The sequence below is a fragment of the Streptomyces sp. NPDC055815 genome (assembly GCF_053616475.1).
This window is the reverse complement of record NZ_JBSHDU010000017.1, coordinates 24451-80986: the sequence shown is the minus strand read 5'-3', so window position 1 is coordinate 80986 and position 56536 is coordinate 24451. Positions and strand designations below refer to the sequence as shown.

The following is a 56536-nucleotide window of genomic DNA, read 5'->3' as shown; positions in this document are numbered from 1 at the left end:
TCCCCCTCGACCTCGCGAGCTGGAAGCTGGCCCCCGCCCTGGCCGCGGGCAACAGCGTCGTACTGAAGCCGGCCGAGCAGTCCCCGCTCTCCGCCCTGCTCCTCGCGGAGCTCGCCGCGGAGGCCGGCCTGCCCGACGGCGTCCTGAACGTCGTCCCCGGCCCGGGGGAGACGACCGGGCGGGCGCTCGGCCTCCACCCGGACGTCGACACCCTCGTCTTCACCGGCTCCACCGCCGTGGCCAAGCGCTTCCTCGCCTACTCCGCCGAGTCCAACATGAAGCAGGTCTGGCCCGAGGCCGGCGGCAAGAGCCCCAACGTGGTCTTCGCCGACGCCGACCTCGACGCGGCGGCCGAGCGCGCGGCCTGGGGCTTCGTCCACAACGCCGGGCAGGTGTGCTCCGCGAACACCCGCCTCCTCGTCGAGGCCTCCGTCGCCGAGGAGTTCACCGCCCGCGTCGCCGAGCACGCTCGCGGTTGGCTGCCCGGCGACCCCCTCGACCCCGCGACCCGGCTCGGACCGCTCGTCGACGAGGCCCAGGCCGCACGCGTCCTCGACGCCGTGCGCTCATCGGGCGGCACCGTCGTCTGCGGCGGCACACGGCCCGACCGGGACGGCGCCTACCTCGACCCCACCGTCGTCACCGGCCTCGGCCCCGACGCCCCGCTCGTCCGCGAGGAGCTCTTCGGACCCGTCCTCACGGTGCTCCCCTTCCGGGACGAGGCCGAGGCGGTCCACCTCGCCAACGACTCGGCCTACGGCCTCGCCGCCTCCCTGTGGACCCGGGACCTCGGCCGCGCCCACCGCGTGGCCGACGCCCTGCGCGCCGGGACCGTGTCCGTCAACACGGTCGACGCGCTCAGCCCGTACACCCCCTTCGGCGGGTTCAAGCAGTCCGGCCACGGCCGTGACCTCTCCCTGCACTCCTTCGACAAGTACACCGGCCTGAAGACCACCTGGATCGCGTACGGCTGACCCGCCGGCGACCGGAAGGACGCCGGCGCGGCACCCGACCCGACACCCTCACCCCAGCAAAGGGACCCACCACCATGACCAGCTCGCACACCGCAGACCTGATCGGCCTCGACCGGGCGCACATCATCCACCCCTACCTGCCGGGCACCGCCACCGAGCGCGTGATCATGACCTCCGGTGCCGGCTGCCGGCTCACCGACACCGAGGGCCGCGACTACCTCGACGCCACCGGCGGCCTCTGGCTCGCGCAGATCGGCCACGGCCGCGAGGAGGTGGCCGACATCGCCCACGAGCAGATGAAGAAGCTGGAGTACTTCACCAGCTTCTGGGAGTTCTCCAACGAGCCGGCCATCAAGCTCGCCGCCCGCCTGGCCGAGATCGCCCCCGAACCGCTCAACCACGTCTACTTCACCTCCGGCGGCTCCGAGGGCAACGAGGCCGCCATCAAGATGGCCCGCTACTACCACCACCGGCGCGGCGAGGGCAGCAGGACCTGGATCCTCGCGCGCAGCAAGGCGTACCACGGCATCGGCTACGGCGGCGGCTCGGCCACCGGCTTCCCCGTCTACCACGAGGGCTTCGCCCCGATGATGCCGCATGTCTCCCACCTCACGCCCCCGTGGCCGTACCGCAGCGAGCTGTACGGCGACGAGCCGCTCGCCCCCGAGCAGGTCACCGACTTCCTCGTCCGCGAACTCGAGGAGCGCATCGCCGAGATCGGCCCGAACAACATCGCCGCGATGATCGGCGAGCCCATCATGGGCGTCGGCGGCATGCTCGTCCCGCCGGCCGACTACTGGCCGCGGGTGCGCGAGGTCCTCGACCGGCACGGCATCCTCCTCATCTTCGACGAGGTCGTCACCGCCTACGGACGGGTCGGGGAGTGGTTCGCCGCCCAGTACTTCGACGTCACCCCCGACATCATCGTCACCGCCAAGGGCATCACCTCCGGCTACGTCCCGCTCGGCGCGCTCCTGGTGAGCGACCGGCTCGCCGAGGTGCTCCTGCGCGACCACGGCTTCCCCATGGGCTACACCTACAACGGCCACCCCGTCGCCACCGCCGTCGCCCTCGCCAACCTCGACATCATCGAGCGGGAAGGACTGCTCGCCCGCGCCACGAGCCTCGGCTCCTTCCTCCACGACGAACTCAAGGCGCAGCTGGGCGATCTGCCGATCGTCGGCGAGATCCGCTCCGTCGGCATGATGCTGGCCGTCGAACTGGTCCAGGACCGTGCCACCCGCGCCCCCCTGCCCCTCGACCCGGCCCGGATGCCCCACGACGTCATCCGCCGTGAGGCCGGCGTGATCGTCCGCGACTCCGCCCACAGCCTGGTCCTCTCCCCGCCGCTCGTCATGACGGAGACCGAGGCCAAGGAAGTGGCCACCGCGCTGCGCGGTGTCCTGGAGCGCACCGGTCCCACCGGCGAGATCCGCCCCGCCTGACCCCGCACGGGAGGCCCGGTTCCCCCGCCGGGCCTCCCCGACACGGACGCCACTCCGTCACCGCGCTCGCGCGCGCCTGCTCGCAGTACCCCTCTCCCCGCTAGGAACTGCCCGTGTCCTCCCCTCTCTCCGCCACCGACTCGCGCACTCCCCACACCACCTCCGGGCTGCGGCGCAGCCTGAAGCGCCTCGACATCACCGCCCTGGGCATCGCCGCCGTCATCTCCTTCGACACCGTCGGGCAGATCGCCACCGGCGGCGGCGAGGCCGCCACCTGGACAGCGGCCCTCGCCCTCTTCTTCCTCGTCCCCTACGCCCTGCTGTTCGCCGAGACCGGCGCCGCGTTCCCGCAGGAGGGCGGCCCGTACGTCTGGGTCAAGCTCACCCTCGGCCGTTCCGCGGCCGCGCTCACCACCCTGCTGTACTGGGTGACCAACCCGATCTGGCTGGGCGGCTCCCTGGTCTTCCTCGCCGCCGAGACCTGGGACGGCTTCGTCTTCCACCTGGGCTCGGGCACCTTCGCCGACTACACGTTCAAGCTGCTGTTCGTGTGGACCGCGATCCTCACCGCCGTCGTGTCCCTGCGCCGCGGCAAATGGATCACCACCCTCGGCGCCGCGGTGAAGGTCCTCACCCTCGCGGGGTTCACCCTGACCGCGCTGCTGTACGGGCTCGAACACGGCTTCCACGGGCTCACCGACGCCCACTTCACCCCGACCACGGCCGGATTCCTCGCCCTCGTACCGATCCTGCTCTTCGCGTATGTCGGCTTCGAGGCCCCCAACGCGGCCGGCGAGGAGATGCACGACCCGCAGCGCGACGTGCCCGCCGCCCTCGGACGTTCCGCGTCCGTCGCCGCCTGCTGCTACCTGCTGCCGGTCCTCGCGCTCCTCGCGGTCGTCCCCGCCCAGCAGGTGACCGGCATCGGCGGGTTCATGGAGGGCGCACGTCTCGTGTTCGGCATCTACGGCGGCGCGGGCGGCCCGCTCCTGACGCTCACCGCCGTCATGTTCGTCTTCGCCCTCCTCACCCAGGGCAGCGCGTGGATGATCGTCAGCGACCGCATGCAGGCGATGGCCGCCGCCGACGGCGGCTCCTTCACCCGCAAGCTGGGCGCCTTCCACCCCCGGCTCGGCACGCCCGTCCGCACCAACCTGCTCTCCGGAGCGGTGGCCACCGTCTTCATGATCGTGGCCATGCGGGTCGCGGAGGGTGACGCGGGCGCCGTGTTCGCCGTGGTCCTCACCGTGGCGGTCACCACCCTGCTCCTCTCGTACCTCGTCATCGTGCCCGCGCTCGTCCTGCTCCGGCTGCGCCGGCCCGAGGTCGTACGGCCCTACCAAGTCCCCTTCGGGCAGCGCGGGTTCATGATCTGCGCGGCCCTCGTCTACGCCTGGATCCTGGTCGGCTCCTGGTGCGCGCTCTTCCCCGGAACCCTGGAGGCGCTCTTCGGCGTCGAGTACGCCTTCGACGAGATCTGGGGCATGTCCCGGGCGGCGTTCGAGACGTTCACCCTCGGCACGGTGGCCGTGCTGCTCCTGGTCGGGGCCGCCGGTCTGGCGATCGCCCGCCGGGAGAGCCCGGACGCGTAGATCCATTGCAACGTTGCGTTGCATTAAGACACAGTGTCATTGCATCAATTTCGCAGTTGCAACCTGGGGTTATGTATTTTCGATCATTGACGGAACCCTGAACGCAACGTAGCTTTCGGGGTGCGTCAACCACCCGCTGCCGCGAGATCGAGGAATGACCATGACCGAGTCCGTCCACACCGTCAGCACCCTGCCGACCGAGCGCCCGTCCGGATGCCCCTTCGACCCGCCGGCCGAGCTGATCGACGCCCGCAAGCACGGCCAGATCAGCCGCTACACCCACCCCGGCGGGAAGCCCGGCTGGATCGTCACCGGACACGAGCTGGTCAAGTCGGTCCTGGCCGACCCGCGGTTCAGCTCGCGCAAGGACCTGATGAACGTGGTCGACTTCGAACTGCCGCCGGCGCCGCCCGGTGAGTTCCTGCTCATGGACGAACCGCAGCACGGGCGGTACCGGAAGCCGCTCGTGGGCAAGTTCACCGCGCGACGGATGCGCCTGCTCGCCGAGCGCGTCGAGCAGATCACCGCCGACTGTCTGGACGCCATGGAGGCGGCCGGACCGTCGGCGGACCTGGTGACCGCGTTCGCCAAGCCCATCCCCACCATCATCATCTGCGAGATCCTCGGCGTGCCGTACGAGGACCGGGACTCCTTCCAGGAGCAGATCGACAAGTTCATGAACGGAGAGACGAGCGACGAGGAACTGATCGCGGCCTACACCGCCACGCAGGACTACCTCGCCCGGCTGGTGGCCGCCAAGCGCGCGAACCCCACCGACGACATCCTCAGCGAACTCACCGACAGCGACCTCACCGACGAGGAGCTCAAGGGGATCAGCCTGATCCTCCTCGCGGCCGGCTTCGACACCACCGCGAACATGCTGTCCCTCGGCGCCTTCGCCTTCCTGCAGAACCCGGACCAACTGGACGCGCTGCGCGCCGATCCCGCGCTCGTGGACGGGGCCGTCGAGGAACTCCTGCGGTACCTGACCGTCGCCAAGTCCTTCATGCGGACGGCCCTCGAGGACGTCGAGGTCGGCGGGCAGACCATCGAGGCCGGCACGACCGTCGTCCTCTCCTACAACACCGCCAACCGCGACCCCGAGCGCTACGACAACCCGCACGAGCTCGACATCCGGCGGGACGCCGGCGGGCACGTGGCCTTCGGCCACGGCATCCACCTGTGCCTGGGGGCCCAGCTCGCCCGCGTCGAGATGCGGGTCGCGTTCGCCGCGCTGTTCCAGCGCTTCCCGACGCTGCGCCTGGCCGTCCCGGCCGAGGAGGTCGCGCTGCGCCCGGAGACCGCGGACATCTACGGCGTGAAGAGCCTCCCGGTCACCTGGGACGCGTGACGCACACGGGCCCGGGCACGGGCTCGGGCCCGTGCCCGGGCTCTCGGGCGCCGCAAGGTGCCCGTGCCCGGGCCCTGTTCATGCCGCCCGTCAGAAGATCCTGTGCTCCGTCCAGAACGGCCCGAGGTCCCTCGGCGTCGCCGCCTGTGCCGCGCGCTTGAAGTCCGCCGTGGTGGCGACCCCCAGCCAGTGGTCCCGCACGTAGCCGCGCAGCATGCCCGCCATCGCCGGGCCGCCCAGGACCCGCTCCAGATCGTGCAGGGCGCAGGCGCCGCGCAGGTAGACGACCCGGACGTACTCGGAGCGGTGGCCGTCCGCGTAGTAGCCCATGGGCCGCGTGAGGGCGGCCGTGTCGCTGGGCCACGCGCCCTGGTCCTCCCAGCAGACGGTGGAGTCCTCCCCGTAGTAGGACTGGTTCGCGTACTGGGCGAAGGACTCGTCCAGCCAGGGCGAGGAGAACTGGTCGTTGCCGACGATGCCGTAGAACCACTGGTGGGCGATCTCGTGCACGACGGCCGACCCCTCCGGTTCGGTCCACAGCAGGACGAGGCCCGGGAACTCCATGCTGCCGAAGTCGTCGAGGTTGTCGCTCATGACCAGGTCGAGTTCGCCGTACGGATAGCGCCCGAACCGTTCCCCGAACGCGTCGACCGATCCGACGGCGGCCCCGAGGTCGACGGCGACGCCCTCGGCGGACGTGGTGGCGGTCCAGTACGCGTGGAGGCGCACGCCGCCGGGCGTGGTCACCGTCCTCGTACGGAACGGGCCCGCCGCCCACGCGAAGTCCCGCACCCCGTGCGCGACGCTGGTGCTGACCGTGCGGCCGGGCGCGCCCGCGCGCCGGGTGGTGGTGCCCGTCGCAGGGACGAGCAGCGCGTCCGGGTGGTCGAGCACGACCCGGAAGTCACCGGCCAGGGTGTAGAAGCTCTCGCCGAAACCGACGTCCGGGTCGAGGTGCCGGCCCTGCTCGTCCCGTACGGACAGCAGGGGCAGCGCGTTGCCGAGGTAGCGGTGCGCGCCGTCGCGGCCGAAGCGGTGCACACGGTCCGGGACGGTGATCGCGAGGCCGAAGGAGACGCTCGCGCGCGCCCCGTACGGCAGCGGCGCCGGCAGATCGACCGTCAGCGCGGTGCAGTCGACGGCGAGCGGCCGCGGGCTGCCGCCGACGACCCCGCTCACCCGGACCGGGGACGGCGCGCCCGGGGTGCCGCAGCCGTCGGAGCCGTTGCCCCAGAGCCGTAGGTCGACCGAACGCAGGGGAGTACGGGAGGCGTTGCGGAAGGACACCGTCTGACGGCCGGTCCAGTGCGAGCCGTCGGCGTCGGCGCGCAGCGACACGTCGTAGGAGGGGCGGTCCGGAGTCGCCGCCCGCACGGGCGCGGCGGCCGTGGGGTCCTGCGCCGCGGCCGCCCGGGGGAGGAGCAGCAGGACGGAGGCGAGGGCGAGCGCCGTCGCCCGCCAGTACCTGAGCGAGGTCATGCCCGGCACGCTAGGGCCTGTCTGACAATTCCCGCCGGGTCCGGCCCGTCCGGCACGCACGCTCGCCGCACGGCCGAAACGCCCAAGTAGCTCCGCTACGAGGGCGCCCCGGCCGCACGCCGAGCGCACGCACCGGACGACCCGGCCTGATCCGACGCGAATTGTCAGACAGGCCCTAGAACGCCCGTACGCCCGGACGGGCGGATTCCGGGGACGTCGTCCGTTCCGCCACGCGCGGTCCGTGACCGGTTCCCGAGGCCGCGTCCTTCGCGTACCGCGCCGGATATGGGACGGTGAGGGCATGCCGGTTCCCGTGATTCTCGACTGCGATCCCGGTCACGACGACGCCTTCAACATCCTCCTGGCCGCCGCGCACCCCGCGATCGACCTGCTCGCGATCACCACCGTGGCGGGCAACCAGACGCTGGAGAAGACCACGCTCAACGCCCGCCGGGTCTGCTCGGCGGCGGGGATCAAGGACGTGCCGATCGCGGCGGGCCGCGACCGGCCGCTGCACGGGCCGCGCCGGATCGCGGAGAACATCCACGGCGACTCCGGCCTCGACGGACCCGGTTTCGCCGCGCGCGAACCGGACGTGCCGCAGGACCCTCGCGACGCGCTCACCCTCATCCGCGACACGCTCCTCGCGCACCCGGCACCGGTCACGCTCGTGCCGACCGGGCCGCTCACCAACATCGCGGTCTTCCTGCTCGCCCACCCCGAGCTCGCCGGGCGGATCGAGCGGATCGTGCTCATGGGCGGCTCGACGGGCCGCGGCAACACCACGCCCGCGGCCGAGTTCAACATCCTGTGCGATCCGGAAGCGGCGGACATCGTCTTCCGCAGCGGACTGCCGGTGACGATGTTCGGCCTCAACGCGACCCACCAGGTGCGGGCCACCCCCGAGGTCGTCGCCCGGATCGCCGCGCTCGGCACCCCGCTGAGCGCGCTCTGCGTGGACCTCCTCACCTACTTCGCCTCCACCTACCGCGAGGTGTACGGCTTCGACGCACCCCCACTGCACGATCCCCTCACCGTCGCCCACCTGATCGACCCGTCCCTCGTCACCCTGGTAAGGGCGGCGGTGACGGTCGAGCTCGACGGCACCCACACGCGGGGCGCGACCGTGGTGGACCTGCACGGGGTGACGGACCGGCCCGCCGACACCGAGGTCGGCATGAAGGTCGACACGGCCGGGTTCTGGAACCTGATCGTGGAGGCCGTGCGGGTGCTGGGCGGCTCGGGGAACCCGGGCGGCCCGTCCGACGGGTCGGGGTCGAACAGGGTCTAACGCGCGGCGAGTCGCTCCAGGAGGGCGGCGCTCCGGGCCAGCAGCGCCCGCTCCTCGTCCGTGAGTTCGGCCTCGATGGCCTGGGCGAGCCAGCCGGCCCTGCGGCCGCGCTCCGCCTCCAGCGCGGACCGGCCCGCGTCCGACAGCTCGACCAGGGACTTGCGGCCGTCGGTGGGGTGCGCGCGACGCGTGACCAGGTTCTGTTCCATGAGGAGCCCCACCGCACGGGCCATCGACTGGGGGCGTACGCGCTGATCGGCGGCGAGGTCACTGGTGGTCATGGCGCCGTTCCGGTCGAGCGCGCCGAGGACAGCGGCCTGGCCGAGCGGGATGCGGTCCTCGTCCTTGACGCGTCGGGTGAGCTTGCCCATCGCGGTGCGCAGTTCGGTGGCGATGGTGGCGGCTTCCGGCGTGGGCATACGGCACTTTACCCCGCGCGCCGGCCGCACGGTGCGGCTGTCCTGCACAGCCATGCTGTACAGCAAAACTGAACAGAAAAACTGAACAGCATTGCTGTAGAGTCTGTGCTCGTCGGGCTCAGCGCCAGCGCTGTCGCAGCCGGAGCCACGGCACACCACCACGGGGAGGAACCACCATGCCCACCGACGAAACCGGAACCGTCGACGCCGTCATCGAGACCGTCACCGCCCGCCGCATCATCGACAGCCGGGGCAACCCCACGGTCGAGGTCGACGTCGTCCTCACCGACGGCTCCCTGGGACGCGCGGCCGTCCCCTCCGGCGCCTCCACCGGCGCCCGTGAGGCCGTGGAACTGCGCGACGGAGACTCCGCGCGCTGGCACGGCAAGGGCGTCGACCGTGCGGTCGCCCACGTCAACGGGGAGATCGCGGCCGCCGTGCGCGGCCGGGACGCGGCGGACCAGGCCGCCGTCGACGCCGCGCTCGTCGCCCTCGACGGCACGGCCACGAAGTCCCGGCTCGGCGCCAACGCCGTCCTCGGCGTCTCCCTGGCCGTCGCCAAGGCGGCCGCGGCGGCCCACCGCCTGCCCCTCTACCGCTACCTGGGCGGCCCCGACGCCCACCTCCTACCGCTGCCGATGATGAACATCGTCAACGGCGGCGCCCACGCCGACAATCCCCTGGACTTCCAGGAGTTCATGATCGCCCCCGTGGGCGCGGACAGCTTCGCCGAGGCCGTCCGCATGGGCAGCGAGGTCTTCCACACCCTGCGCCGCGACCTGCTGGCCGCCGGCCACTCCACGGGCGTCGGCGACGAGGGCGGCTTCGCCCCCGCGCTGCGCACCGCCGAGGAGGCCCTCGACTTCGTGATGTCCGCCATCGAGCGCACCGGCTACCGGCCCGGCTCGGACATCGGCCTCATCATGGACCCGGCCTCGTCCGAGTTCTTCCGCGACGGCGTGTACGACTACGCGGGCGAGGGGGTGCGCCGTACCCCCTCCGAGAACGCCGACTACCTGGCCAAGCTCATCGACTCCTACCCGATCGTCTCCATCGAGGACCCGATGGCGGAGGACGACCTGGACGGCTGGCGCGAGCTGACCGCCCGCGTCGGCGACCGCTGCCAGCTCACCGGCGACGACGTGTTCTGCACCAACGAGACGCTGCTGCGCGAGGGCATCCGTACCGGCGTCGGCAACTCGGTCCTCGTCAAGGTCAACCAGATCGGGACCCTGACCGAGGCGCTCGCCACCGTGGCCACGGCCCACCGGGCCGGCTGGACGGCCGTCATGTCGCACCGCTCGGGCGAGACGGAGGACACCACCATCGCGGACCTGGCGGTGGCGACCGGCTGCGGTCAGATCAAGACCGGCTCGCTCTCCCGCTCCGACCGCACGGCGAAGTACAACCAGCTGATCCGGATCGAGGAGGAGCTGGGCGACTCGGCGCGCTTCGCGGGCCGCTCCGCACTGCGCCGGGCCTGACGCCCACGACCGTGCGGCGTCACCACCCGACGGTGGTGACGCCGCGTCAGGCGGGGTCGGTCACGTGCCGAGTCACGCGTTGTGGACGGTCACGGGGACCAGGACCGGCGTGCGCGCCGGGGTCCGCGAGGTGAGGTCCACGGGGGCCGCGAAGCGGACCGTCGACACCCGTGTTGAAGTTCTCCCGGTACGTCCTGTCGGCCTCGTAGCGCTTCGGCCGGACCATCTCGTACGCGCCCTCGAAGGCCGGGTAGCCCCACTCGTCGTTCTCGCCCAGCTGGTTGAACCGGGTGAGCCAGGTGGCGGGCCCGCGGCCACGTAAGGGGAGCGCGGTCCTCCCCTTGGCCGTGTCCGTACCCGGAGGGAACGGTTCTCCTTCCGGGTACGGCGAAGGACTCCCGGCCTCGGTTACGGCTGGCTGTCGAGCCAGCTCAATTTGTGCCCGTACAGCACCCGCTGGCAGTAGTCCGTGCCCACCGGATCGGCGGCGTCACGGTTCGCCGTGCAGTCGGCGGCCGACCCCGGGCGGTGCTCGGAGAGGGACCACAGGCGGCCCGTGCCCCGATCGATGTAGAGGTCCTCGGCGCCGCGGGCGGTCTTGACGGCCGCGCCGTTCGTGACCAGCCCGCCGTTGCTCCAGCCGTAGCGCCAGAGGTTGCCCGGCTCGTCGGTGCCCTTCGACTCGTTCACGTACAGCCTGCCGTTGTACGCCGCCGCCCCCTGCGCGCCGCCGTTCGTGAGCGGCAGGTAGTTGGCCCAGCCCTCCGCGGTGACGTCGGAGGAGCGGCCCTCCAGGTCCGCGACGGGGAAGGAGGCGATGCGGCCGGTGGACGGGTAGCCGCTCTGCGGACGGCAGTACTCACCCATGAGCAGACGGTCCGGGGTGGTGCTGCGGTCCAGGGAGATGTACGAGGCCTTCGGGGCGCCGGTGGAGACGCAGGCGTACGAACCGGCGGGGTTGCTCTGCGTCGCCTTGAACTTCCAGGCGGCGACCTGCGGCATCACATAGCGGTAGCCGAAGCTGTACCAGACGTTGTCGTGCCGGCCGACCTTCGTCTTGTCCTCGGTGTCGGCCGTGGTCTGCACACCGTCGGTGTCGCTGCCCATCGCGTCGTGCGTGGTGGGATCGCCGTCCGGGTCCAGGTCCATGATGTAACGCATGTCGAAGACGCGCAGACCGTTGCGGGTGTCGGCGACGTAGAGGTAGTTGCCGTACCAGGCGATCCCGCCGGCGTGGACACCCTTCTGGATCGGGTACTCGGAGGCGTGCAGCCCGTCGAAGGAGACGTGGTCGGCCGAGTTGATGTAGGTCCAGCCGAGCAGGACGTGCCGGTACTTGACCTCGGAGATGCCGGAGGCCGGGTTGACCCGGCTCTGTACGAAGGTGATGCGGACGCCCTTCTGGTTGCAGGCGTCGTTGGCCTCCACCTCGGCCGTGGTGCAGTCACCGGTCGCCGGGTCCGGGTCGTCCTCCCGGCCCGGGTCCCAGCCGTCGTACGAGGCGAACAGCTGGATGTTCCCGGCCGTGCCCCACAACTCGTCGTCCTGGGCGTCGGAAACGCCCGAGAAGCCCTGGGGGACCCACTCCCGCGAGGTGGAGTCGTCGCTCTGCAGGCAGTACTTGACGTCGGGATCCGCGGCGGTGCCGAACGGGTCACGGGCGCACCACGGCGTCACGGTGCGATTGGCCCCCGTCAGGAGGTTCTGCACACCCGACTTGGGGAGGACCGCGTCGAGGCGGGCGACCCGGGAGGTGGTCTCGGCGTTCAGGGCGCCGGGCGACAGGGTGAAATCACCGGGCGAGGCCGCGCCGCCGGGCGAGGTCCAGCCGGTGGCCGCGAAGGGGGAGGGCGCGGACGCGGCCGCGAGGGGCTCCTGGACCGTGGGGTCCGATGCGTCCTGCGGAACGACCTCGGCCTGGGCGGGAGCCACAAGACCGGTGAACACGAGCGAGGCCGCGGCGGCTGCGGTGAGCCAGACACGGCGTATTCGCCTTGAGGGCATGGGTGGGTGCCTCCGGTTGATGAAGCGTCAGACAGGTCGAACGGAGGCTTCCAGACCGCCCGAGCGCAGCGCAAACCTGCCGGAAGTGTCGGCAACACCCCTTTTGGTACGGGTGGTTAGTCCTATACATCCGCTTCGCACCGCTGGGGCGGACGCGGTCCCGGATGTCGGCACGGCGGAGGCCCGTCGCTGCGCCGACGGTTCGGTGCAAGACCTGCCGCCGATCCGCACACGATCCACACCGGGGGGACCCGACCGGGAGCCGAACAGCGTTGTCGGTGGCGGGCGGTAGCTTCACCGGCATGGGATTCACGAGCGCGTGGGGGATCAGCAGTCACACCGACGAGGCCGTCGCCGGCCTCTCCGCGACCCTGCTGCCGGCGATGCGGGCGGACCGTGCCCACCCGGAGGCCGAGCGGCGCTGGCGGAGGTGGCAGCGGGACCCGCTCCCCGACCACCGGACCTGGTACGCCTTCGGCAGCGGGGACGGTGACCGGCGAGCCGACCCCGCCGCCATCGAGTCGTTCCGCGAACTCACGGCACCCGGGGCACAGGTCGACGACGTCTGCGGCGGGATGGCCGATCCCTCCTTCTACGTGCTGGACGACGTGTGGGAGGGGCAGGACGAGGAGGGCGTGTTCCTCTCCGTCCACAGCAAGGAGTACGCGGTCTCGTCCCTGTTCCACGCCATCGGCCCGGCGCGGGCGGCGCTGCTGCCGGGCTGGTGCGGCACCTTCCTGCTCACGGCCGCAGAGGTGCGCGCGAGCCTGCCGCTCGTCGAGCGTGCGCTGGCCTTCACCCCGGCCGAGCGCGCGGCCGCCGAGGACCAGGACTGGTTGTTCTACGGCGAGCGGGAGGAGAGCGTGCTGGACGGGCCGCTGCGGGTCTGGCGTACCGCCGCTCGTCAGGGCTTGGGCCTGTGCGGTGTGTCCGTGCACCTCTGCTGAGGGTGCGTCGGCCGTGCGGCGGGCGGGGCGGTCGCGTGGGGCGATCCGGATTCAATACTGGAGGAAGTTATTTAACTGCTCTATGTTACTCGCGTGTTAAGACATCGCTCGCGGCCTCTGGTCACCGCGCCCGCCGAGACCGCGGTCCTCGCCCTGCTCCTCGCGGAAGGTCCCCTCAGCAGAGTGGAGCTGGCCCGGCGGACCGGTCTCTCCTCGACCGCGGTGACCAAGGCGGCCAGGCCGCTGATCGACGACGGCTATCTGTACGAACTCCCGCCGGAGCGCACCGCGCCCGGCGCCGGCCGGCCGGTCAACCCCCTCGCCGTCGCCGCCGACCGCGAGTACTTCATCGGCCTGAAGATCAGCTCCGACCAGGTCTTCGGCGCCGTCTGCGATCTGCGGGCCGGGATCCGGGCCACGGCCGCCCGCCCGCTCGACGACCGCACCCCCGAGGCCGCCGCCGCCCTCACGGCCGAGCTCGTCGACGAACTCCTCGACGCCGAACCCGAGTTCCGGGCCCGCACCCGCCACCTGGGCGTGGCGATGAACGGGGACGTGGACCGGGACGGCGGCCGGCTCCGGCACTCCGGCCTCCTCGGCTGGCGCGACGTCCCGCTCGCCGAACTCCTCACCGCCGCCACCGGCCTGACCGTCACCGTCGAGAACGACGTCAGGGCCCTGACCGTCGCCGAGCACTGGTTCGGCGAAGGCATCGGTACGGAGTACTTCGCCCTCGTCACCATCGGCGCGGGCATCGGCTCCGCCCTCGTCGTCGACGGACAACTGATCCGGGGCGCCTACGGTGTCGCGGGCGAGGTCGGACACCTCTGCGTCGACCCGACCGGCCCGCGCTGCCGCTGCGGCGCGGACGGCTGCGTCGAGGCGATCGCCTCGACCGAGGCGATTCTCACGGCCGTCCGCGACGCCACCACGAACCCGCGCCTCACGTTCGCCGAGGTCGCGCACCTGGCCCGGGAGGGCCATCCCGCCGCCCGCGAGGCCTTCGCCCGGGCCGGACACGCCATCGGGCTCGGCATCGCCGCGCTCGTCAACCTCGTCGGCCCCGAGCGTGTCGTCATCAGCGGCGAAGGCGTCGACGCCTACGACCTGCTCGGCCGCCCCATCCAGGACGCGTACGCCGCACACGCCCTGGGCGCCGCCTCCCGCTGCCCGCTGTCGCTGCGCCCGCTCCCCTGGCAGGAATGGGCCAGGGGCGGTGCCGCCGTGGCCATTCAGGCCCTCTTCCCGCAGTACGCGGCCACCACCACGACCGGCGCCGCGTGACCGAGCCGCAGCCGTCACGTACGAAGCCCCACAGGTCCGACCCGCACACCGCACCCTCCCGCACCACGTACAAGGCAGGCACATCCCCTCATCCGTAAGGAGCTCTCGTGACACCCCGCTTCACCCTGCTCCGACGCGCCACCGCAGTCCTCGCCACGACGTCCGCACTCCTCCTCGCCACCCTCACCCCGCACGCCGCCGTGGCGGACACGGGGACGGCGCCGCCCGCCGTCCTCACCGGCGCACAGCTCGCCGCCTCCTGGACCGCGCCGCTGTCGACCCGTGACCGGTACGTCGTCGACGCCGAGGGCGACCGGTTCAAGCTCAAGTCCGGCAACTGGGCGGGCGCGCAAGGCACGTGGCAGGGCAGCGGCGTCGTCGGCGACGTCGCCAACCACCAGGCCCGGCAGATGTCGCACAACATCCCGCTCGGCCTCGACCGCAAGCCGATCGCCGACATCCTGGCCGACTTCCACACCCTCGGCCTCAACAGCATCCGGCTGCCCTTCGCGAACGCGCTGATCCACGACACGAGCGTCGTCCCGGACACGGCCGTCGCCGCCAACCCGCAGCTCAAGGGCAAGACCCCGCTCCAGGTGCTCGACGCCGTCGTCGCGGCCCTGACCGCGGACGGCTTCGCCGTCATCCTCAACAACCACACCACCAGCTACCGCTTCTGCTGCGGCCTGGACGGCAACGAGCGCTGGAACAGCGGCCAGTCGACGCAGCAGTGGATCGACGACTGGGTCTTCCTCGCCAAGCGCTACCAGGCCGACAAGCGGGTCGTCGGAGCCGACCTCCGCAACGAGGTCCGCCGCGACACCTGGGACGACCCCAACTGGGGCTGGGGCGACGAGCACGACCTCAACAAGGCCATGGAAGAGGCCGGCAACAAGATCCTCCAGGCCAATCCGGACATGCTCGTCGTCATGGAGGGCATCAACTGGCAGGGCATACCCACCGACCTGACCCCGCACGGCCGCCCGATGCTCACCCCGGTCGCCACCCTCTCCAACACCCTGATCCGCTCCGGCAAGCTCGTCTACGCGGCCCACTTCTACGGCTACACCGGCCCGAACCACACCGGCGCCACCGGCACCGGCGAGACCCATGACCTCCGCTACGAGGAGCTCACCCCCGCGCAGCTCGCCCAGGCCGTCGACGACGAGGCCCTGTTCGTCACCCGGTCCGGGCAGCACTTCACCGCGCCCGTGTGGATCAGCGAGTTCGGCGCCGGAGGCCGGGGCGACGCGAACGCCAGGGAACGCGCCTGGTTCACGAACTTCACCGACATCCTCGTGCGCAACGACACCGATTTCGCCATCTGGCCGCTGGTCGGCTGGACCGACGCGAACGGCACCCCGCAGGACAACTGGGCCATGGTCAACTACAGCGCGAACGGCGCTCGTCTCGGTGTCATGGACGCCGGCGACTGGCGGGCCACCGACTGGAACAAGCTCGTCGGCGCCCCCGGCAGGACCGGCCGGATCGCCGAGGTCCCGCGCTGGAACATGCTCAACCTGGACCACGCCGACTACGACGTCTCCGCCACCATGCTCGCCAAGCCGGACTGGTCACCGGGCAACCGCAAGGGCAACTGCCCGGACAGCCAGCGCGTGACCGGCCTCGCCCGGAGCAGCGGCCGCGGCCTGTGCACCGACGCCGGGCAGCCGGCCAGGGCGAGCGGCCCCTGGACCGTCGTGACCGACGAGCGGTACGTGACCGGGGGTGACTGGGCGAGCGGCTACAACAAGCTCCAGTGCCCCGACCGCACCTTCGCCGTCGGCTACAGCGTGAACGGCAGGTCCATGGCCGCGCTCCTGTGCGCCCCCGCGGCCACCGCGCTGCCCACGACCGGCCGGGTCCTCTGGTTCGACCGCGGCGACAACCGGCCCGCGACCGGCGGTTCGACCGCGAGCGACTGGGCGCCGGGCTACTACAAGGGCCAGTGCCGCGACGACGAGTACCTCGCGGGCGTCGCCTACACCTGGAAGTGGACGCACGGCGGCGTCCCCGACGCCCTGCTCTGCCGCCCGCTCGCCTGATCCCCGCCTTCGCCCCACTCCGGCCCGCCGAGACGTCTCGGCGGGCCGGATTCGTATCCGTACGGCTCCACAGCGCTCCTAGGCGGAAGGCTCGGCCGTCGTGGCGAGGGCCGCCGGCAGCTCGGCGGCGACGGCGTGGAGCCGGCGTACGAGGTCCTCGGGCGTGTGCCCGGTCGGCTGTGCCACCCAGGCGTCCAGGGCGCGGTGGAACAGGACGACGAGTACGTCGAGCGCCAGACGCGCGTGCAGCGGCCCGCCGGGCCCGGGAAGGGCGAAGCGCCGCTCGACCACGGCGAGTGCGGAACGCGTCGTGCGGTCGCAGAACGCGTGACAGTGCGCGTCCGTCGAGGGTGTCCGGGCGGCGAGGTGACGGCTGGTCAGGAGCCGCCCGGCCCACCCGTCGGCCGGCATCCGGCCGACGGCCTCGGCGAGGGCGTCCTCGAACACCGCGAGGAGGTGCCGCCCGTCGGCCGGGCAGTTCTCCAGGACGTCGAGGAAGGCCACCCACACGTCCTGTGCGGGAGCCATGGCGACGTCCTCCTTGCTGTCGAAGTAGCGGAAGAAGGTCCGCTTCGACACCTCGGCCGCGTCGCACAGCGCGTCCAGTGTCACCCCGTCGAAGCCGTGGGTGCCGAACAGGTCGAGCGCGGTGTCGATCAGCGTCTGCCGGGTGCGCAGCTTCTTGCGCTCGCGCAGCGGGAGCGAGGGGGAGTTTTCGGCCGTCATCAGCACCACTGTATCGAAGCGGCGAACGCTACCTATAGGCTTATGCCACTCAGTGGCAGATTCTTGGAGGTCCTGAAATGCGCGCGCTTCTCGTCGACCCCTCCGCCCCCGGCGGTCTCCGGCTCGGCACCGCCCCCGAACCCGAGCCCGCACCCCACCAGGCCCTGGTCCGGGTGACCGCGACCTCGCTCAACCACGGTGAGATCACCTTCGGACTCGGCGCCGCCCCGGCCGGCTCGGTCCTCGGCTGGGACGCCGCCGGAATCGTCGAACGCGCCGCGGCGGACGGCTCCGGCCCCGCCGTCGGCACCCCGGTGGTGACCCTGATGCCCGACGGCGCCTGGGCCGAACTCCGCGCCGTCGACACGGCTTTGATCGGCACCGCACCCGCCGGAGCCGACCCCGCCGCCCTCGCGACCGTCCCCGTCGCCGGCGCGAGCGCCCTGCGCGCCCTGCACCGCCTCGGCCCGCTCCTCGGGCGCGACGTCCTGATCACGGGGGCAACCGGCGGCGTCGGGCGCTACGCCGTCCAGCTCGCCCGCGCCGGGGGCGCCCGGGTCGTGGCGTCCACGAGCTCCCCCGACGCCCACGGCGAACTCCTGCGCGGACTCGGGGCGCACGAGGTGGTCGGAGCACCGAAGGAGGCCTCCCGGCCGGTGGACGGGGTGATCGACCTGATCGGCGGCCCGCTGCTCGTGGAGGCGTACGACATGCTCGGCGAAGGCGGCACGCTGGTCGCCCTCGGCCACTCCGCCGGCACGGGCGAGGAGTTCCCGTTCGGTGCGCTCTTCGGCGACCAGGGGCGACACGACCGCTCGGTCGTGACCTTCTTCCTGCCCCACTGCCCCGGCCTCGACCGCGACCTGAGCTGGCTCGCCCACCGCGTCGCCGACGGAACGCTCGACCCGGGCATCACCTGGCGGGGCGGCTGGGACGACGCCGCGGACGCGGTCGCCGCCCTGCGGGCGGGCGGCCTGCGCGGAAAGGCGGTCCTGACCTTCGAACCGCTCGGCTGATATGGGGCGTCCACCCCTCCGGCCGGGTGTTGAATCGCTCCATGCGCATCGTGATCATCACCGCCGGTTCCCGCGGAGACGTCGCGCCCTTCACCGGCCTGGGACGGCGCCTGCTCGATGCCGGCCACCAGGTCGCCGTGGCCGCCCACCCGTCCTTCGCCGCACTCGTCGGGGGATGCGGGCTCGAGCACCGGCCCATGCCGGGGGACCCGGAGGCACTCCTCCGGGGCTGGTCACGGGCGGCCTCGCGGCAGGAGGCGCAGGCCTTGACCAGGGCGTACGCGGACGGGCTCGCCGACGGGGTGGCGGAGGCCGTGGAAGGCGGAGCCGACCTGCTGCTCACGGCCCACGGCCCGGCCCCGCTGAGCCGGACGGCCGGCGAGGCGTTCGGGATCCCCGTCATCGGCACCTACCTCGTGCCGTCCTTCGCCACCCGGGAGTTCCCGCTGCCGAACGCGCGGGGCGGCGAAGACCCGGGCCCGGAGGGCAACCTCGCCTCGGGCCGGGACGTACTGAGGCGCGCCGAGGGGGTTTTCGCCGGTGCCGTGACCCGGCTGCGCGACCGCTTCGGACTGCCCGCCGACACGCCCTCGGCGGCGGCCGGCATCCGCCCGGCGTTCCACGGCTACAGCCCGCTGGTGCTGCCGCGCCCCGACGACTGGCCCTCCGGGGTCGACGTCACGGGTTACTGGTGGCCCGCGCGGCCGGACCACTGGCAGCCCCCGGCCGAGCTCGTCGACTTCCTCCAGGCCGGTCCGCCCCCGGTCTTCCTCGGCTTCGGCAGCATGGCGCCGGGGGAGGGCGAACGGCTCGGCGCACTGGTGGCCGCGGCCGTGAAGCGGGCGGGCGTACGCGCGGTGGTGCAGGCGGGATGGGCCGAACTGAGCAGCGACGGCTCCGACGTCCTTGCCGTCGGGGACATCCCGCACGACTGGCTGTTCCCGCGCACCGCCGCCGTCGTCCACCACGCCGGGGCGGGCACCACAGGGGCCGCACTGCGGGCCGGCGTCCCCGCCGTGCCCGTCCCCGTCATGTACGACCAGCCGTTCTGGTCGGCCCGGCTGCACGCGCTGGGCGTCGCCCCGCGGCCCGTGCCCTTCCAGGGCCTCACCGCCGAAGCCCTCGGCGACGCCATCACGGCCTGCCTGTCCGAACCGGCCCTCCGCCGCCGCGCGGCCGAACTCGCCCGCGGGATCGCGGCGGAGGACGGCGCGGCGGCGGTGCTCGCCCACATCGACACCGTACGCACCGGGTGACTGCCGCATCGCTTCCCGGAGGGGGCGGGCCCGAGCGGCCCGCCCCGAACGTCAGGCCGTGACCAGCCCCAGATCAGCCGCCAGGCGGGCGCGGTGCCAGGACGGCGGGCCGAAGAGCTGGGCCGCGCCGTGCGCCCGCTTGAAGTAGCGGTGCGCGTCGTGCTCCCAGGTGATGCCGATGCCGCCGTGCAGCTGGATCATCTCGCCCGCCACCGCCGAGAACGCCTCCGAGCAGGCGGACTTGGCGGCGGCCGCGTGGCGGGACAGCTCCGGGTCGCCCGCGGCGGCCGCGAAGGAGGCCCCGAGCGCGGCCGAGCGCGCCGACTCCACCAGGACGTACGCGTCCGCGAGCCGGTGCTTGACCGCCTGGAAGGAGCCGATGGCCCGGCCGAACTGGACCCGCTCCTTGGCGTAGGCCAGCGTGCGTTCGAGGCAGCGCGCGGCGGCACCGACCTGTTCGGCGGCGAGCGCCGTACAGGCCAGGTCCAGGACGTGCGCGAGCACCCGCTCGCCCTCGCCCTCCGTTCCCACGAGTCGGCCCTCCGCGGCCGTGAGCACCACGCGGGCCTGCGCGCGGGTGGAGTCCATCGTCACCGCCGCCGCACGATCCACGCCCGTGCCGTCCCCGGGGACCTCGAAGAGCGAGACTCCCGCTCCCGTACGGGCCGCCACGAGCAGCGGTCCGGCCTCGGCACCGTCGAGGACGTGCTCCTTGGTCCCGGTGATCCGCCACGTCCCGCCGGGCCCGGCGGCGGCCGCGGCCCGTACGGCCGCTGGATCCCAGGAACCGCCCTCGGCCCACGCCAGGCCCCCGACCACGGCACCCGAGGCCAGGGCGGGCAGCAGCCGCGCACAGGCCTGCTCGTCGCCCGAGGCGAGCAGCGCCTGCACGGTGAGCACCGCCGAGCCGAGGTACGGGACCGGGCTCAGCTCCCGGCCCAGCTCCTCCATCACGACGTGGACCTCGCGGGCCCCGTACCCGGCACCGCCGTACTCCTCGGGCACGGCGAGACCCGCGACGCCGATCTGCTCGGTCAGCGGCCGCCAGGCCGCCTCACCCGGGTGCCGTCCGAGCACGGCCCGTACGGCGGACCGCAGTTCCTCCTGTTCCTCCGTCGGCCTCATGCCTGTGCTCCTCTCGATGTCGTACGGGTACGGGGCTGCTCGTCCGGCGTCTCCGGGTCCTCCGCGGAGAGGTCCCGGCCCCGGGTCTCGGCCGTGCGCCAGACGGCGAGCGCGGTCACGAGCCCGCAGACGACGGCGAGCACCACGAGGGGCGTGCTGCGCATGTCGTCGGAGGCGGAGAGCAGACTGCCGGCGAACATCGGGGTGAATCCGCCGCCGATGAGCGCGGCGAGCTGGTAGCCGAGCGAGGCGCCGGTGTAGCGGACCCGGGTGCCGAACATCTCCGAGAGCAGCGGGCCCAGGGGCGCGTACATCGCGGACTGCACCACCTGGCCGAGGACCATGCCGAGGATCAGCAGGGTGGTCGAACGGGCGTCGACCAGGGCGTAGACCGGGAAGGCCAGCAGCACCACACCGGCCGCACCGCCGAGTACGACGGCCCGGCGGCCGACGCGGTCGGAGAGCGCCGAGAACAGGGGGATGGACACGAGGCCCGTGACCGACGTGAAGAGCAGCCCGGTCATCACCTCGGAGGTGGCGTAGCCGATGGCCGTGGCGTACGTGAGCATGAACGTGCTGATCAGCGCCGTCAGGGCGAACGGGCCGATGCCCACGGCACAGGCGAGGACGAGGGTGCGCGGCTTGCGCAGCACCTGCGCCAGCGGGACACCGGGCGCCTCGCCGGCGTCGCCCGCCTCCGCCGCCTGCCGGAACAGCGGGCTCTCCGTGATGCTGACCCGCACGTACAGACCGATGCCGAGGAGCACGGCGCTGAACAGGAACGGGACGCGCCACCCCCAGGCCAGGAAGGCGTCGTGGGGGAGCAGCGAGGCGAGGGTGACGGCGACCGTGGAGAGCAGGAATCCGATGGGGGAGCCCATCTGCATCACCCCGCTCCACAGGCCCCGGCGCCCGGGATCGGCGTGCTCGACGACCATGAGCGTCGCCCCGGCCCACTCGCCGCCGATGGCGACGCCCTGCACGACGCGGAACAGCACCAGGAGGACGGGGGCCGCGACGCCGATCGTCTCGTACGCGGGGAGGACGCCGATGAGGAAGCTCGCCACGCCCATGAGGGCCATGGTGAGGACGAGCATGGACTTGCGGCCGAGCCGGTCGCCGAAGTGGCCGAAGACGGCGCCGCCGAGCGGGCGGGCCACATAGCCGGCGGCGAGTGTCCCGAAGGCGGCGATCGTGCCGACGGTGGGATCGGACGCGGGGAAGAACAGCTCGCCGAAGACGAGCGCGGCCATCGTGCCGTAGAGCAGGAAGTCGTAGTACTCGATGACGGTGCCGAGCAGGCTCGACAGCGCCACCTTGCGAAGGAGTGCGGGGTCCGAGGATCTCTCGGGGACGTGCGGGGACGGTGCGGGGGACACGCTGACTCCCGGGTGCGGTAGGGACGGTGGGGACGGGGGAGCGGTGGTGGGCCTGGAGGTGTGTGGGGTACGTGCCCGCTGCCCGGCTCTGGGCAGGGCGGTGGGGTACGTGCCCGCTGCCCGGCCCTCGGCAGCGGGCGTGCTTGAGGGGACCGCTCAGGGTGCGAGGACGCGGGCCCGGCAGGCCGCGGGGGTGCCCCAGGCGTCGCGCAGCGGACGGGCCTTGCGGATCCACAGGGCGAGGTCCAGCTCCTCGGTGTAGCCGACGGCCCCGTGGAGCTGGAGGGCGGTGCGGGCGGCGGCGTACGCGGCCTCGCCCGCCGTGACCTTCGCCGCGGCGACCTCGGCGGACGCGTGGTCCGCTCCGTCCGCGAGGGCCAGGGCGGCGGAGTGGAGCAGGGGCTGGGCGAACTCCAGGGCGATGAGCGTGTCGGCGAGACGGTGCTTGACCGCCTGGAAGGAGCCGATGGCGACCCCGAACTGGGTGCGCTGCTTCACGTACTCCACGGTCCGGTCGAGGAGGGCGCGGCCGAGGCCGAGGGACTGGGCGGCGGTGGCCAGGGCGGCGATCTCGCGGGCGTGCGCCGCGGCGGCGGTCACCGCCGGCCCCTGCGCCAGGACGGTTCCGCCGCGCGGGCGGGCGAGGCGGCGCGCGGGGTCGGCCGAGGCCTGGACGGGACCGGCCGTCTCCGCGAGGCGCACGGTGTCGCCCTCGACGACGAGGACGGCGTCGGCGGTGTCCGCGTCCAGGGCGTAGGGGCTCCCGGCTTCCGGCACGCAGAGGGAGACGAGCGCCTTCCCCGAGGCGATCTGCGGCAGCCAGGCGGCGGCCGCGGCATCGTCGAGCCGGTCGAGGAACGCCGCGGCGGCGACCGTCTCGACCAGCGGGCCGGGCACGGCGTGGCGGCCCAGCTCGGTGAAGGCGACGGCCAGTTCGACCGGGAGCGGACCGAGCCCGTCGTGCCGCTCCGGCACGGCGAGGGCGAAGACCCCCGCCTCCGCGAGCCGGCCCCAGAGCGCCCGGCCGGGCGTGGTGTCCCCGGCGGCCCAGGCCCGTGCGGCTCCGGGGGTGTCGGCCGCCGTGAGCATGGAGTCGAGGGAGCGGGCGAACTCCCGCTGCTCGTCGTCGAGGAGGAACCGCATCACCGGCGTCCCTTCGGCAGGCCGAGCAGCCGCTCGGCGATGATGTCGCGCTGGATCTCGTTGGTGCCGGCGTAGATCGGCCCGGCGAGGGAGAAGGTGTGGCCCTCGGCCCAGCCGCCGTGCGCGGGCGCGTCCGCGGCCCCGTCGGACAGCTCGCCGTACGGCCCGAGCAGATCGAGGGCGGTCTCGTGGAGCGCGATGTCGAGCTCGGACCAGAAGACCTTGTTGAGGCTGGACTCGGCGCCGATCGAGCCCCCGGCGGCGATCCGCGAGACGCCGCCGTACGAGAACAGCCGGTAGGCGCGCGCCCCGATCACCGCGTCGGCGACCCGGTCCCGCAGGGCGGTGTCGGAGGGGTCGGCGGTCTCCCGCCACAGCCGGGTCAGCCGCTCGGCGGCGGCGGTGAACCGGCCGGGGCTGCGCAGGGTGAGCCCCCGTTCGTTGCCCGCGGTGCTCATCGCGACCCGCCAGCCCTGCCCCGGTGCGCCGATCACGTCCTCGTCGGGCACGAACACCTCGTCGAGGAACAGCTCGGCGAAGGCGGGCTTGCCGTCGAGCCGCCCGATGGGCCGTACGGTGACCCCGTCGGCGTCCAGCGGGAACATCAGGTACGTCAGGCCCTGGTGCGGCTTCCCGGCATCGGGGTCGCTGCGGAACAGGCCGAAGGCGCGGTCGGCGAAGGCCGCCCGGGACGACCAGGTCTTCTGGCCGCGCAGCAGCCAGCCGCCCTCGGTCCGTTCGGCCGTGGACCGCAGCGAGGCGAGGTCGGAGCCGGACTCGGGCTCGGACCAGGCCTGGGCCCAGATGACCTCGCCGCTCGCCATGGACGGCAGGACGCGGGCGCGCTGCTCGTCGGTGCCGTGCTCGAAGAGGGTGGGCGCGAGGAGGTTGATGCCGTTCTGGCTGACCCGGCCGGGGGCGCCGGCCGCGAAGTACTCCTCCTCGAAGATCAGCCACTTCAGGAGGGAGGCGCCCCGGCCGCCGTACTCCTCGGGCCAGGAGACCACCGACCAGCGGTCGGCGGACAGGGTCCCCTCCCACTCCCGGTGGGCGGCGAAGCCCTCCGCCGTCTCCAGGGAGGGCAGGGGGGTGTCGGGCACGTGGGCGGTGAGCCAGGCGTGGGCCTCGGCCCGGAAGGCGTCCTCCGCCGCGGAGAAGTCGAGGTCCATCAGGCTCCCGCCTCCTTCATGGCGCGGATGTCCATGCCGCCCAGCGCGTCGGGGGCGGTCTCGGCGTTGTGCGCGTGCGCGAGGTGGTGCAGGCCGAAGACCGAGTCCATGCCGGTGTGCAGGCCCTGGAGGTCCTCGGCCTGGTTCACGGCGCGCTTGGTCAGGGCGAGCCCCATGCGGGGCATCTGGGCGATGCGGTTCGCCAACTCCATCGTCCTCTCGGTCAGTTCCCCGGTCGGGACGACCCGGTTGACCATGCCGACCTCGTAGGCGCGCCGGGCGTCCATCCGGTCGCCGGTGTAGAGGAACTCCTTGGCGATGCGCGGCGGCATCACCCACGGGTGGGCGAAGTACTCGACGCCGGGGATGCCCATCCGGACCACCGGGTCGGCGAAGAAGGCGTCCTCGGCGGCGACGATGAGGTCGCACACCCAGGCGAGCATCAGACCGCCCGCGACGCAGGCGCCCTGCACCGAGGCGATCAGGGGCTTGGGCAGTTCGCGCCAGCGGCGGCACATGCCCAGGTAGACCTCGGACTCGCGGGCGAAGCGGCTCTCCGCGCCCCGCTTGTCCGAGTGGTCCCACCAGAGCCCGGCGCGCCGGTCGAACGGCAGGTGGGCGTCCCGCTCGGGGGTGCCGATGTCGTGGCCGGCGGAGAAGTGCTTCCCCGCTCCGGCGAGCACGACGACCTTCACCTCGTCGTCGTCGGCGGCGAGGTAGAAGGCGCGGTCGAGGGCGTAGGTCATCGCGGAGTTCTGGGCGTTGCGGTAATCGGGCCGGTCCATGGTGACCACGGCCACCGGGCCGAGGCGTTCGTAGCGGACCGGGGCCGTGGATGCGGTGCGGGCAGCGGACATCCGCCCTCCTTCCCTAACAAGTGTTTGGTAGGTTAACGTACGGCCATGAGCAACGTCGAGGAGTTCCGCAGAGAGGCCCGCGGCTGGCTGCGCGCCAACCTCACGGGCGAGTTCGCCGCCCTGCGCGGGCGCGGCGGCCCCGGACGGGAACACGAAGCACACGCCGAACGCCTCGCCTGGGAACGGCACATGGCCGCGGCCGGATGGACCTGTATCGGCTGGCCCAAGGAGTACGGCGGACGGGGCGCGAGCCTCGAACAGCAGGTCGCCTTCCACGAGGAGTACGCACTCGCCGACGCCCCCGCCCGCGTCAGCCACATCGGCGAACAGCTCCTCGGACCGACCCTCATCGCCTTCGGCACCCCCGAACAGCGCGAGCGCTTCCTCCCGAAGATCGTCAGCGTCGAGGAGCTGTGGTGCCAGGGCTACTCGGAGCCGGACGCGGGCTCCGACCTGGCCAATGTGCGCACCCGCGCCGAACGCGACGGCGACGACTGGGTGGTCACCGGGCAGAAGGTGTGGACCTCACTCGCGCACGAGGCCGACTGGTGCTTCGTCGTCGCCCGCACCGAACCCGGCTCCACCCGCCACCACGGCCTGTCCTACCTGCTCGTCCCCCTGGACCGGCCCGGAGTCGAGATCAGGCCGATCGTCCAGCTCACCGGGACCTCGGAGTTCAACGAGGTCTTCTTCGACGGGGCCCGCACCCACGCCTCCCACGTCGTCGGCGCCCCCGGCGACGGCTGGCGGATCGCCATGGCCACCCTCGGCTTCGAGCGGGGCGTGTCCACCCTCGGCCAGCAGGTCGGCTTCCGCCGCGAACTGGAAGCCCTCGTCGAGCTGGCCGGGCGCAACGGCGCGGCCGCCGACCCGCTGATCCGCGACCGCATCGCCCGCGCCTGGATCGGCCTGGAGACCATCCGGTTCAACGCCCTGCGCATGCTCGACGGCGTCGCCGCCGGAGCCCCCGGGCCCGAGGCCTCCATCGGGAAGATCTTCTGGGCCACCTGGCACCGCGAGCTCGGCGAACTCGCCATGGACGTCTGCGGGGCCGCGGGGATGCTGGCCGACGGCGAGCCGTACGACCTCACCGACTGGCAGCGGCTCTACCTCTTCTCCCGCTCCGACACCCTCTACGCCGGCTCCAACGAGATCCAGCGGAACATCATCGCCGAGCGCGTCCTCGGCCTGCCCAAGGAGGTCCGCCCATGACCGGCACCCCGCCCCCCTACGTGCCGGGCCACGGCCTGCTCGCCGGCCGCGACGCCGTCGTCACCGCCGCCGCGGGCGCCGGCATCGGGGGAGCCACCGCCCGGCGGCTCCTGGAGGAAGGCGCACGGGTCGTCATCTCCGACGCCCACGCCCGCAGACTCAAGGAGTCCGAGGCCGAACTCGCCGCCGAGTTCGGCGCGGACCGCGTCGCCGCCCTGCCCTGCGACGTCACCGACGAGAACCAGGTCGCCGCCCTCTTCGACCTCGCCGTTGAGCGCCACGGACGCCTCGACATCGTCGTCAACAACGCCGGCCTCGGCGGCACCGCCGACCTCGTCGACATGACCGACGACCAGTGGGACAAGGTCCTCGACGTCACCCTCAACGGCACCTTCCGCTGCACCCGCGCCGCACTGCGCCGCATGAAGGAGGCGGGAGCCGGGGGAGTCGTCGTCAACAACGCCTCGGTGATCGGCTGGCGCGCCCAGAAGGGGCAGGCCCACTACGCCGCCGCCAAGGCCGGCGTCATGGCCCTCACCCGCTGCGCCGCCCTGGAGGCCGCCGCGTACGGGGTACGGGTCAACGCCGTCTCCCCGAGCCTCGCCATGCACCCGCACCTGGTGAAGGTCACCACCCCCGAACTCCTCGAAGAGCTGACCTCCCGCGAGGCCTTCGGCCGCTACGCCGAGCCGTGGGAGGTGGCCAACGTGATCGTCTTCCTGGCCAGCGGCTACTCCTCGTACCTGACCGGCGAAGTCCTCTCCGTCAGCAGCCAGCACCCGTGAGACCGGCGCCGGAGCGGCGCCGCGAGATCCTGGACACGGCGGCCGAGGTGTTCGCCGCCCAGGGGTACGACGCCACCACCGTCCGCCGCATCGCCGACGCCGCCGGACTGCTCGCGGGCAGCCTCTACTACCACTTCGACTCCAAGGAGTCGATGCTCGACGAGATCCTCCGCGCCTTCCTGGACGAGCTGTGGGCCCGGTACGACACCGTGCTCGCCGCCCTGCTCGGCCCCCGGGAGACCCTGGAGGCCCTCGTCACCGAATCGTTCCGGGAGATCGACCGGCACCGCGCCGCCGTCGCCATCTACCAGAAGGAGTCCAGGCACCTGCGGGAGCAGCCGCGCTTCGGCTACCTCGCCGGCTCGCAGCGCAGGTTCGAGGAGGCCTGGCTCAGGACCCTGGAGCGCGGCGTCGCCGCCGGGGTCTTCCGCACCGACCTCGACGTCCGGCTCACCTACCGCTTCGTGCGCGACACCGTCTGGGTCGCCGCGTCCTGGTACCGGCCGGGCGGACAGCACAGCCCGGAGGAGATCGCCCGCCAGTACCTGTCGATGGTGCTGGAGGGCGTCGCCCTCCGTGACGACACCGGACGTACGAACAAGGAGTGACCATGGCCGAGGCCTACATCGTCGAAGCGGTCCGCACCCCGGTCGGCCGGCGGAACGGCGGCCTGTCCGCCGTCCATCCGGCCGACCTCGGAGCACACGTCCTGAAGGCGCTCATGGAGCGCTCGGGTGCCGACCCCGCCGCCGTCGAGGACGTCGTCTTCGGCTGCCTGGACACCGTCGGCCCGCAGGCCGGCGACATAGCCCGCACCGCGTGGCTGGCCGCCGGGCTGCCCGAGGAGGTGCCCGGCACGACCGTGGACCGGCAGTGCGGCTCCTCCCAGCAGGCCCTGCACTTCGCCGCGCAGGGCGTCCTGTCCGGCACCCAGGACCTGGTGGTCGCGGGCGGCGTGCAGAACATGTCGATGATCCCCATCGCCTTCGCCAGCCGCCAGGCCGCCGACCCGCTCGGCCTCACCGACGGCCCGTACACCGGCTCCGTGGGCTGGCGCGCCCGCTACGGCGACCAGCCGGTCAACCAGTTCCACGGCGCCGAGCTCATCGCCGCCAAGTGGGACATCTCCCGCCGCGACATGGAGGAGTTCGCCCTGCGCTCGCACCAGCGGGCCGCCCGCGCCATCGACGAGGGCCGCTTCGACCGCGAGATCGTCCCGTACGGGGACGTCACCACCGACGAGGGCCCGCGCCGCGACACCACCCTGGAGAAGATGGCCGGCTTGAATCCGCTGGTCGAAGGCGGCCGGCTCACCGCTGCGGTCTCCTCGCAGGTCTCCGACGGGGCCTCGGCGATGCTGATCGCCTCGGAGCGCGCCGTACGGGAACACGGACTGACGCCGCGGGCCCGCGTCCACCACCTGTCCGTCCGGGGCGAGGACCCGATCCGCATGCTGTCCGCCCCCATCCCGGCGACGGCGTACGCGCTGAAGAAGGCCGGGATGACGCTCGACGACATCGACCTGGTGGAGATCAACGAGGCCTTCGCCTCGGTCGTCCTGGCCTGGCTGAAGGAGACCGGCGCCGACCCGGAGAAGGTCAACGTCAACGGCGGCGCCATCGCCCTCGGCCACCCGCTCGGCGCGACCGGCACCAAGCTGACCACCACCCTCCTGCACGAACTGGAGCGCACCGGCGGCCGCTACGGCCTCCAGACGATGTGCGAGGGCGGCGGCCAGGCGAACGTGACGATCATCGAGCGTCTGTGACGCTTCCCGGGTCGCCGAAGAGCTTCTGCCACACGGTGTGATCGGTGCGGGGGCCTCCCGGGGTCTCCGCTCCGTACACCTCGATCTCCGCCTCGATGTCCAGGGGGAGGGTCGGGGACGTCATCGCCGTCAGTTCCCCGGCCACCGCGTGGTCGGGGACCAGCCAGCACACCTCGAACTCGATGCCGTCCGGGTCCCGGGCGTACAGCGCCTTGGTGGAGGCGTGGTTGCTCGCCCCGGTCAGGGCCCCCGCCTCCGTCAGGCGGTCCCGCAGACGCCGCAGCTCCGTCAGGGTGTCCACCTCCCAGGCCAGGTGGTACAGGCCGACCCGACCGGTGCGCTGCCCGGAGCCCGGCTCGGGGGACTGGAACAGACCGAGGTCGTGGTCGTTGGCGGAGCCCGCCGCCTGGAGGAAGGCCGCCCCCGGGAACGCCTGCGGCAACGGCCGGAACTCGAGGACGTCGCGGTAGAAGGCGAGGCTGCGCTCCAGGTCGGAGACGAAGAGGACGGCGTGGTTCAGCCGCTGGATCGGCATGGCGGTTCCGTTCGGGTAGGTGCGGTTCGGGTGCAGAGACACAGGTCCGCCGGGGTGAAGGTACCCCGGCGGACATCGGTGTGTGAGGGGTCAGTCGGTGGTGGGCAGCGTACGGAGCGCGGCGTGGGCCTCCGCCATCAGACGGTCGACGAGCTCGGCGCAGGACGGCAGGTCCTCGATCAGGCCGGCGACCTGGCCGGAGGCCATCACGCCCGTGTCGGTCCGGCCCTCGACCATGGACGCCCTGAGCAGCATCGGGGTGTTGGCGGCCAGCAGGATCTGGCTCCACGTCAGGTCCTTGCCGTGCTTCATCGCCAGACCGTCGCGGACCATCTGCGGCCAGCTCATGCCGGACGCGCGCCGGAAGGCCGCCGCGTGCCGGACCGCCCGCAGCAGCGAGGCGGCCCGGCCCGAGCGCTCCAGCGCGTCGACCAGCTCCGTACGCAGCATCCGGTGCGGCAGTCCGTCCACCTTCGTGGTGACGGTGACGTCCGTGACCGCCGCGGCGAGGTAGCGGGCCTTCACCGCGTCGGGGACCGTGCTGTCGGAGGTGAGCAGGAAGCGCGTGCCCATGGCGATCCCGGCCGCGCCGTAGGCGAGTGCCGCGACCAGGCCGCGGCCGTCGTGGAAGCCGCCGGCCGCGACGACCGGGATGTCCACGGCGTCCACGACCTGCGGCAGCAGCACGGTGGTGGCGACGCTGCCGGTGTGGCCGCCGCCCTCCCCGCCCTGCACGATCACCGCGTCCGCGCCCCAGGCCGCGACCTTCTCGGCGTGCCGCCTGGCCCCGATGGAGGGGATCACGACGACGCCCGCGTCCTTGAGGCGCGCGATCAGCTCGCGGGAGGGCGCGAGCGCGAAGGAGGCGACCTTCACGCCCTCGTCGATGATGATCCGTACGCGCTCGGCGGCGTCCCCGGCGTCCGCGCGCAGGTTCACGCCGAAGGGCGCGTCCGTACGGGACTTCACCTCGCGCACCGCGGAGCGGAGCTGGTCGACGGTCATCGTCGCCGAGGCCAGGATGCCGAGCGCCCCCGCGTCGGCGGTGGCCGAGACCAGACGGGGACCGGCGACCCACCCCATGCCGGTCTGTACGACCGGGTGGCGCACTCCGACGAGTTCGGTGAGCCGGGTGGGGATCGTGGCGTCGCTCATGAGGGGACCTCCCGGTCGCGGAGCCCCTTCGGGTCGATCTCCTCGCGGATCAGCCGCAGTTCCTCGGCGGTGGGCTCACGCGTGTACGGCACCTCGTCGGGGACGGTCAGCGCGAAACCGGTGGCGTCCCGCACCTGCTCCACCGTGACGCCGGGGTGCAGCGACCGCAGCCGCATGGAGCGGTCCGGGGTCTCGAAGTCGAAGACGCCGAGGTCGCTGACGACGTCCGGGAGGCGGTGGTAGCGGGTCGCCGACGGCCCGGCCGCCGCCGCCCGGTCGTAGCCGACGCCGGACACCATGTCGACCCGCTCGACGAAGACCCGGGTCGAGTGCTTGGGGACCCAGTAACTGGTCGGGTTGTTGAGGGTGTTGACGGGCGCGCCGCGCACGCCGAGGAGCTGGCGCTTCGGCTGCGCCCAGTCGCCGATGCAGCTGATGTTCTGGTTGCCGTACCGGTCGATCTGGCTCGCGCCCATCATCACGTGCCGGCGTCCGGTGGTGACCAGGGCCAGGTGCTGGCGGTACGGCAGCCAGCCCTCCACCACCCGGGGCGCGGTGCCGACCGCCGGGACGTCGGCGATGAGCAGTGCCTCTCCGTCGGTGAGCAGCAGTTCGGGGGAGAAGGTGAGCTTCGCGAGACGGGCGCCGATCATCGGGACCGTACCCATCGGGCTGGCCAGGACCTCGCCCGCGTCCCGCCAGGCCTCGGCGCAGGCGACGACGCAGTACTCGGCCCGCGTGGCCGTGGTGGTGCTGTCGGTGCCGCTCACGCTTCCTCCTTCTGGAACGCCGCGACCGCGGCCTGGTAGGCGTCCTCGTCGCCGGACAGGAACCGGGCGGTGAACTTCCGCCAGGCCTCCGGGTCCTTGGCCGCCTTCACGTAGGCGCGCTGGAAGGCCTCGTCCCGGTCGTAGTCGGGGGCGCAGGAGGTGAAGTGCGCCCCGTTCGGGGTCTCCACGACACCGTCCACGAACGCCCGCTTGAGCAGCAGGGTCTGTGGTCCCGCGTCCTTGAGCAGCTCCGAGGTCTCCACGATCCGCTCGCAGGAGACGTACGCGGCGTCGGCGGCCTCGCAGAACAGGTCGTCGAAGTACGGGTCGGGGCCCAGGTACTGGCCGGTGCCGTGCGCGTCGGCACGGTTGAGGTGGACGAGGGCGGCGTCCAGACGCAGCGCGGGGACGGCCACGAGCTCCTCGCGGTCGTCGTACGGGGAGGTGACCGTCCGCAGCGAGGGGTTGACGGTCATCACGTCCGAGGCGAGCCCGGCCCGGACGGGCATGAAGGGCAGCCGGTGCACGGCGGCGGTGAGGCCCCACATGACCATCGCCTCGTCCAGCTCGACCAGTTCGACGTCACCGCGCTGCCGGGCCGCGCCGAAGTGCGGCTCCAGGGGGACGGAGTCGAGCGTGGCGAAGGCCGCGACCAGCTTGCGGATCTTCCCGGCCGCGGCGAGCAGCCCGACGTCCGGGCCGCCGTACGAGACCACGGTCAGATCGGTGACGTCCGATCGCAGCAGGGCCCGGACGAGCGCCATCGGCTTGCGCCGCGATCCCCAGCCGCCGATGCCGATCGTCATCCCGCTGCGGAGCCGGCCCACGACCTCCTCGGCGGTCATCGTCTTGTCCCTGCTCACGACTGCTCCTCCTGGTCCGTGTGGTCGGCGCCGCGCCCGCCGAAGGTGTCGCGGACCCGGTCGGCGACCCCGCTGAGGTTGGCCTCGAAGGTGAAGCCCTGCTCGAAGCGGTAGCTGCGGTGGACGTCCACCGGGTCGATGCCGTTGATCGCGGCCTTGGCGAGCCGGATCAGCTGCCCGTCCTTGGCGGCGATCTCCCGGGCGAGTTCGAGCGCCGCCTCGTGCAGCCGCTCGCGCGGGACGACCCGCCAGACCGAGCCGTGCCGGTGCAGCTCCTCGGCGGTGACCGTGCGCGAGGTGTAGTACAGGGCCCGCATCAGCTGTTGCGGGACGAGCCGGGCCAGGTGCGTGGCCGCGCCGAGCGCGCCCCGGTCGAGCTCGGGCAGGCCGAAGGTCGCGTCCTCGGAGGCGACGATCGCGTCGGCGTTGCCGACGAGGCCGATGCCGCCGCCGAGACAGAAGCCGTGCACGGCGGCGACCACCGGCACCTCGCAGTCGTAGACGGCGGCGAAGGCCTCGTAACAGCCGCGGTTGGCGCCCAGGAGGGCCTCGTGCCCGGCCGTGCGCTGGATCTCCTTGATGTCGACGCCGGCGTTGAAGCCGCGGCCCTCCGCGGTGAGGACGACGCAGCGCACCTCGGGATCGGCCCCCGCGGCGCGGACCGCGGCGGCGAGGTCGTACCAGCCCCGCACGGGGAGGGCGTTGACCGGGGGGAAGTCGACGGTGACGACGGCGATGCCCTTGTCCGGGGCGGAGGTGGAGACACCCATGAGCAGATCAGCTACCTTTCCACCAAACGTTTGTTAGGTGGAAGATAGCAGCGGTTCGCCCGCTGCGGGAGGTGTCCCTTGCCAGTCACCATCGATCTGACGGGATCCGTCGCCGTCGTCACCGGCGGCACCCGGGGCGTCGGCGCCGGGATCACCCGGGCCCTGCTCGACGCCGGGGCGGAGGTCGTCACCTGCGCCCGCCGGGCCCCCGAGAAGCCCGTCGAGGCGGGCGGACGCACCGCCCGCTTCCTCCCCGTCGACCTGCGCGACGCGGCCGCTGTCGCGGAGTTCTTCACCCGGGTCCGCGACGACCACGGCAGGCTGGACCTCCTGGTCAACAACGCGGGCGGAACCCCCTTCCGGATGCTCGGCGAGGGGAGCGCCGAGCAGCAGGCCCGCGTCCTCGAACTGAACCTCGTCGCCCCGCTGACCGCCTCCCTCGCCGCGTACGAGGTGATGCGCCATCAGCCCGGCGGCGGCTCGATCATCATGATCGGCAGCGTCAGCGGCACCCGGCCCTCACCGGGCAGCGCGGCGTACGGAGCGGCCAAGGCGGGCCTGGAGAACCTCGCCCGCTCCATGGCCGTCGAATGGGCGCCGCTGGTGCGGGTCAACACCCTCGTCCCCGGCATGGTGCGCACCGAACTCTCCCATCTGCACTACGGGGACGAGGACGGCATCGCCTCCGTCGGCCGCACCGTGCCCCTCGGTCGGCTCGCCGAGCCCTCCGACATCGGCGACGCCTGCGTCTTCCTCGCCTCCGAACGGGCCGCGTACATCAGCGGCGCCGGCCTGCTCGTGCACGGAGGCGGGGAACGCCCGGCCTTCCTGGACGCGGCCACGGTCAACCACTGAAACCCACCCACTGAAAGGCACTCACCATGACCGGAATGTGCAACGGACGCGTCGTCGTCGTCACCGGAGCCGGGCGCGGGCTCGGCCGCGCGCACGCGCTCGCCTTCGCCGCCGAGGGCGCCAAGGTCGTCGTCAACGACCTCGGCGTCGGCCTCGACGGCACCGGAGGCGGCGCGGGGCCCGCCCAGCAGGTCGTCGACGAGATCGTCACCTCGGGCGGCGAGGCGGTCGCCCACGGCGGCGACATCGCCACGACGGACGGCGCGGCCTCGCTCGTCACCACCGCCCTCGACGCCTTCGGCCGGCTCGACACCCTCGTCAACAACGCCGGCTTCCTGCGCGACCGCATGCTCGTCAACCTCGACGAGGACGACTGGGACGCCGTCATGCGCGTCCACCTCAAGGGCCACTTCCTGCCGCTCAAGCACGCGGCCGCGTACTGGCGGGCGGAGGCCAAGGCGGGGCGCGAGCCCGTCGCGCGCGTGATCAACACCAGCTCGGGCGCGGGCCTCCTCGGCAGCGTCGGCCAGGGCAACTACGCCGCGGCCAAGGCCGGGATCGTCGGCCTGACCCTCGTCGCCGCCGCCGAGATGGGCCGGTACGGGGTCCAGGTCAACGCGATCGCGCCCGCGGCCCGCACCCGGATGACGGAGCAGACGTTCGCCGAGACGATGGCGGCCCCCGAGGGCGCCGGCTTCGACGCGATGGCCCCGGAGAACGTCTCCCCCCTCGTGGTCTGGCTGGGCTCCGCCGCCTCGGCGGGCGTCACGGGGCGCGTCTTCGAGGCCGAGGCGGGTCGGATCACGGTCATGGAGGGCTGGCGCCCCGGCCCGACGGCCGACAAGGGGGCCCGCTGGACCCCGACGGAGGCGGGCGAGACAACCCTGAAGCTCCTGGCCGCCGCGGAGCCCCCACACCCGGTGTACGGCGCCCACTGACCGTTGCGGTCAGTCACTCGGCAACGAGCGGTGCCCACCGCCGTGTGGGCAATCGTCCCGCTGGGGCGGGACGGGTGGGCACACGGGACGGCGCCCTTCAGCGGCGCCTCCGCGTTCCGCGCCCTGACCCGCACCACCAGTGCGCCGTCACTCGGGGTGCGGGTTCAGGCGCGGGAGCCTCTGGCGCCGGCCGGGGCGCCGTTCCGTTGTGCCCACCCGTTCCGCCCCTTGCGGAACGCCTGCCCACAACGGGGGCGGGCATCGCCCGCCCGGCGTGGGGCCGGGGCGGCTTCGGGGTGGGCGGCCCCGTCGCCGCGGCCCCGTAGACCTTTCCCGCTCACCGGGAACTGGCGCTCCCGGCCCGCGGTGACCCCGGCCTAGCCTCCCCGCACAGCCCCAACCGCCCCGCAGGAGGGACCCGCCATGCTCACGGACCGCCAGAGAGCCGAGGCGGCCGAGCTGCTCCGCTCCGCCGAACAGCACGTCACGCCGATCGCCCCGCTGACCGAGGCGTTCCCCGGCATCGGCACCGAGGACGCGTACGAGATCCAGCTCGTCAACATCCGGCACAGGACCGCGGCCGGGGCGGAGGTCCGCGGTCACAAGGTCGGCCTGTCCTCCCCGGTCATGCAGCGGATGATGGGCGTCGACGAACCGGACTACGGCCACCTCCTCGACGACATGGAGCTCCGGCAGGAGGTCCCCGTCACCGCCGCCCGCTTCTGCGCCCCCCGCGTCGAGGTCGAGGTCGGCTTCGTCCTCGGTGACGACCTGCCGGGCGGGACCTGCACCCCGGCGGACGTCCTCGCCGCCACCGAACGCGTCGTGCCCGCCCTGGAGCTGATCGACAGCAGGATCCGCGACTGGCGGATCACGATCGCCGACACCATCGCGGACAACGCCTCCTCCGCCGGATACGTCATCGGTGAGGGGCGCGACCCCCGTGAGCTCGACCTCAAGGCGATCGACGCCGTGCTGACCAGCGGGGGCGAGCGCCTCGCCGAGGGCCGCAGCGACGCCGTGCTCGGCGACCCGGCGCTCTCCGTCGCCTGGCTCGCCCGGACCGTCGCCCGCTTCGGCGTGCCGCTGAGGAAGGGGCACGTGGTGCTGCCCGGCTCCTGCACCCGCGCCGTCGACGTGACGGCCGGGGCGACCTTCACCGCCGAGTTCAGCGGCCTTGGCTCCGTCTCCCTCTCGTTCATCTGAGGTGATCATGACCATCAAGACAAAGGCGACCGCCGCCATCGTCGGCTCCGGCAACATCGGCACCGACCTGCTGTACAAGCTCCAGCGCTCCGCGTACGTCGAACCCCGCTGGATGATCGGCGTCGACCCCGACAGCGAAGGCCTCGCCCGCGCCGCCCGGGCCGGCCTGGAGGCCAGCCACGAAGGCGTCGACTGGCTCCTCGCCCAGGACGAGAAGCCCGACATCGTCTTCGAGGCGACCAGCGCCTACGTCCACCGGGCGAACGCCCCGCGCTACGCCGAACTCGGCATCAAGGCCGTCGACCTGACACCGGCGGCCGTCGGCCCGGCCGTCGTCCCGCCCGCCAACCTCCGCGAGCACCTCGACCGCCCGAACGTCAACATGATCACCTGCGGCGGACAGGCCACCATCCCCATGGTGTACGCGGTCTCCCGCGTCGTCCCCGTCCCGTACGCGGAGATCGTCGCCTCGGTGGCCTCCGTCTCGGCCGGGCCCGGAACCCGCGCGAACATCGACGAGTTCACCCGCACCACCTCCCGCGGCATCGAGACCATCGGCGGCGCCGCGCGCGGCAAGGCCATCATCATCCTCAACCCGGCCGAGCCGCCCGTCATCATGCGCGACACCGTCTTCTGCGCCATCCCCGAGGACGCCGACCGGGCCGCCATCACCCTCTCCGTCAAGGAGATCGCCGAGCAGGTCGCCTCGTACGTCCCCGGCTACCGCCTGCGCGCCGAGCCGCAGTTCGACGACCCCAGCCCGGAGAACGGCGGCATGGCCCGCGTCGCGATCTTCCTGGAGGTGGAGGGCGCCGGCGACTACCTGCCGCCCTACGCCGGAAACCTCGACATCATGACCGCCGCCGCCACCAAGGTCGGCGAGGAGTTCGCCAAGGCGATCCTCGCCCTCGGCGCGTAAGGAGCACCCCCATGCCCTACTCGGACACCCTCGACATCCGGATCACCGACTCCTCGCTGCGCGACGGCTCGCACGCCAAGCGCCACCAGTTCACCACCGAGGACGTACGGTCGATCGTCGCCGCCCTCGACAACGCCGGCGTCCCCGTCATCGAGGTGACGCACGGCGACGGACTCGGCGGATCCTCGTTCAACTACGGCTTCTCCAAGACCCCCGAACAGGAACTCATCAAGGTCGCCGTCGACACCGCGCGGCAGGCGCGGATCGCCTTCCTGATGCTCCCCGGACTCGGCGTCAAGGACGACATCCGGGCCGCCCACGGCAACGGCGCGGGCATCTGCCGCATCGCCACCCACTGCACCGAGGCCGACATCGCCGACCAGCACTTCGGCCTGGCCCGGGAGATGGGCCTGGAGACCGTCGGCTTCCTGATGATGGCCCACTCCACCACCCCCGAGAACCTGGCCCGCCAGGGCCGCATCATGGCCGACGCCGGCTGCCAGTGCGTGTACGTCGTCGACTCCGCCGGCGCCATGGTCATGGACGACGTCACCGCCCGCGTCGAAGCCCTCGTCGCCGAGCTCGGCGGCGACGCCCAGGTCGGCTTCCACGGCCACGAGAACCTGGCCCTCGGCACCGGCAACTCCATCGCCGCCATCAAGGCCGGAGCCCTCCAGATCGACGGCTCCACCCGCCGGCTCGGCGCCGGCGCGGGCAACACCGCCGTCGAGGCCCTCGTCGCCGTCTGCGCCAAGATGGGCATCCGTACCGGCATCGACGTCCTGAAGATCATCGACGCGGCCGAGGACGTCGTCCGCCCCGTCATGGACGAGGAGTGCCGGCTCGACCGGCTCGCCCTCCTCATGGGCCACGCCGGCGTCTACTCCAGCTTCCTCAAGCACGCCTACCGGCAGGCCGGGCGCTACGGCGTCTCCGGCGCCGAGATCCTCCTGCGCGCGGGCGAACGCCGCCTGGTCGGCGGCCAGGAGGACCAGCTCATCGACATCGCCGTGGAACTCGCCGCACAGAACTGAACCGAACAGAAACCAGGAGGGACGAGATGACTGCTCTCAACGACGAGGTCAGGGTCATCGAGACGGGCAGGCCGCCGACGCGCTTCGCCCGGGGCTGGCACTGCCTCGGCCTCGCCGAGACCTTCAAGGACGGAAAGCCGCACGAGATCGAGGCCTTCGGCACCAAGCTGGTGGTCTTCCAGGGAGAGGACGACGGGCAGCTGCACGTCCTGAACGCCTACTGTCCGCACATGGGCGGCAACCTCGCCCAGGGCACCGTCAAGGGCGACGCCGTCGCCTGCCCCTTCCACGACTGGCGCTGGTCGGGCAACGGCCGGTGCGCCGGCATCCCGTACGCCCGCCGCGTCCCGCCGCGCGCCAGGACCCGCGCCTGGATCTCCCTGGAGCGCAACAAGCAGCTCTTCGTCTGGAACGACCCCGAGGGCAACCCGCCGCCCCCCGAGGTGACCGTCCCCGAGATCGCGGGCATCCACGGCCCGGACGCCGACCAGTGGAGCGACTGGACCTGGAAGACCCTCCGGGTCGAGGGCGCCAACTGCCGCGAGATCGTCGACAACGTCGTGGACATGGCGCACTTCTACTACGTCCACTACGCGTTCCCCGAGTACTTCAAGAACGTCTTCGACGGCCACGTCGCCACCCAGTACATGGAGAGCAGCCCCCGCGGGGACATGGAACTGGGCACCCTCAGCTCCGGCCGCCTGCGCTCCGACGCCTCCTACTTCGGCCCCTCCTACATGATCGACCAGCTCTACAGCGACGTCGGCGGCGGCGCGGAGATGGAGATCGTCCTGATCAACTGCCACTACCCGATCGACGCGAACAGCTTCCTGCTCCAGTACGGGGCGATCGTGAAGCGACTCCCCGGGATGACCGACGAACAGGCCGCCGAGGCCGCACGGCTCACCGCCGAGGGAGCCACCGTCGGCTTCGAGCAGGACGTGGAGATCTGGCAGAACAAGACCCGGATCGACAACCCCCTGCTCACCGAGGAGGACGGCCCCGTCTACCAGCTCCGGCGCTGGTACGAGCAGTTCTACGTGGACGTCGCCGACGTCAAGGACGAGATGACCCGCCGCTTCGAGTTCGAGATCGACACCCAGCGCGCCAACGCGGCATGGCGCGCCGAGGTCGAGGAGAACCTGGCGCGCCGCGCGGCGGAGACCGGAACCGGAGCCTGACATGCGAGCGGTGGAGTGCGCGGCCTGCGGCAACCAGGTCCTGTGCGAGAAGTTCAGCGTCGCCCACACCTCCGTGCAGTGGACGGCCGACGCGGCCGTCGCCTGCGCGGAGTTCCGGGACCGGGTCGGCCCCGGCGGGACCACCGCGCGGATGCGGACCTGCCGGGCCCTGCGGGCGAGCATCGACCGCGCGGTCGAGGACGGGACCCTGACGGTGAGCACCCTGGAGGCCCTCGATGCCTGAGCCCACCACCGGGGCCCGTACCCACCGGCTGCGCGTCGTCGAGGTGATCGCCGAGACGGCCGACGCGTACTCCCTGGTGCTCCAGGCACCACCGGAGAGCGCCGACCGCTTCACGTACCGCCCCGGGCAGTTCCTCACCCTGAAACTGCCCGGCGCGGACGGGAGGCCGGCCGCCCGCTGCTACTCCCTCGCCAGCTCGCCCCACACCGGCGAGCCCCTGAAGATCACCGTCAAACGGGTCGCCGGCGGGTACGGCTCCAACTGGGTCTGCGACCGGCTCACGGCGGGCGACGACCTCGAGGTGCTGCCGCCCGCCGGCACCTTCACCCCCGGCTCCCTCGACCACGACCTCCTGCTCGTCGCCGGGGGCAGCGGCATCACCCCGGTCCTGTCGATCGCCAAGTCGGCCCTGACCGGGGGCCGTGGCCGGGTGGTGCTGCTGTACGCCAACCGCGACGAGTCCTCGGTCATCTTCCGCGACGAACTGCGGGAGCTGACCGAGGACCACCCGGACCGCCTCCTCGTCATCCACTGGCTGGAGTCGCTCCAGGGGCTGCCCGCCGTGGAACTGCTGGCCGCCGCCCTCGCCCCGTACGCCGGCCGCGAGGCCTTCGTCTGCGGCCCGCAGCCGCTCATGGACGCCGTCGAACAGGCCCTGCGGTCGCTCGGAGCGCCCGGCGACCGCATCCACCGGGAGCGGTTCTTCTCCCTCGGCGCGGACGTCTTCGACGCCCCCGCGGCGCCGAGCGGCACCGCGGCCGAGGGCGGCGGCACGGCCGAGGTCGAGCTCGACGGCGAGACCCACACCGTCGCCTGGCCGGCGGCGGCACCCCTGCTCGACGTGCTCCTGGCGGCGGGCGTGGACGCCCCGTACTCCTGCCGGGAGGGCGCCTGCAGCGCCTGCACCTGCCGTGTCGTGGCGGGCGAGGTCAAGATGCTCCGCAACGACGTCCTGGACGACCAGGACATCGCCGACGGATACGTCCTGGCCTGCCAGGCCCTGCCCCTGACCGACCGGGTCGAGATCACCTACTCCTGACACGTCCGACGAGGAGACCGTCATGTCCCGCACCTGCCTGGTCACCGGAGCGGCCTCCGGCATCGGCGAGGCCACCGTGACCCTCCTGCGCAAGCAGGGCCACACCGTCATCGGCGCCGACCTCACCGAGGGCGACATCCGCGCCGACCTGTCCACGGCCGAGGGCCGGACCGAACTCGTCGCCCGCGCCCGCGAACTGACCGGCGGCCGGCTCGACGCCGTCGTCGCCTGCGCGGGGGTCGCCCACTTCGACCCCGTCACGATCAAGGTCAACCACTTCGGTGCCGTGGCCACCCTCGACGGTCTCCGCCCGCTCCTCGCGGCCGGCACCGATCCGCGGGCCGTGGTCGTCGGATCCATCGACTCGGTCCATCCGACCGACCCGGCGATCGTGGACGCCGCGCTCGCCGGGGACGAGCCGGCGGCCGTGGCCGCCTCCCGGGCGGCCGCCGACCGGGGCGAGGGCCACCTCGTCTACTCCTCGTCGAAGGCGGCGATCTCCCGCTGGATACGCCGCGCCGCGCCCACCGACGCCTGGGCCGGCGCGGGCGTCCCGCTCAACGCCGTCGCCCCCGGCGTGGTCGTCACTCCTCTGACGCGGCCGCTGCTCGACGATCCGGAGATGCGGGGGCTCGTCGAGCGGAGCGTGCCCATGCCCCTGCACGGCCACGCCCGCCCCGAGCAGATCGCCCCGCTGATCGCGTGGCTGGCCTCGCCCGAGAACACCCTGGTGACCGGGCAGACCGTCTTCGCCGACGGGGGCGCGGACGCGGTCCTGCGCGGTGACAGCACCTGGTGAACACACCGGAACCGTGCGCCTGGGGGCATCCCTGACGGGTGTGCCCCCAGGCGCACACCCGTACCCGTCGCCGCGGCTGCACCCCTGCTCGTACCCAGAGCTCGATTCGTCACAAGGAGACGCCCGTGAACCCCCGTACGCTCGAACGCTCCGCCGTCCTCCCGGCCACCCCCGACGCCGTGTGGGCGGTCGTCGGAGACTTCGGCGCCCTCGCCGACTGGCACCCCCACGTGCCGCCGTCCACCCTCGAGGACGGCGGCGACCCCGCCACGCCCGGCACCGTGCGGGTCTTCGCGGTCGACGGCGTGGCCGTCGCCCGGGAGCGACTGCTCGACCGCGACGCGACCGCCCGCTCGTACCGCTACGCCCTCCTCGACCCCGTCATGCTCCCGGTCCGGGACTATGTGGCGACGCTCGCCGTGCGCCCGCACCCCGACGGTGCCGAGGTCCGGTGGTCCGCCGCCTACCGGAGCACGGACGAGGTCGTCGCCCAGGTGGAGGCGGTCTTCGGGGACGGCACCTACGGCACCGGGCTCGCCGCCCTGCGGGCGCGCTTCACATCCACTCGCTGAACCGCAGCCAGGCCATCATGTTGTCCATCGAGGGCTGCGGGAGCCCCACGCCGGACTCCGCACCGGCCGGCCGGTCCCGCTTCTCCGACTGCCGGCCCGGCCCGAACATCGACTGCCACACCGAGCGGGCGCAGCCGCGCACGGCCGGTGAGAGCCGTTCCATCTCGCGGTGGACGCCGTGGCCGCTCACCGAGATCGCGGCGATCGCCCGGCCCGCGCCGCGCAGCGGAGCGGCCACGCAGAACACTCCCCGGTAGCCCTCCTCGTGGTCGAAGGCCACACCGCGCTCCCGCGTCATCGCCAGCTCCCGGCGGAAGGACTCGGGGCGGGTGAGGGTGCGCGGGGTACGCGGCCGCAGCCCGTCCCTGATCACCTGCTCCACCGGCCCCGCGTCGCCGAACGCCAGGATCGCCTTCCCCGAGGCCGTGCAGTACGCCGGCTGCCGTCCGCCCATGCGCGAGGGCACGACGGAGTCGTCCGAGCCGCCGATCCGCTCCAGATAGACCACCTCGGAGCCGTCGAGCACGGTGAGGTGCACCAGATGGCCGGTGGACTCGTGCAGCGCGTGCAGATGGGGCAGGGCCGCCCTGCGGAGCCGGTTGTGGTGCGAGGCCATCGCGCCGAGCTCCAGCATGCCCATGCCGAGCCGGTAGTCCCGGCCCTCGCGCTCCAGCCAGCGCAGCTGCACCAGCTGGTCGAGGATGCGGTGCGCCGAGGAGCGGCGGATGCCCGAACGCTGCACGACCTCGGTGAGGGTCAGCCGGGGCCCCGCGCTCTCGAAGGCGCTCAGCACCTTCGCCGCCTTCTCCAGCAGGGACAGCGGCGCCATCCCGGCCTCGACAGCCTCGACAGCACTGGTCGTCATCGGCACCTCCCACACGGACAACACAGCCGATCGACCCCAGGCCAGGTCCGTAATCTCCGGTATTGCGTGGAGATTGCCAGAGGATGACAGCGCTGTGAAGAGGGAGTTCCGTCTCGGAACAGTAACGCGTAGGTTCCCTGTCGTCACGGCACGACGAGACCGGAATGCAAGAGGTGCGCCCATGCGCGAACAGGACGTCCTCGCGGCGGTCCGCGCCCTCGCCCCCGCCCTGCGCGACCGCGCCGCCGAGGCGGAGGAACGGCGCCGGCTGCCCGACGCCTCCGTCGGAGAACTGGAGGAGGCCGGCTTCTTCCGGCTGCTCCGGCCCGGCGCGTACGGCGGACTCGCCGCCGACCCGGCCGTCTTCTACGCCGCCGTGCACGAGATCGCCAAGGCGTGCGGCTCCACCGGCTGGGCGGCGGCGCTCCTCGGCGTCCACCCCTGGTACGTGGCCCAGTTCGACCCCCGCGCCCAGGAGGAGGTCTGGGGCGCCGACGGAGCCACCCGCATCTGCTCCTCCCACGCCCCCACCGGGGAGGTCACCCGCGTCGACGGCGGCTTCCGGCTCTCCGGCCGGTGGCACTTCTCGGCCGGCTGCGACCACGCCCGCTGGGCCCTGCTCGGCGGCGTCGTCGACGACGACGAGGGCCGGCCGGTCGACATGCTGACCTTCCTCGTCCCCCGCTCCGACTACTCCGTCGACGACGTGTGGGACACCGTCGGCCTGCGCGGCAGCGGCAGCAACGACATCCTCGTCGAGGACGCCTTCGTCCCCGCCCACCGGACGCTCGGCTACGGCCCGGTGACCACGCTCAGCTGCCCGGGGCAGGACGTCCACCCGGAGCCCCTGTACCGGCTGCCGTACGCCGCCGTCTTCACCACCGCCATCTCCACCGCGATGGTCGGCATCGCCGAGGGCGCCCACGAGGACCAGGTCGCCGCGGCCCGCGAGCGCCTGAAGACCCCGCACGGCCGCAGCGCCGCCGAGGACCCCTTCGCGCAGGTCCGCATCGCCCGCGCCGCCGGCGAGATCGACGCCGCCCGGCTCCAGCTCCACCGCAACATGGCCGACCTCTCCGCGCTCGCCCGCGCCGGCGCCCCGATCCCCATGGAACTGCGCGCCCGCACCCGCCGCGACCAGGCCCTCGCCACCGAACGCGCCCTCACCGCCGTGGACCTCCTCATGGAGAACGCCGGCCGCGGCCCGCTGCGCGTCGGCGACGACGTCCTCCAGCGGGCCTGGCGCGACCTGCACACCGGCCGAGGCCAGGCCGCCAACGACGTGGACCGGGCCCTGGTCCTCTACGCCCAGGACGCCCTCGGCATGGACGTCCACGACCCCATGCTCTGACCCCGCGGAAGCTTCCCGCGCGGGGGTTCCCGCTCAGTGGGAGCAGCGCATTTCGCTGCCGTACGGCACGCCGTACGGTCCTGGCATTCCCCCACCACGACCCGAAAGGGGATGCCCCATGGCCGATGACGTCCTGGCAGCGATCCGTGACCTCGCCCCCGCCCTGCGCGACCGCGCGGCCGAGGCCGAGACGCTGCGCCGCGTGCCCGACACCTCCGTCAAGGAACTCGAGGACACGGGCTTCTTCCAGCTGCTCCAGCCCAAGGCCTTCGGCGGCCGCGCGGCCGACCCGGTGGTCTTCTACTCGGCGGTCAAGGAGATCGCCAAGGCGTGCGGATCGACCGGCTGGGTCGCCTCCGTGGTCGGCGTCCACCCCTGGCACGTCGCCCTGTTCGACCCCCGCGCCCAGCAGGAGGTGTGGGGCCAGGACCCCAAGACCCGCATCGCCTCCTCGTACGCCCCCACCGGCAAGGCCACCGCCGCCGACGGCGGCTTCCGGCTCTCCGGCCGCTGGCACTTCTCCTCCGGCTGCGACCACGCCCGCTGGGCGCTCCTCGGCTGCCTCGTCACCGACGGCGAGGGCAACCCGGTCGACATGCGCACCTTCCTCGTCCCCCGGTCCGACTACCGGATCGACGACGTCTGGGACACCGTCGGCCTGCGCGGCACCGGCAGCAACGACGTCGTCGTCGAGGACGTCTTCGTCCCCGACCACCGCGCCCTGAGCTTCGGCCCCGTCACCGCCCTGAGCGTGCCCGGCCACGAGGTCAACCCCGAGCCGCTGTACCGGCTGCCGTACGCGGGCGTGTTCACCACCACCATCTCCACCCCGATCGTCGGCATCGCCGAGGGCGCCTTCGAGTCGTACGCCGAGGCCACCCGGCAGCGGTTCCGCGTCTCGTACGGGCAGAAGGCCGCCGAGGACCCCTTCGCGCAGGTCCGCATCGCCCGCGCCGCAAGCGACATCGACGCGAGCTGGCTGCAACTGACCCGCAACATGGGCGAGATGTACGCCCTCGCCGAGCGCGGCGAGGAGATCCCGATGGAGCTGCGCACCCGCACCCGCCGCGACCAGGTGCTCGCCACCGAACGCTCCGTCGCGGCCGTCGACCTGCTGATGGAGAACTCGGGCGGCAGCGCCATGCGCACCGGCCCCGGCCTCGTCCAGCGCGCCTGGCGCGACGCCCACACCGGCCGCGGCCACGCCGCCAACGACCCCGAGCGGGCGCTGGTCATGTACGGGCAGAGCGCGCTCGGCATCGACATCCAAGACACCATGGCCTGAGAGGCGCTGACGATGGCAGAGCTCACGTACGAGTCGACCTCCCGCACCGTCAAGGCGGCCGGGCTCACCCTCCACCACCACGAGGCCGCGCCCGCCGGCCGGCCCGAGGCCCCCGTGGTGATCATGCTGCACGGTGGCGGGCCCGGCGCCTCCGGCTGGAGCAACTTCGGCCGCAACCTCCCGGTGTTCGCCGAGCACTTCCGCACGCTCCTCGTCGACCAGCCCTGCTTCGGCCGCTCGGACAAGCCGGAGCTCGACCAGGACTACTTCAGCTACAGCGCGGACGCCGTCGCCGCCCTCATGGACGAACTGGGCGTCGACCGGGCGCACTTCATCGGCAACTCCCTCGGCGGCGGCACCGCCGTCCGGATGGCCCTGAACCACCCGGACAAGGTCGCCAAGCTCCTCCTGATGGGCCCCGGCGGGGTCTCCGTCAACCTCTTCGCCCCCGACCCGACCGAGGGCATCAAGCGGCTCTTCGCGTTCAACTCCTCACCCGAGCCGACCAAGGACCAACTGCGCGGCTTCCTCGGCGTCATGGCGTACGACCAGTCGATCGTCACCGACGAGCTCGTCGAGGAACGCTGGGCCTCCGCCACCGACCCCGACACCCGGCTCGGCAGCGCCCGGATGGGCGCCTCCTTCGCCAACCCGGCCTGGACCGAGGCCACGATGCTCTGGCGCGAGGCCCACCGGATCACCCAGCCGGTGCTGCTCACCTGGGGCCGCGAGGACCGCGTCAACCCCCTCGACGGCGCGCTCGTCGCCCTCAAGACCATCCCGGACGCGCGGCTGCACGTCTTCCCGCACTGCGGCCACTGGGCGCAGACCGAGCAGGCCGACGAGTTCAACCGGCTCGCCGTCGACTTCTTCTCCCACTGAACCTTCCGAGCCTTCCGAACCTTCCACCGAAGAGGTGCACACCATGGACATCCGTGCTCTCGGCTACCTCCGCCTGGAGACCACCACCCTGGACGAGTGGCGCCGCTACGCCCTCGACGTCCTCGGCATGGTGGAGGCGACCGGCACCACCGAGGACACCCTCTGCCTCCGCCTGGACGACCGCGCCTACCGCATCGTCATCCAGGCCGGCGAGAGCGACCGGCTCCTCGCGGCCGGCTGGGAGGTGGCGAACGCCGCCGCACTCGCCGACGCCGCCGAGCGGCTGGAGGCGGCCGGCGTCGCCGTCAAGGCCGCCGACCCCGCCGAACTCGCCGAGCGCCGCGTCCAGGGCCTGATCCACGTCACCGACCCCGGCGGCAACCCGCTGGAGATCTACTGGGGTCAGGCCCAGGACCACAGCGCGCTCGGCACCCCGTACGGCAACCGCTTCGTCACCGGCGACCTCGGCCTCGGCCATGTCGTCCTCCCGGTGCCGGACATCGAGGCCGCGCTCGACTTCTACGAGAACCTGCTCGGCTTCCAGCTGCGCGACTCGATGAAGCTGCCCCCGCAGGCCGTCCCGACCGCCACCGAGCAGCGGGACTTCCACTGGATGCACTTCCTCAGCCCCAACCGCCGCCACCACAGCCTGGGCCTCTACCCCGGCGCCCTGCCGCCCGGCATCGTGCACTTCATGGTGGAGCTGGAGACCCTCGACGACGTGGGCCGGGGCCTCGACCGCATGCACGCCGCCGGCATCCCCATCGCGTCCAGCCTCGGCCGCCACACCAACGACCGCATGGTGTCCTTCTACGCCCAGGCCCCCGGCGGCTTCCAGGTCGAGTACGGCTGGGACGGCCTCGTCGTCGACCCCGCCACCTGGGTCGCGAAGGAGATCACCGCCGACAGCTTCTGGGGCCACCAGTGGAACGGCTGATCCCGCCCTCCGAGTTTCGGGACGTCCTCGGCCGCTTCGCCAGCGGCATCACGGTGGTGGCGAGCCTCGACGCCGACACCGGGGAGCCCGTCGGGTTCGCCTGCCAGTCCTTCGCCTCGCTCTCCCTCGACCCGCCGCTCGTCATGCTGGCCGTCGGCAAGAACTCCACCAGCTGGCCGAGGATCGAGCGCTCGGGCCGCTTCTGCGTCAACATCCTCGCCGAGGACCAGCAGGCCACCTGCGCCGCCCTCGGCCGCAGCGGCCCCGACAAGTTCGCCGGGGTGCCCTGGAGCACCGGCGAGCACGGCACCGTCCGCGTCGAGGGAGCCCTCGCCCACGTGGAGTGCGTACTCGACGCCGTGTACGAGGCGGGGGACCACCACCTGGTCACCGCGCAGGTGGTGGCGCTCGACGCCGGCGAGGACGGCCGGCCGCTGCTCTTCTTCCGCAGCCGCTACGCCGTGGGCGCGTTCTGATGCCCATCGACGTCGAGAAGGCGCTCTCCGCGCCGCCGGTGCGCACCGAGGTCGAGTGGGACGAGCGCGACGTACGGCTCTACCACCTGGCGCTCGGCGCCGGGGTCCCCGAGACCGATCCGCGCGAACTGCGCTACGTGTACGAGCGGCACGAGCGGGGCCTCCAGGTCCTGCCCACCTTCGGGGTCGTCGCCGGCGGCACCGGCGGCGTCGGCTTCCAGGTCTTCGACCTGCCGGGCGTCGACATCGACCTGGCGAAGGTGCTGCACGGCGGCCAGGAGATCACCGTGCACCGCCCGCTGCCCGCGGCCGCCCGGGCGACCGCCGTGACCCGGGCCGCGGCGGTGCACGACAAGGGCAAGGCCGCGGTCATCGTGCAGGAGTCCACCCTCCTCGGCGAGGACGGCGAGCCGCTGCTCACCCAGCGGAACCAGATCTTCGTCCACGGGGAGGGGGGCTTCGGCGGCGACCGCGGCCCCTCCGAGCGCCTCCCGGTCCCCGACCGCGAGCCCGACCTGGTGACCGAGATCCCGACGCTCCGCCAGCAGGCCCTGCTCTACCGGCTCACCGGCGACTGGAACCCGCTGCACGCCGACCCCGCCACCGCCCGTCGCGCGGGCCACGACCGCCCCATCCTGCACGGGCTCTGCTCCTTCGGGATGGCGGTCAAGGCGGTCACCGACCGCCTGCTCGACGGCGACGCCGCCGCGGTCGCCGGCTGCCGCACCCGCTTCGCCGGGGTCTTCTTCCCCGGCGAGACCCTGCGGCTGCGCGTCTGGGACACGGCCGACGGCTACCGCCTGACGGCCACGGCGGCGGACCGCGCGGACGCGCCGGTCCTCACCGACGCGCGGATCACCGCCCGCTGACCCGGCGCGCGGCGTCACCGCCCGCTGACCCGGCGCGCGGCGTCACCGCGGGCTGAACCGGCGCGCGGCGTCACCGCCCGTTGAACCGACGCGCGGAACAGCCCGTTGAACCGGCGCGCGGCATCACCGCGCGTCGAACCCCCGCGCGGATCACCGCGCGCGATGACCCGGCGGTCGGGGCGGAGGACGGCCCGCCCCGGCCGCCGACCCACCTGATACGACCAGGGAGACTCGTATGAACGACCAGTGGGACCACACCTACGACGTGGTGGTCGTCGGCTCCGGCGCCGCCGGCATGGCCGCGGCCCTCACCGCCCGGCTGCGCGGACTGACCGCCCTGGTGCTGGAGAAGACCGACGTCTACGGCGGCTCGACCGCCCTGTCCGGTGGCGCGATCTGGGTCCCGGACAACTTCCACCTGGACGAGGCCGGCCTCGGCGACACCCCCGAGAAGGCCCGCGCCTACCTGGACGCCACGGTCGGCGACCGGGTCACCGCCGAGCGCAAGGACGCCTACGTCACCCACGGACCGCGCATGGTGCGGGAGTTCCACGACCGCACGGACGTCAGGTTCGTCTACACCCCCGGCTACTCCGACTACTACCCGGAGCGGCTCGGCGGCTACCCGCAGGGCCGTTCGATCGAACCGCAGATCTTCGACTTCAAGAAGCTTCCCTCCGAGCAGCGCGCCACCATGCGCCGCGCCGGACTCCCCACGTACGGCCTCACCATCACCTCCAAGGACTTCCGGCAGCTCAACATGGTGGGCCGCACCTGGGCCGGCCGCCGCACCGCCGTCAAGGTCGGCGCCCAGGCGGTCAGGGCCCGGCTCTCCGGCCAGGAACTGCTCTCGCTCGGCGAGGCGCTGATCGCCCGCATGCGGCACTCCCTCGACGCCCTCGGCGCCGACCTGTGGCTCTCCGCCCCGCTGACCGGCCTCGTCGAGGAGGACGGCCGCGTCACCGGCGTCCGGATCACCCGGGACGGCCGCGAGCTCACCGTCCGCGCGAAGGGCGGCGTCGTCCTCGCCTCCGGCGGCTTCTCCCACGACCAGCGGCTCCGCGAGAAGCACCTCCCGGCACCCACCTCCACCGCCTGGAGTTCCGCGGCCGAGGGGCAGACCGGCGACGCCCTGGAACCGGCCGTGGCCCTCGGCGCGGCGACCGACCTGATGGACAAGGTCTGGGGCGCGCCTTCGGTGGTGCCGCCCGAGGGGAAGCCGTTCTTCCTCGTCGCCGACCGAGGCATCCCCGGCATGGTGATCGTGAACCAGGCGGGGGAGCGTTACGCCAACGAGGCAGCCCCGTACCACGAGTTCGTCGACGCCATGTACGCGCACGACGAGCCCGGGGCGAGCACGGTGCCGTCCTGGCTGATCCTCGACGCCACCGCCAAGGCCCGCTACATCTTCATGGGCCTGTTCCCGGGCCAGGCGTTCCCCAAGCCGTGGCTGGAGAGCGGCTTCGTGAAGAAGGCCGCGACCGTCGAGGAGCTCGCCGCCCGCATCGAGGTCGCCCCGGAGCGGCTGCGCGCCACCGTGGACCGCTTCAACGGCTTCGCCCGCGCCGGCCGCGACGAGGACTTCCGCCGCGGCGAGAGCGTCTACGACCGCTACTACGGCGACCCGACCCTGCCCAACCCCAACCTGGCGCCGCTGGACAAGGGCCCGTACTACGCGATCCCCGTCCACCCGGGCGACATCGGCACCAAGGGCGGCCTGGTCACCGACGCGACGGGCCGCGTGCTGCGGGAGGACGGCGGCGCCATCGACGGCCTGTACGCCTCCGGCAACGTCTCGTCCGCCGTCATGGGCGAGACCTACCCCGGACCCGGCGCGACCATCGGCCCCGCCATGACCTTCAGCTGGCTCGCCGTCGACCACATCGCCCGTACGCGCTCCGCCGAGGCGCGGTGAACGCCCCGGTGACGGACCTCCGGGGCAGGACGGTGATCATCACCGGCGGGGCGCGGGGGATCGGCGCGGAGGTCGCCCGAGTGGCCGTCGAGTCCGGCGCCCGGGTCGTCCTCACCGACGTGCGGGAGGAGGAGGGCCGGGCCGCCGCCGAGAAGCTCGGCGGCCACGCCCGCTTCCTCCGCCACGACGTCACCTCCGAGGACGACTGGCGCGAGGTCGTCGCGCACGCCGCCGCCACCTTCGGACGGGTGGACGGCCTCGTCAACAACGCCGGAATCTCGGGTGGTTCGCACCTCCTGGAGGAGCAGACGGCGGAGGCCTTCCGCCAGGTCCTGGACATCAACCTCACCGGCGTCTTCCTCGGCATGCGGGCCGTGATCCCCGCCATGCGGCTCAGCGGCGGCGGCTCCATCGTCAACATCTCCTCCGCCGCCGGCCTCATTGGCCTGGCCAGGACCGCCGGCTACGGCGCCGCCAAGTGGGGCGTGCGCGGGCTCACCAAGCTCGGCGCGGTGGAGCTCGGCGCCGACCGGATCCGCGTCAACTCCGTCCACCCCGGCATGATCCACACCCCGATGACCGCCCATGTGGGCATCGAGCGCGGCGAGGGGAAGTACCCGGACACACCGATGGGCCGGGTCGGCGAGCCCCAGGAGATCGCGCGGGCGGTCGCCTTCCTGCTCTCCGACGCCGCCTCGTACGTCACCGGCGCCGAACTGGCCGTCGACGGCGGCTGGACGACCGGCCCCACCCTGCGAGCGACCGAGGAGAACCGCTGATGCCCGTCGATCTGACAGGAAAGGTCGCGCTGGTCACCGGCGCGGCCCGTGGCATGGGCGAGGCCGAGGCCCGCCTCTTCGCCTCCCTCGGCGCGAAGGTCGTCCTCACCGACGTCCTGGAGACGGAGGGAGAGGCGACGGCCGCCTCCCTCGGCGCCGCCGCCCGTTTCGTACGCCACGACGTGACCGACGAGCACTCCTGGGCGGCAGCCGTGGCCACCGCCCTGGACGCCTTCGGCCGGCTCGACGTCCTCGTCAACAACGCCGCCATCTACTCCACCTCGCCCATCACCGAGGAGGACCCGGCCCGCCTGGAGGCGATCCTCCGCGTCGACCTGATCGGCCCGTTCCTCGGCATCCGCGCCGTCGCCGGGGCGATGAAGGAGAACGGCGGCGGTTCCATCGTCAACATCTCCTCGCAGGCCGGGCTCCAGGGCATCTGGGGCCACGGCGCGTACGGAGCGGCGAAATGGGGACTGCGCGGCCTGACGAAGACAGCCGCGCTCGAACTCGGCCCGGACGGCATCAGGGTCAACTCCGTCCACCCGGGCGCCATCACCACCGCGATGACCGCCCACCTGGGCACCAAGGAGCACCCCGCCGCGCCCCTCGGCCGGGTGGGGGAGCCCGAGGAGGTCGCCCGCCTCGTCGCCTTCCTCGCCTCCGACGACTCCTCCTATCTCTCCGGCGCCGAACTCGCCGTCGACGGCGGCGCGTCGGCGGGCCGCATGCCGGCCCTCACCCGAAAGGAGGGGACGCCGTGAACCGACCCCCGAACGGAACGGACGCCGTGCCCCGACCCCCGAAGGGAACCGACGCCGTGACCCGATCCCCGAAGGGAACCGACGCGTGACCCGACCCGACCCCGAAGTCCAGGCCGTCATCGACCTGGCGACCGCCGGATTCCCGCCGCTGGCGACCGAGATGACGGACATCGCCGAGGTCCGCGCCTTCTTCGCCGCCCGCCCCCGGCCGGCCGTCCCCCCGCCCCCGGTCGCCCGCGTCACGGACGAGGACGCCGCCGGCGTCCCCGTCCGCGTCTACGACCCGGCCGTCCACGCGACCGCCCCCGTGATCGTGTTCTGTCACGGGGGCGGCTTCGTCCTCTGCGACCTCGACAGCCACGACCCCTTCTGCCGCTCCCTCGCCCTCGCCACGGGGGCGATCGTCGTCTCCGTCGACTACCGCCGCGCCCCCGAGCACCCCTTCCCCGCCGCCCCCGAGGACGCCTACACGGCCCTCGTCTGGGCGGCGGCGACGTTCCCCGGCCGGCGGATCGCCGTCGCGGGGGACAGCGCGGGGGGCAACCTCGCGACCGTCCTCACCCTGCTCGCCCGCGACCGGGGCGGCCCCGGGATCACCTGCCAGGCGCTCTACTATCCGATGCTCGACCCCACGCGCTCCCGCCCCTCGCACCGCGAGAACGCCCAGGGCTACTTCCTCACCGCCGACCACCTGCGCTGGTACTGGGACGGCTATCTGCAGTCCCCCGCCCACCGCACCAGCCCCTACGCGGCACCCCTCGCGGGCGCCGACCTGTCCGGGCTCCCACCGGCCCAGCTCGTCACCGCCGGCTTCGACCCGCTGCGGGACGACGGCCTGGCGTACGCGGAAGCGCTCACCGCCGCGGGCGTTCCCGTGGAGACCCACCACCACGCCGGGATGTTCCACGGCTTCCTCTCCATGGCGGGCGCCCTGCCCCCCGCGGCCGAGGCCCGCGAGACCGCCTTCGCCGCCCTGCGCACGGCACTGCACCCAGGCGCATGACGCACGTGAGCGCCCCGCCCCCACCGGATCCGGTGGAGGCGGGGCGCTGTCACGTGACGGCCCGCGCTCAGCCGCGTATCAGCGTGAACCCCTTGTACCCCGAGGCCGCGACGTCCGCGATGATCTCCCCGTACACCCCGAAGCCACCGATGAACGGCATGAACACCCGCGGCTTCCCCGGGATGTTGGCGCCCAGGTACCAGGAGTTCGCCGCCGGGAACAGCGTGGCCGCGGCCCGGTCGCGGCACTGCGCGACCCACTGCTCGACGGCCTCCTCGCTCGCCTCGATCGCGCGGTAGCCGTGCTCGTCCAGATGGCGCAGACAGTCGCCGAGCCAGTCGCCGTGCTGCTCGGCGCAGAGCACGACGTTGGCCATGACGGACGGGCTGCCGGCGCCGGTGAGGTGGAACAGGTTCGGGAAGCCTTCGACGCCCAGGCCGAGATAGGTGCGGGGACCCCCGCTCCAGACGTCCTTCAGGCTCCGGCCGCCCCGCCCCCGGATGTCCACCCGGTCGACGGCGCCGGTCATCGCGTCGAACCCGGTCGCGAACACGATCGCGTCGAGCTCCACCCGGGTGCCGTCGGCAAGGACGATCCCGGTGGCGTCGATCCGTTCGATCGCGTTCTCCCGCAGGCTCACCAGCTCGACGTCGGCACGGTTGAACGTCTCGTAGTAGTGCGAGTCGGTGACGATCCGCTTCGTGCCGATCGGATGGTCCGTGGGGACGAGCAGATCGGCGGTGGCCGGGTCGTCGATGAGCGCCCGGACCTTCTCCTCCCAGAACGCGCGCGCCTCCTCGTTGGCGGCGCGGTCGACGAGCTGGTCGGGGAACGTCTTCGAGTACAGGACACCGCCCAGCTCCCAGCGCTCCTCGAACGCGGCCCGCCGCTCCTCCGGGGACACCTCGAACGTCGCCGACGGGTGCGCGGCGTGCGGCGAGCCGCCGCCGCTGAGCCGCGACAGGCGCCGCCGCTCGGCGTAGCCGGCCTTCTGCCGGCGGCGCGTCGCGTCGTCCAGGGGCTTGTTGCCTGCCGGGATGCTGAAGTTGGCGCTGCGCTGGAAGACCGTGAGGTGCGCCGCCTGCTCGGCGATCAGCGGGATGGCCTGGATGCCGGAGGAGCCGGTGCCGATCACCCCGACGCGCAGTCCCTCGAAGTCCACGCCCTCGTGCGGCCAGGCGCCGGTGTGGTACGTGGCGCCGGTGAACTCTCCGGCGCCCGGGATGTCCGGCAGGTGGGTGCTGGAGAGGCAGCCGACGGCGAACACGCAGAACCGGGCGGACACGACCTCGCCGCCGTCCGTACGGACCGTCCAGCGCAGCGTCTCCTCGTCGAGCTCGGCCGAGGTCACCGAGGTGCCGAAGGTGTAGCTGCGGCGCAGGTCGAAGCGGTCGGCGACATGGCGCAGATAGCGGATGATCTCCGGCTGCGTCGCGTACTTCTCGCTCCAGTCCCACTCCTGCTGCAGCTCCTCGTCGAAGGAGTACGAGTAGTCCACGGACTCCACGTCGCAGCGGGCGCCGGGGTAGCGGTTCCAGTACCAGACGCCGCCCACGTCGTCCCCGCGCTCGAAGCCGCGCACGGTGTGGCCGAGACCGCGCAGCTTGTGCACGGCGTACAGACCGGTGACGCCGGCTCCGATGACGACTACGTCGACGGACTGGCTCTTGCTGTCGTTCACGTTGGGGCTCTCCTCATCGGGTGGTGGTGTGCTCCGCCGACCGCTGCAGGGCCTTCTTGTCGACCTTGCCCGCCGCGTTGTGGGGGAGGGCCGGGAGGACGTGGAAGGCGCGCGGGACCTTGAAGTTGGCCAGCCGCTCCCGCGTGTACGAGGTCAGCTCGGCCGCGTCGAGCGGCGCCCCGGCGGCCGGTACGAGGTACGCGACGCCGACCTCGCCGAGCCGGGCGTCGGGGGCGCCGACGACCGCCGCCTCCAGGACGGCCGGGTGGCCGCGCAGCACCTGCTCCACCTCCGCCGGGTACACGTTGAACCCGCCCACGACGAACATGTCCTTCAGCCGGTCGGTGATCCGCAGGAAACCGCGCTCGTCGAGCACCCCGACGTCCCCGGTGTGCAGCCAGCCGTCCGCGTCGACGGCGCGGGCGGTGGCCTCGGGGTCGTCGAGGTAGCCGTGCATCACGTGGTAGCCGCGGGTGAGGATCTCGCCGGGCTCCCCGGGCGGGGCGTCGACGCGCAGCTCCGTGCCCTCCAGGGCGGTCCCGGAGGTGCGGGCCAGGGTCTCCGGGGGCTCGTGCGGCGGGCAGATCGCGACCACGCCCGTCGACTCGGTCAGCCCGTAGGCGGTGTTGACGCTCCGCGCGCCGAGGGACGTCCTGATCTCCTCGATGAGCGCCGTGGGGATGTTCGCCGCGCCCGTCACCGCCATCCGCATCGCGCTCAGGTCGTACGCGGCGCGCTCCGGGTGGTGGATGAGCGAGGTGAAGACCGTCGGCGCGCCGGTCAGTACGGAGATGCGCTCGTCCTGCATCCGGCCGAGGACGGCGTCGGCGTCGAAGACCCGCTCCGGGACGATCGTCGCCCCGTGCAGGAGACAGGCGAGGATGCCGGCCTTGTAGCCGAAGGTGTGGAAGAACGGGTTGACGAGGAGGTAGCGGTCGCCGCGCCGGAGGATGACCGTGCGGGCCCAGGCGTCGTACACGCGCAGGTTCTGGCCGTGGGTGGTGGGCACGCCCTTGGGGCGGCCGGTGGTGCCGGAGGTGAAGAGGATGTCGGCGGTGTCGGCGGGGCGCACGGTTCCGGTACGGGCGTGCCGCTCCTCGCCGCTCACCCGGTCCGCCCCCGACAGGAAGCCCGCCCAGTCCGCGGAGTGCAGGGTCACCGTCCGCTCCAGGAGCGGGAGTTCCTCCCCCGAGTTCGCGAGCAGCGCCCGGTAGTCCGTACCCAGGAAGTCGTGCTCGGTGAAGAGCAGCCGGGTACGGGAGCGGCGCAGGATGTCGGCGGCCTCGGCCGCCTTGTAGCGGGTGTTCACCGGGACCAGCACCGCGCCGGCCGCCACCGCGCCGAGCGCGGCCACCACCCAGCGCGCGCTGTTGGGCGCCCACACGGCGACCGAGTCGCCCGGGCGCACCCCTTGCGCGATCACCGCGCGGGCCAGCCGGTCGACCCGGTCGCGCAGCTCCGCGAACGTCCAGCGCTCCTCGCCGAAGACGAGGGCCTCCTCATCCCCGTACCGCTCCGCGGCCCAGTCCGCGAGCCTGGCGATGGTCTGCGCGCCCCTCATGATCTGTCACGTCCTCCCTGCTGCCCCGTCCCCCCGGGCGGGGCGCGGGCGGTGGAACCACAGCGGAGGGGAGCCTGTCAGGGAGGGGCGTCCCGGCGCAGGGGCCGGTTCCCGCTCACCGGGAAGGTGTGCGGCAGGACAGCCGGAGGCGTGCCGGTCAGCGGCCGGCGAGCCCCGTGAGGCCGGGATGGCGTCGGGGCTGATGGACAGCTCCCGCCAACTCGGCGGATCCATCGGCCTGGCCGCCCTCGCCACCGTCGCCGCCCACCGCACCGGCACGGCGGCCGACATGGTGCGGCTGGCCGCGGGCGCGGCGGTGATCGTTCTCCGCGGCCGCTGGCACCGGCCGGAACTGGACGCCCCCAGTGACCTGATGTCGGTCACCCTCCGCCGGGGCACCCGCCTCGCGAAGCGCACCGACACCGACTGATCGACAGGTGGCCCCGCCGCCGGGGGGGCCGGCCCCCACCCGCCCGGGCGGCGCGCCCCGGGGCGGGCCGGGCCGGGTGAGCGCCCGGGCCGGCCCGGGGCGCCCCG

General features: G+C 72.9%; 52 protein-coding genes and 1 pseudogene (1 of these 53 cut by a window edge). 36 read left to right on the top strand and 17 right to left on the bottom strand.

The features are described 5' to 3' along the window. The 4 genes from ACWGN5_RS14095 to ACWGN5_RS14080 form a co-directional block, all read left to right on the top strand. On the top strand, positions 1–974 hold the 3' portion of the coding sequence (locus ACWGN5_RS14095) for an aldehyde dehydrogenase family protein (RefSeq protein WP_453514574.1). 499 nt of this gene lie to the left of the window's left edge; only the last 974 of its 1473 coding nucleotides appear in the window; its start codon lies beyond the left edge, outside the window; it ends in the stop codon at positions 972–974. A 74-nt stretch (positions 975–1048) separates the two neighbouring features. Continuing rightward, positions 1049–2419, top strand: a complete 1371-nt coding sequence (locus tag ACWGN5_RS14090) for an aminotransferase family protein (protein WP_453514573.1) — start codon at positions 1049–1051, stop codon at positions 2417–2419. Positions 2420–2532: 113 nt separating this feature from the next. Then, positions 2533–4011: an APC family permease gene (locus tag ACWGN5_RS14085; protein WP_453514571.1), complete on the top strand. Its 1479-nt coding sequence runs from the start codon at positions 2533–2535 to the stop codon at positions 4009–4011. Between the two features lie 160 nt (positions 4012–4171). Beyond that, positions 4172–5362: a cytochrome P450 gene (locus ACWGN5_RS14080; protein WP_453514569.1), complete on the top strand. Its 1191-nt coding sequence runs from the start codon at positions 4172–4174 to the stop codon at positions 5360–5362. 90 nt (positions 5363–5452) lie between these two features. Here the strand turns inward: ACWGN5_RS14080 and ACWGN5_RS14075 are convergent, their stop codons facing one another. After that, positions 5453–6841 carry a M1 family metallopeptidase gene (locus ACWGN5_RS14075; protein ID WP_453514567.1) on the bottom strand — a complete coding sequence of 463 codons (1389 nt, stop codon included), beginning with the start codon at positions 6839–6841 and terminating at the stop codon, positions 5453–5455. 301 nt (positions 6842–7142) lie between these two features. Here ACWGN5_RS14075 and ACWGN5_RS14070 point away from each other — a divergent pair, with 301 nt between their 5' ends. Beyond that, positions 7143–8132: a nucleoside hydrolase gene (locus ACWGN5_RS14070; RefSeq protein WP_453514565.1), complete on the top strand. Its 990-nt coding sequence runs from the start codon at positions 7143–7145 to the stop codon at positions 8130–8132. Here the strand turns inward: ACWGN5_RS14070 and ACWGN5_RS14065 are convergent. Then, positions 8129–8551, bottom strand: coding sequence for a MarR family winged helix-turn-helix transcriptional regulator (locus tag ACWGN5_RS14065; RefSeq protein WP_369148324.1), 423 nt, complete (start codon positions 8549–8551; stop codon positions 8129–8131). The genes ACWGN5_RS14070 and ACWGN5_RS14065 overlap by 4 nt on opposite strands. Before the next feature lie 176 nt (positions 8552–8727). Here ACWGN5_RS14065 and eno point away from each other — a divergent pair, with 176 nt between their 5' ends. After that, complete coding sequence (gene eno, locus ACWGN5_RS14060; protein ID WP_453514563.1) at positions 8728–10035, top strand: phosphopyruvate hydratase; 1308 nt, start codon at positions 8728–8730, stop codon at positions 10033–10035. Positions 10036–10443: 408 nt separating this feature from the next. Here the strand turns inward: eno and ACWGN5_RS14055 are convergent, their stop codons facing one another. Beyond that, on the bottom strand, positions 10444–12039 hold the full coding sequence (locus ACWGN5_RS14055) for a hypothetical protein (protein ID WP_453514560.1): 1596 nt from the start codon (positions 12037–12039) through the stop codon (positions 10444–10446). A gap of 302 nt (positions 12040–12341) precedes the next feature. On the opposite strand from ACWGN5_RS14055, the gene ACWGN5_RS14050 reads away from it, so the two are divergent. From ACWGN5_RS14050 to ACWGN5_RS14040, 3 genes are all read left to right on the top strand, one after another. Then, positions 12342–12986, top strand: a complete 645-nt coding sequence (locus tag ACWGN5_RS14050; protein ID WP_453514558.1) for a hypothetical protein — start codon at positions 12342–12344, stop codon at positions 12984–12986. 93 nt (positions 12987–13079) lie between these two features. Further along, positions 13080–14270 (top strand): ROK family protein, encoded by a 1191-nt coding sequence (locus ACWGN5_RS14045; RefSeq protein WP_453514556.1) that lies wholly within the window; start codon positions 13080–13082, stop codon positions 14268–14270. Positions 14271–14377: 107 nt separating this feature from the next. Continuing rightward, positions 14378–16315 carry a glycoside hydrolase family 5 protein gene (locus ACWGN5_RS14040; protein WP_453514553.1) on the top strand — a complete coding sequence of 646 codons (1938 nt, stop codon included), beginning with the start codon at positions 14378–14380 and terminating at the stop codon, positions 16313–16315. 78 nt (positions 16316–16393) lie between these two features. On the opposite strand, the gene ACWGN5_RS14035 is transcribed toward ACWGN5_RS14040, so the two are convergent. Beyond that, a complete protein-coding gene (locus ACWGN5_RS14035; RefSeq protein ID WP_453514551.1) occupies positions 16394–17041 on the bottom strand; it encodes a TetR/AcrR family transcriptional regulator in 648 nt (215 codons plus the stop codon). A 77-nt stretch (positions 17042–17118) separates the two neighbouring features. Here ACWGN5_RS14035 and ACWGN5_RS14030 point away from each other — a divergent pair, with 77 nt between their 5' ends. Next, positions 17119–18057: a zinc-binding dehydrogenase gene (locus ACWGN5_RS14030; protein ID WP_453514549.1), complete on the top strand. Its 939-nt coding sequence runs from the start codon at positions 17119–17121 to the stop codon at positions 18055–18057. A 41-nt stretch (positions 18058–18098) separates the two neighbouring features. Then, positions 18099–19313: a glycosyltransferase gene (locus ACWGN5_RS14025; protein ID WP_453514546.1), complete on the top strand. Its 1215-nt coding sequence runs from the start codon at positions 18099–18101 to the stop codon at positions 19311–19313. A gap of 51 nt (positions 19314–19364) precedes the next feature. On the opposite strand, the gene ACWGN5_RS14020 is transcribed toward ACWGN5_RS14025, so the two are convergent. The 5 genes from ACWGN5_RS14020 to ACWGN5_RS14000 form a co-directional block, all read right to left on the bottom strand. Continuing rightward, the gene (locus ACWGN5_RS14020) at positions 19365–20438 is read right to left on the bottom strand and encodes an acyl-CoA dehydrogenase family protein (RefSeq protein WP_453514544.1); all 1074 of its coding nucleotides are present in this window, start codon (positions 20436–20438) and stop codon (positions 19365–19367) included. After that, complete coding sequence (locus tag ACWGN5_RS14015) at positions 20435–21817, bottom strand: MFS transporter (protein WP_453514541.1); 1383 nt, start codon at positions 21815–21817, stop codon at positions 20435–20437. Before ACWGN5_RS14015 ends, ACWGN5_RS14020 begins: the two co-directional genes overlap by 4 nt. Before the next feature lie 156 nt (positions 21818–21973). Beyond that, entirely contained in the window at positions 21974–22960 is a 987-nt protein-coding gene (locus ACWGN5_RS14010) for an acyl-CoA dehydrogenase family protein (RefSeq protein WP_453514648.1), read from the bottom strand. Beyond that, positions 22960–24129, bottom strand: coding sequence for an acyl-CoA dehydrogenase family protein (locus ACWGN5_RS14005; RefSeq protein WP_453514538.1), 1170 nt, complete (start codon positions 24127–24129; stop codon positions 22960–22962). Before ACWGN5_RS14005 ends, ACWGN5_RS14010 begins: the two co-directional genes overlap by 1 nt. Further along, positions 24129–24986 (bottom strand): enoyl-CoA hydratase, encoded by an 858-nt coding sequence (locus ACWGN5_RS14000; RefSeq protein ID WP_453514535.1) that lies wholly within the window; start codon positions 24984–24986, stop codon positions 24129–24131. The genes ACWGN5_RS14005 and ACWGN5_RS14000 overlap by 1 nt, the downstream gene beginning before the upstream one ends. 45 nt (positions 24987–25031) lie before the next feature. On the opposite strand from ACWGN5_RS14000, the gene ACWGN5_RS13995 reads away from it, so the two are divergent. The 4 genes from ACWGN5_RS13995 to ACWGN5_RS13980 are packed head-to-tail and all read left to right on the top strand — an operon-like array spanning position 25032 to position 28751. After that, complete coding sequence (locus ACWGN5_RS13995) at positions 25032–26198, top strand: acyl-CoA dehydrogenase family protein (RefSeq protein ID WP_453514532.1); 1167 nt, start codon at positions 25032–25034, stop codon at positions 26196–26198. Further along, entirely contained in the window at positions 26195–26983 is a 789-nt protein-coding gene (locus tag ACWGN5_RS13990) for an SDR family oxidoreductase (RefSeq protein WP_453514530.1), read from the top strand. The genes ACWGN5_RS13995 and ACWGN5_RS13990 overlap by 4 nt, the downstream gene beginning before the upstream one ends. Further along, positions 26980–27591, top strand: a complete 612-nt coding sequence (locus ACWGN5_RS13985; protein ID WP_453514527.1) for a TetR/AcrR family transcriptional regulator — start codon at positions 26980–26982, stop codon at positions 27589–27591. The genes ACWGN5_RS13990 and ACWGN5_RS13985 overlap by 4 nt, the downstream gene beginning before the upstream one ends. Positions 27592–27593: 2 nt before the next feature. Then, entirely contained in the window at positions 27594–28751 is a 1158-nt protein-coding gene (locus ACWGN5_RS13980) for an acetyl-CoA C-acetyltransferase (protein WP_453514525.1), read from the top strand. Here the strand turns inward: ACWGN5_RS13980 and ACWGN5_RS13975 are convergent. From ACWGN5_RS13975 to ACWGN5_RS13955, 5 genes are all read right to left on the bottom strand, one after another. After that, positions 28735–29286: a VOC family protein gene (locus tag ACWGN5_RS13975; protein WP_453514522.1), complete on the bottom strand. Its 552-nt coding sequence runs from the start codon at positions 29284–29286 to the stop codon at positions 28735–28737. The two genes, ACWGN5_RS13980 and ACWGN5_RS13975, sit on opposite strands and share 17 nt — an antisense overlap. A 90-nt stretch (positions 29287–29376) precedes the next feature. Next, positions 29377–30441, bottom strand: coding sequence for an NAD(P)H-dependent flavin oxidoreductase (locus ACWGN5_RS13970; RefSeq protein WP_453514520.1), 1065 nt, complete (start codon positions 30439–30441; stop codon positions 29377–29379). Next, positions 30438–31211: a CoA-transferase subunit beta gene (locus tag ACWGN5_RS13965; protein ID WP_453514518.1), complete on the bottom strand. Its 774-nt coding sequence runs from the start codon at positions 31209–31211 to the stop codon at positions 30438–30440. The genes ACWGN5_RS13970 and ACWGN5_RS13965 overlap by 4 nt, the downstream gene beginning before the upstream one ends. Continuing rightward, positions 31208–32056 carry a CoA transferase subunit A gene (locus tag ACWGN5_RS13960; protein WP_453514647.1) on the bottom strand — a complete coding sequence of 283 codons (849 nt, stop codon included), beginning with the start codon at positions 32054–32056 and terminating at the stop codon, positions 31208–31210. The genes ACWGN5_RS13965 and ACWGN5_RS13960 overlap by 4 nt, the downstream gene beginning before the upstream one ends. Positions 32057–32070: 14 nt before the next feature. Then, entirely contained in the window at positions 32071–32844 is a 774-nt protein-coding gene (locus tag ACWGN5_RS13955; RefSeq protein ID WP_453514516.1) for an enoyl-CoA hydratase family protein, read from the bottom strand. 78 nt (positions 32845–32922) lie between these two features. Between ACWGN5_RS13955 and ACWGN5_RS13950 the strand changes: the two genes are divergently transcribed. The 10 genes from ACWGN5_RS13950 (at position 32923) to ACWGN5_RS13905 (ending at position 41631) form a co-directional block, all read left to right on the top strand. After that, entirely contained in the window at positions 32923–33699 is a 777-nt protein-coding gene (locus ACWGN5_RS13950) for an SDR family oxidoreductase (RefSeq protein WP_453514514.1), read from the top strand. 26 nt (positions 33700–33725) lie between these two features. Continuing rightward, entirely contained in the window at positions 33726–34637 is a 912-nt protein-coding gene (locus ACWGN5_RS13945; protein ID WP_453514512.1) for an SDR family oxidoreductase, read from the top strand. Between the two features lie 423 nt (positions 34638–35060). Further along, a complete protein-coding gene (locus tag ACWGN5_RS13940; protein ID WP_453514510.1) occupies positions 35061–35843 on the top strand; it encodes a 2-keto-4-pentenoate hydratase in 783 nt (260 codons plus the stop codon). A gap of 7 nt (positions 35844–35850) precedes the next feature. Further along, the gene (locus ACWGN5_RS13935) at positions 35851–36762 is read left to right on the top strand and encodes an acetaldehyde dehydrogenase (acetylating) (RefSeq protein WP_453514507.1); all 912 of its coding nucleotides are present in this window, start codon (positions 35851–35853) and stop codon (positions 36760–36762) included. Between the two features lie 11 nt (positions 36763–36773). After that, complete coding sequence (gene dmpG / locus ACWGN5_RS13930) at positions 36774–37796, top strand: 4-hydroxy-2-oxovalerate aldolase (protein WP_453514505.1); 1023 nt, start codon at positions 36774–36776, stop codon at positions 37794–37796. Positions 37797–37822: 26 nt separating this feature from the next. Then, positions 37823–38977 carry a Rieske 2Fe-2S domain-containing protein gene (locus ACWGN5_RS13925; RefSeq protein WP_453514502.1) on the top strand — a complete coding sequence of 385 codons (1155 nt, stop codon included), beginning with the start codon at positions 37823–37825 and terminating at the stop codon, positions 38975–38977. A 1-nt stretch (position 38978) separates the two neighbouring features. After that, complete coding sequence (locus ACWGN5_RS13920) at positions 38979–39221, top strand: ferredoxin (protein WP_453514500.1); 243 nt, start codon at positions 38979–38981, stop codon at positions 39219–39221. Further along, on the top strand, positions 39214–40260 hold the full coding sequence (locus ACWGN5_RS13915; protein ID WP_453514498.1) for a 2Fe-2S iron-sulfur cluster-binding protein: 1047 nt from the start codon (positions 39214–39216) through the stop codon (positions 40258–40260). The genes ACWGN5_RS13920 and ACWGN5_RS13915 overlap by 8 nt, the downstream gene beginning before the upstream one ends. A gap of 22 nt (positions 40261–40282) precedes the next feature. Beyond that, positions 40283–41059, top strand: a complete 777-nt coding sequence (locus ACWGN5_RS13910) for an SDR family oxidoreductase (RefSeq protein ID WP_453514496.1) — start codon at positions 40283–40285, stop codon at positions 41057–41059. Between the two features lie 125 nt (positions 41060–41184). Next, positions 41185–41631 carry an SRPBCC family protein gene (locus tag ACWGN5_RS13905; RefSeq protein WP_453514493.1) on the top strand — a complete coding sequence of 149 codons (447 nt, stop codon included), beginning with the start codon at positions 41185–41187 and terminating at the stop codon, positions 41629–41631. On the opposite strand, the gene ACWGN5_RS13900 is transcribed toward ACWGN5_RS13905, so the two are convergent. Further along, on the bottom strand, positions 41615–42496 hold the full coding sequence (locus ACWGN5_RS13900; RefSeq protein ID WP_453514491.1) for an IclR family transcriptional regulator: 882 nt from the start codon (positions 42494–42496) through the stop codon (positions 41615–41617). The genes ACWGN5_RS13905 and ACWGN5_RS13900 overlap by 17 nt on opposite strands. A gap of 181 nt (positions 42497–42677) precedes the next feature. Between ACWGN5_RS13900 and hsaA (ACWGN5_RS13895) the strand changes: the two genes are divergently transcribed. The 10 genes from hsaA (ACWGN5_RS13895) (at position 42678) to ACWGN5_RS13850 (ending at position 52757) form a co-directional block, all read left to right on the top strand. Further along, positions 42678–43847 carry a 3-hydroxy-9,10-secoandrosta-1,3,5(10)-triene-9,17-dione monooxygenase oxygenase subunit gene (gene hsaA / locus ACWGN5_RS13895; RefSeq protein WP_453514489.1) on the top strand — a complete coding sequence of 390 codons (1170 nt, stop codon included), beginning with the start codon at positions 42678–42680 and terminating at the stop codon, positions 43845–43847. Between the two features lie 118 nt (positions 43848–43965). Continuing rightward, complete coding sequence (hsaA, locus tag ACWGN5_RS13890) at positions 43966–45132, top strand: 3-hydroxy-9,10-secoandrosta-1,3,5(10)-triene-9,17-dione monooxygenase oxygenase subunit (RefSeq protein ID WP_453514487.1); 1167 nt, start codon at positions 43966–43968, stop codon at positions 45130–45132. Between the two features lie 12 nt (positions 45133–45144). Then, positions 45145–46014, top strand: a complete 870-nt coding sequence (gene hsaD, locus ACWGN5_RS13885; protein WP_453514485.1) for a 4,5:9,10-diseco-3-hydroxy-5,9,17-trioxoandrosta-1(10),2-diene-4-oate hydrolase — start codon at positions 45145–45147, stop codon at positions 46012–46014. 43 nt (positions 46015–46057) lie between these two features. Next, positions 46058–46951, top strand: coding sequence for a VOC family protein (locus tag ACWGN5_RS13880; RefSeq protein ID WP_453514483.1), 894 nt, complete (start codon positions 46058–46060; stop codon positions 46949–46951). After that, positions 46939–47427 carry a flavin reductase family protein gene (locus ACWGN5_RS13875; protein ID WP_453514481.1) on the top strand — a complete coding sequence of 163 codons (489 nt, stop codon included), beginning with the start codon at positions 46939–46941 and terminating at the stop codon, positions 47425–47427. The genes ACWGN5_RS13880 and ACWGN5_RS13875 overlap by 13 nt, the downstream gene beginning before the upstream one ends. Continuing rightward, entirely contained in the window at positions 47427–48296 is an 870-nt protein-coding gene (locus tag ACWGN5_RS13870; RefSeq protein ID WP_453514479.1) for a MaoC/PaaZ C-terminal domain-containing protein, read from the top strand. Before ACWGN5_RS13875 ends, ACWGN5_RS13870 begins: the two co-directional genes overlap by 1 nt. Positions 48297–48531: 235 nt before the next feature. Continuing rightward, complete coding sequence (locus ACWGN5_RS13865; protein ID WP_453514476.1) at positions 48532–50211, top strand: FAD-dependent oxidoreductase; 1680 nt, start codon at positions 48532–48534, stop codon at positions 50209–50211. An 8-nt stretch (positions 50212–50219) separates the two neighbouring features. After that, entirely contained in the window at positions 50220–50990 is a 771-nt protein-coding gene (locus tag ACWGN5_RS13860; protein ID WP_453514473.1) for a glucose 1-dehydrogenase, read from the top strand. Beyond that, positions 50990–51754, top strand: coding sequence for a glucose 1-dehydrogenase (locus ACWGN5_RS13855; protein WP_453514471.1), 765 nt, complete (start codon positions 50990–50992; stop codon positions 51752–51754). Before ACWGN5_RS13860 ends, ACWGN5_RS13855 begins: the two co-directional genes overlap by 1 nt. Before the next feature lie 85 nt (positions 51755–51839). Then, positions 51840–52757, top strand: a complete 918-nt coding sequence (locus ACWGN5_RS13850; RefSeq protein WP_453514469.1) for an alpha/beta hydrolase — start codon at positions 51840–51842, stop codon at positions 52755–52757. Positions 52758–52824: 67 nt separating this feature from the next. Here ACWGN5_RS13850 and ACWGN5_RS13845 read toward each other — a convergent pair whose 3' ends face one another. Then, on the bottom strand, positions 52825–54438 hold the full coding sequence (locus ACWGN5_RS13845) for a flavin-containing monooxygenase (RefSeq protein ID WP_453514467.1): 1614 nt from the start codon (positions 54436–54438) through the stop codon (positions 52825–52827). A 13-nt stretch (positions 54439–54451) separates the two neighbouring features. Further along, on the bottom strand, positions 54452–55999 hold the full coding sequence (locus ACWGN5_RS13840; RefSeq protein WP_453514464.1) for a FadD3 family acyl-CoA ligase: 1548 nt from the start codon (positions 55997–55999) through the stop codon (positions 54452–54454). 274 nt (positions 56000–56273) lie between these two features. Here ACWGN5_RS13840 and ACWGN5_RS13835 point away from each other — a divergent pair. Beyond that, positions 56274–56429, top strand: a pseudogene (locus ACWGN5_RS13835) (cupin); the annotation flags it as partial. Positions 56430–56536: the final 107 nt, after the last annotated feature.

Coding starts and splice junctions, on each gene's coding strand:
- ACWGN5_RS13915 (WP_453514498.1), top strand. CDS start 39,214: ATGCCTGAGCCCACCACCGGGGCCCGTACCCACCGGCTGCGCGTCGTC.
- eno (WP_453514563.1), top strand. CDS start 8,728: ATGCCCACCGACGAAACCGGAACCGTCGACGCCGTCATCGAGACCGTC.
- ACWGN5_RS14030 (WP_453514549.1), top strand. CDS start 17,119: ATGCGCGCGCTTCTCGTCGACCCCTCCGCCCCCGGCGGTCTCCGGCTC.
- ACWGN5_RS14080 (WP_453514569.1), top strand. CDS start 4,172: ATGACCGAGTCCGTCCACACCGTCAGCACCCTGCCGACCGAGCGCCCG.
- ACWGN5_RS13900 (WP_453514491.1), bottom strand. CDS start 42,496: ATGACGACCAGTGCTGTCGAGGCTGTCGAGGCCGGGATGGCGCCGCTG.
- ACWGN5_RS13870 (WP_453514479.1), top strand. CDS start 47,427: ATGCCCATCGACGTCGAGAAGGCGCTCTCCGCGCCGCCGGTGCGCACC.
- ACWGN5_RS14020 (WP_453514544.1), bottom strand. CDS start 20,438: ATGAGGCCGACGGAGGAACAGGAGGAACTGCGGTCCGCCGTACGGGCC.
- ACWGN5_RS13945 (WP_453514512.1), top strand. CDS start 33,726: ATGACCGGAATGTGCAACGGACGCGTCGTCGTCGTCACCGGAGCCGGG.
- ACWGN5_RS14050 (WP_453514558.1), top strand. CDS start 12,342: ATGGGATTCACGAGCGCGTGGGGGATCAGCAGTCACACCGACGAGGCC.
- ACWGN5_RS13970 (WP_453514520.1), bottom strand. CDS start 30,441: ATGAGCGACGCCACGATCCCCACCCGGCTCACCGAACTCGTCGGAGTG.
- ACWGN5_RS13960 (WP_453514647.1), bottom strand. CDS start 32,056: ATGACCGCCGAGGAGGTCGTGGGCCGGCTCCGCAGCGGGATGACGATC.
- ACWGN5_RS13955 (WP_453514516.1), bottom strand. CDS start 32,844: ATGGGTGTCTCCACCTCCGCCCCGGACAAGGGCATCGCCGTCGTCACC.
- ACWGN5_RS13935 (WP_453514507.1), top strand. CDS start 35,851: ATGACCATCAAGACAAAGGCGACCGCCGCCATCGTCGGCTCCGGCAAC.
- ACWGN5_RS14070 (WP_453514565.1), top strand. CDS start 7,143: ATGCCGGTTCCCGTGATTCTCGACTGCGATCCCGGTCACGACGACGCC.
- ACWGN5_RS13865 (WP_453514476.1), top strand. CDS start 48,532: ATGAACGACCAGTGGGACCACACCTACGACGTGGTGGTCGTCGGCTCC.
- ACWGN5_RS13980 (WP_453514525.1), top strand. CDS start 27,594: ATGGCCGAGGCCTACATCGTCGAAGCGGTCCGCACCCCGGTCGGCCGG.
- ACWGN5_RS13940 (WP_453514510.1), top strand. CDS start 35,061: ATGCTCACGGACCGCCAGAGAGCCGAGGCGGCCGAGCTGCTCCGCTCC.
- ACWGN5_RS13925 (WP_453514502.1), top strand. CDS start 37,823: ATGACTGCTCTCAACGACGAGGTCAGGGTCATCGAGACGGGCAGGCCG.
- ACWGN5_RS14000 (WP_453514535.1), bottom strand. CDS start 24,986: ATGTCCGCTGCCCGCACCGCATCCACGGCCCCGGTCCGCTACGAACGC.
- ACWGN5_RS13855 (WP_453514471.1), top strand. CDS start 50,990: ATGCCCGTCGATCTGACAGGAAAGGTCGCGCTGGTCACCGGCGCGGCC.
- ACWGN5_RS14090 (WP_453514573.1), top strand. CDS start 1,049: ATGACCAGCTCGCACACCGCAGACCTGATCGGCCTCGACCGGGCGCAC.
- dmpG (WP_453514505.1), top strand. CDS start 36,774: ATGCCCTACTCGGACACCCTCGACATCCGGATCACCGACTCCTCGCTG.
- ACWGN5_RS14035 (WP_453514551.1), bottom strand. CDS start 17,041: ATGACGGCCGAAAACTCCCCCTCGCTCCCGCTGCGCGAGCGCAAGAAG.
- hsaA (WP_453514487.1), top strand. CDS start 43,966: ATGGCCGATGACGTCCTGGCAGCGATCCGTGACCTCGCCCCCGCCCTG.
- ACWGN5_RS13920 (WP_453514500.1), top strand. CDS start 38,979: ATGCGAGCGGTGGAGTGCGCGGCCTGCGGCAACCAGGTCCTGTGCGAG.
- ACWGN5_RS14010 (WP_453514648.1), bottom strand. CDS start 22,960: ATGCGGTTCCTCCTCGACGACGAGCAGCGGGAGTTCGCCCGCTCCCTC.
- ACWGN5_RS13840 (WP_453514464.1), bottom strand. CDS start 55,999: ATGAGGGGCGCGCAGACCATCGCCAGGCTCGCGGACTGGGCCGCGGAG.
- ACWGN5_RS14005 (WP_453514538.1), bottom strand. CDS start 24,129: ATGGACCTCGACTTCTCCGCGGCGGAGGACGCCTTCCGGGCCGAGGCC.
- ACWGN5_RS13990 (WP_453514530.1), top strand. CDS start 26,195: ATGACCGGCACCCCGCCCCCCTACGTGCCGGGCCACGGCCTGCTCGCC.
- ACWGN5_RS13910 (WP_453514496.1), top strand. CDS start 40,283: ATGTCCCGCACCTGCCTGGTCACCGGAGCGGCCTCCGGCATCGGCGAG.
- hsaD (WP_453514485.1), top strand. CDS start 45,145: ATGGCAGAGCTCACGTACGAGTCGACCTCCCGCACCGTCAAGGCGGCC.
- ACWGN5_RS13975 (WP_453514522.1), bottom strand. CDS start 29,286: ATGCCGATCCAGCGGCTGAACCACGCCGTCCTCTTCGTCTCCGACCTG.
- ACWGN5_RS13880 (WP_453514483.1), top strand. CDS start 46,058: ATGGACATCCGTGCTCTCGGCTACCTCCGCCTGGAGACCACCACCCTG.
- ACWGN5_RS14065 (WP_369148324.1), bottom strand. CDS start 8,551: ATGCCCACGCCGGAAGCCGCCACCATCGCCACCGAACTGCGCACCGCG.
- ACWGN5_RS13995 (WP_453514532.1), top strand. CDS start 25,032: ATGAGCAACGTCGAGGAGTTCCGCAGAGAGGCCCGCGGCTGGCTGCGC.
- ACWGN5_RS14075 (WP_453514567.1), bottom strand. CDS start 6,841: ATGACCTCGCTCAGGTACTGGCGGGCGACGGCGCTCGCCCTCGCCTCC.
- ACWGN5_RS14025 (WP_453514546.1), top strand. CDS start 18,099: ATGCGCATCGTGATCATCACCGCCGGTTCCCGCGGAGACGTCGCGCCC.
- ACWGN5_RS14055 (WP_453514560.1), bottom strand. CDS start 12,039: ATGCCCTCAAGGCGAATACGCCGTGTCTGGCTCACCGCAGCCGCCGCG.
- hsaA (WP_453514489.1), top strand. CDS start 42,678: ATGCGCGAACAGGACGTCCTCGCGGCGGTCCGCGCCCTCGCCCCCGCC.